The sequence below is a fragment of the Solibacillus sp. GQ1 genome (assembly GCF_059758555.1).
Map to the genome: position 1 here is coordinate 576,716 of NZ_JCAXEX010000001.1, position 57,671 is coordinate 634,386.

The window sequence follows — 57,671 nt, forward strand, 5'->3', positions numbered from 1 at the left end:
AATACAGCAAGGTCAACAGACGACCGTTAAAGTTGAAACGGATACACAAACAGCAGGTCATTTACAGCAGCAAGTGACACATACAAAAACAGTGACTGTTACATTACCCGCTGAAAAGCCGGCACAGTCGGATGCATTAATAAAAGAAATTCAAAACTTGATCAATCGCAGCCAGCTTTCAGGACAGCCAGGTAATATGAAATTATTCCTGAAACTGTTTCCGGAAAACCTCGGTCAAATACGAATTGAATTAGTTCAAAAAGATGGGGTAATGACTGCCCGATTATTGGCAACGACAGCAATGGGGAAAGAGTTACTGGAAAATAACATTAACCAGTTAAAAGCCGGTTTCGTCTCTCAAAATATTCAAATGGAACGAATCGATGTTGCACAGTCTTTACAGGATGCAGATCGAAATGCGCGTGATCAAAATTTCTTTAATAACTTCTTCCGTCAAAAAGATGGAGAAGAAAAACAGGACAATAACGAAGATACGCTAGAAGAAGAAAATCTATCGTTTAAAGATCTATTAAGTGAGGAGGTAGAGTAAGTGGCAAACACAATTTCAAATGATTATTTTTTACAGGCGAATAATGCGAATTTCAAAGTAACAGATAAACAAGATAACGGGGCGCTTGGAAAAGATGCGTTTTTAAAAATATTAATTACCCAATTGCAAAACCAGGATCCGACAAGCCCGATGGATGATAAGGAATTCATTTCACAAATGGCACAATTTTCTTCACTTGAGCAAATGCAAAATATGACAAAGGCGATGGAAAATTTACTTGAATCACAGAACCAATCACAGTTAATGAACTATTCAACATTTGTCGGCAAAGAAGTGAAATGGCATGAAATTACAGACAAAGTGGACGCGGACAACAAGCCGATCTACAACGAAGGAACAGGCGCTATTAAGGAATTAAAATTTGTTGATGGTGAGGCCGTGTTTGTACTGGCTGACGGCAAGGAAATTAAACCAGGCAATATTTCATCGATTCTTGGTAGTACGAGTGCAACAGAGCCGACAGTTCCAGCAGGAAATCCATTAGCAGAAGCGAGCCAGCTGATCGGACAGACGGTTCAATATACAAATGGTGACCAAGTCGTTGAGGCAATTATTGAAGCGATTAAAACAAATAATGTGAATATCGAATACATTTTAAATGATGGTTCTCGTTTAACGAAAGACCAATTTACAGTGAGTTCTCAAACAACCCAAAATGAAAATGTAACAGAATAAGAGGTGGGGCTGATGAACAGAGTCAATATTCAACATATCCCTTACCATCCACCGATAAAGCCGATGGTAAAGCAAAGTACTGAGCAAGTTTCAAAGCAGTCCTTTATGGACCATTTAAAACAGGCGACCGGTGATGAATTAAAAATAAGCAAGCATGCTTCAGAACGGTTGAATGAACGAAATATTTCTATAACAGATCGTGAATGGCAGCAAATCTCCAAAAAAGTATTTGAGGCAAAAAATAAAGGTGTGAAGCAGCCGTTAGTCCTGTTAGATCAGGCAGCCTTAATTGTAAGTGCAAAAAATGCGACGGTTATTACGGCGTTGGATCGTAATGAAGCAAAACAGCAACTATTTACCAATATTGATGGAACAATTCTTATATAGGCCGGACCTTCAGAAGTAAGGAAGCCTACAGTCGTTGAATGATCGATACGACTGAACTAAAAAACAGATTTGAAAAACGAAGGGAGAACGACATTTCATGTTACGTTCAATGTATTCAGGGATTTCAGGTTTAAAAAACTTTCAGACAAAATTAGACGTGATTGGGAATAATATTTCAAATGTTAATACGTACGGCTACAAGAAAGAACGTACTATTTTTAAAGATTTAATTTCACAAACACAGGCAGGAGCATCTGCACCTTCAGCAACTCGCGGTGGTGTAAATACGATTCAGGTTGGATTAGGATCGCAACTTGCTGCTATCGATACTATTCACAATGCAGGGTCTATGCAAACGACTGGTCGTACTTTGGATTTAGCAATTTCAGGTGATGGATTCTTTATGGTTGCTGATGGTACGGCACCAGATGCTGATGGTATTATTCAAGAAGTGGGCGAGGAAGCATTTTCTAATGTTCTATACACGCGTGCCGGCAATTTCTACATGGATCGCAATGGTTATTTGGTAAATGGAGATGGAAAATATTTAGTCGGTGTTCGAGCAGATAATTATTCTGTTGATGCGAATGGAGACGAGGGTGTCCTTTTTGATGACCGCTATAATGTATCTGGAGATGACGGAGCTAATTTAGATTTGGAAGGTGTAATTACGCCTGATAATGGTGAGTTAGGTACTATCCGTATTCCTACAACAGCTCAAAGTATGAGCATTGGTCAAGATGGTTCTGTAAGTTATGTCGACTATAAAGGAGACTTAATGTATGCAGGGCAATTACTAATGTCGAAATTTGCTAATGCGTCTGGTTTAGAAAAAACAGGTTCAAACTATTTCCGTGATACAGCCAACTCGGGGGATCGTTATGTTCAAGTAGGTACAGTAGCTGGTATCGGTTCAATCAACTCAGGCTTCATGGAAATGTCCAACGTAGATCTTTCGGAAGAATTCACGGAGATGATTGTTGCGCAGCGCGGGTTCCAGGCGAACTCTCGTATTATTACAACGTCAGATGAAATTTTACAAGAGCTTGTTAACTTAAAACGATAGTTTAAATTTATTATAGAAGAGGGGGGCCGGGCCGGCTCTCAAGTGCAGGTCCGGCCCTATTTTAATGATTGAGGTGACTCGCCTTAATGGTAAAGCATTTACTTTAAATGCTTTATACATAGAAACAGTTGAAGCATTTCCGGACACACAAATTACGCTGACAACTGGACGTAAATTCATTGTGTTAGAGACTGAAGAACAGGTACGGCAAAAAGTGAGGACATTTTATCAGAATGTCCAAGTTTTATCTAACCCGCACCTTAGAGGTGAAGAAGATGAAGAATAATAAACTATTAACAATTATGCTAATTATATTAGTGACGATTACATTATTCGGTGTTATTGTAGTTGTGTTATTGACACAGCTCGACAAAGAGAAGCCAGATGGTCCAACGATTGATGAAATCATTGAGTCATCGGTAGACATTCCTGAGATTACGACGAACTTGGCAGATGGAAGTTTTGTTCGAATTACATTAAAAATTCAGGCATCAGATAAAAAAGCTGGTGAAGAGTTGTTTAAACGAGACTTCCAAGTAAAAAATATCGTGATCCAAGAACTTTCTGAAATGGAAGAGAAAGCTTTAGAAGGCAAGCAAGGGAAAATTACATTCCAGGATGCAATTAAATCTCAAGTAAATGAGTTAATGCAAGAAGGGGAAGTTACGCAAGTGTATATTACTTCATACGTACTTCAGTAATCATCAGTACTACACAATTTTAATTTTTGAAATGGAGGTGGGCAAATGGCAGGAGATATAATGTCGCAATCCGAAATTGATGCGCTTTTATCGGCGATATCGACCGGAGAGATGTCTGCAGAAGACATAAAAAAAGAAGATGAAACACGAAAAGTTAAAGTATATGACTTTAAGCGGGCTCTGCGCTTCTCAAAAGACCAAATCCGAAGTTTGACCCGTATACATGAAAACTTTGCGCGACTGTTAACAACATTCTTTTCTGCACAGTTAAGAAGCTATGTTCAAATAACAGTTGCATCCGTGGACCAAATTCCGTTTGAAGAATTTGTTCGTTCTATCCCAAACATGACATTAATCAATGTATTTGAGGTCCCGCCTTTAGATGGCAATATTTTAATGGAAATCAACCCGAACATTGCCTATTCGATGCTCGATCGATTGATGGGCGGAGCAGGGGGAAGTCATAGCAATGTCGACAATTTAACTGAAATCGAAACGAAAATCATGACAAATTTATTTGAACGTTCTTTTGATAATTTACGTGAAGCATGGGAGAACGTTGCTGAAATCGATCCGATGCTTGTGGAATTGGAAGTAAACCCGCAGTTTTTACAAATGATTTCACCAAATGAAACGGTTGTTGTCATTTCGTTTAATACAATTATCGGGGAAACGACAGGGATGATCAATATTTGTATTCCGCATGTTGTACTAGAACCGATCGTTCCGAATTTATCTGTTCGCTATTGGATGCAGACAAATACGAAAGAAATTTCACCGGAGCAAACAAAAATGCTTGAAACACGTGTGAAACAGGCAAAATTACCGGTTATTGCAGAGTTAGGAACGGCAGACATCACAATTGAAGATTTCCTGACAATGGCTGTCGGTGATGTCATTCCGTTAAATCAAAAAATTGAAAATCCGTTAACACTGAAAGTCGGCAGTTTACCGAAATTTACCGTTCAGCCAGGGAAATTGAATAATAAAATGGCTGTTCAAATTATCGACCCTTTGAAAGGAGGAGACGAAGATGAGTGATGAAATGCTCTCCCAAGAAGAAATTGAGGCTCTATTAAGGGGCGAAACGCTGGAGGATTTTTCTGCAAATACAGCAAATCCGGAAAAAGAAATTAAAGTTGAGGATCACTTAACTCCGATAGAAATTGATGCATTAGGTGAGGTAGGTAATATCTCATTCGGCAGTTCTGCTACTGCATTATCTTCATTACTAGGTCAAAAAGTAGATATAACAACACCTAGTATTTCAATGATTAATCGTAACCGTTTAGAACAGGAATTCCCTCATCCGTATGTTGCTGTACAAGTAGAGTATACAACGGGTCTTTCAGGAATGAATCTTCTCGTAATTAAACAATCGGATGCTGCAATTATTGCAGATCTAATGCTGGGTGGCGATGGAGTTAATCCAAGACCAGAATTAAGTGAAATTCAGTTAAGTGCTGTTCAAGAAGCGATGAATCAAATGATGGGCTCAGCTGCCACATCCATGTCAACAGTATTTAACCAAAAGGTTGATATTTCACCGCCGACAATTGATTTACTGAATATTTCACAAGATGAGGGTACGGAAACGATCCCAACAGATGAATTATTAGTGAAAATTTCATTCAGATTGCGTATCGGTGAATTGATCGATTCGAATTTAATGCAATTACTACCTTTAAAGTTTAGTAAAAAGATAGTAAAGTCATTAATGGGAGAAACTGATGAGCCTCTTACTGCAACAACAACAGTGGAGCCTACACCAGTTCAGCCGACACAACAGCAACCAACGCAGCAGGCACAACAACCGACTGCACAGCAACCTGTGTTTGAACAACCGGTTCAGCAGCCAGTTTATGAGCAGCCAGTACAACAGCCGGTCTATCAGCAGCCAATGCATGAGCAACCGATGCAGCAGCAAGCGTATCAGCAACAGCAATCTGTATATGAACAGCCAGTTTATCAGCAGCCTGCTTATACAGCACCACCGGCAAATGTACAGCAAGCTCAATTTGCAAGCTTCGAATCGCCAAATATTACACAGGCAGAAGCGCGCAATTTAAATATGCTGCTTGATATTCCATTGCAAGTAACAGTTGAGCTGGGACGTACTAAACGTTCAGTAAAAGAAATACTTGAACTATCGAGCGGATCGATTATTGAATTAGATAAGCTTGCAGGTGAACCTGTAGATATTTTAGTAAACAGTCGGTTAATTGCAAAAGGTGAAGTTGTAGTAATTGATGAGAACTTCGGTGTTCGCATCACAGATATTTTAAGTCAGGCAGATCGCTTGAACAATATTAGATAGTTTTAATTGGAGGAATTAGATTATGTCTAAAAGGATTTTAATTGTTGACGATGCAGCATTCATGCGCATGATGATCAAGGATATTTTAACGAAGAATGGTTTTGAAGTAGTAGGAGAAGCAGCTGACGGAATTCAAGCGGTTGAAAAGTACAATGAATTACGTCCGGATTTAGTAACAATGGATATTACAATGCCTGAAATGGATGGCATTGCAGCATTAAAAGAAATTAAAGGCACGGATCCGAGCGCGGTAGTTATTATGTGTTCAGCAATGGGCCAACAAGCTATGGTTATCGATGCGATTCAAGCAGGTGCAAAAGACTTTATCGTAAAGCCTTTCCAAGCTGATCGCGTAATCGAAGCGATTCAAAAAGCTTTAGGTTGATCTGATGAAAGCAAAAAAATCATTTCGATTTTGGATCGCTGTTGGAATTGTATTGATGACGGCATTATTTACACCAATCTCAAATGGAACTTTTGCGATGGTAAGTAACGTATACGAAAACTGTAATGAAAACCCTGAAGTATGTTCAGAAGAAAAAATTTCAGATGAGAGTACTCCGGATGCCGACGCAGAACAAACTGACTCGGCATCCGTTAGTATTGGATTTTGGGATTATCTTAAAGTTTTAATAGCACTTGTCTTCGTCATAGGGCTATTATTGTTCATTTTAAAGTATTTAAATAAGCGTAACTTCAACTATCAACAAAATGCCGTTATTAAAAATATCGGTGGCTTGTCTGTAGGACAGCAAAAGTCTGTACAATTATTACTAATTGGTAAACGAGTTTATGTAGTTGGTGTCGGCGATAACATTCAGCTTCTGAAGGAAATTGAATCCGAAGAAGAAATCGACCATTTACTAAATCAAATTGAAACTAAGCAGAGCATGGTGAATACTTCACCATATATAGCTCAATTAATTAATAAATTTTCACAAAAAAAGCGCCCTCAGGATATTTCGGAAAGCCCTAAATTCAATGATTTGTTCAATGAAAAAATCGGTAAAATCAAGCAGCAACGAAGTGACGAGCTTGAGCGGTGGAAAGAACAGGAGCGTGATGATCGATGAACGAAATTCTTTCCGTGTTTTCTGAAAGTGATCCGGGGAATGTATCCACGTCCGTTACGCTGTTATTCCTGTTAACTGTACTATCGTTAGCGCCGAGTCTATTAATATTAATGACTTCATTTGCGCGTATCGTCATTGTTCTGTCGTTTACTAGGACAGCCCTTGCCACGAACCAAATGCCTCCCAACCAGGTAATTATCGGGTTGGCATTGTTTTTAACGTTCTTTATTATGGCTCCGACATTCCAGCAAGTAAACGAGCAGGCATTACAGCCGCTCTTTGATGAAGAAATTAATTTGGAAGAGGCATATGAACGGGCGACGATTCCGTTCAAACAATTTATGTCTCAGCACACAAGGCAAAAAGATTTAGAACTTTTTATCGAATATAATCAGGCAGAGTATCCGGATTCCATCGAGGAAATTCCGATGACGCTGCTCGTACCCGCATTTGCGTTAAGTGAAATTAAGACAGCTTTTCAAATGGGCTTTATGATCTTCATTCCGTTTTTAGTTATTGATATGGTAGTCGCAAGTACACTGATGTCAATGGGGATGATGATGCTGCCTCCAGTAATGATTTCACTGCCATTTAAAATCTTATTATTTGTACTCGTCGATGGTTGGTATTTAGTGATGAAATCTTTACTTCAAAGTTTTTAGGGGATGATATAAAGTGACACAGGAAATGGTCATTGCAATTGCAGAGAATGCAGTATTCACGATATTGATAGTTTCGGGACCTTTACTATTAATCGCACTTGTCAGCGGTTTAATAGTCAGTATATTTCAGGCGACAACTTCCATTCAAGAACAAACATTGGCGTTCGTACCTAAAATCGTAGCGGTATTAGTGGCGATTATTTTTTTTGGTCCGTTTATGATCAGCAAGATGACGGACTACTTTCACGACATTTTAAATAACCTAGTTCGGTATATTGGGTGAGAAAATGACGGAATTACTACCGAATTTGTCAATATTGCTATTAATTTTAGTACGTGTTTCTGCATTTTTCGTCTCCATCCCTTTATTTTCATATCGTACAATCCCCCCGCAAGTGCGCATTGTATTGGCTGTCGCTTTGGCGTGGATGATGTATTATACGTTTAATATTGAACCGTTTGAAATTAATGCTTTCTATTTGCTGCTCGTTTTAAAAGAGGCAATTATCGGGCTGATGCTAGGATTGGCTGCGATGATTATCGTTTCCGCTGTTCAAATAGCGGGCGGATTTATCGATTTCCAGATGGGGTTTGCGATGGCGAATATTATCGATCCGCAAACAGGTGCCCAGTCTCCGCTAATGGGGCAGTTTTTAAACTTTTTAATGCTTTTAGTATTGCTTTCAATAAATGGTCATCATCTAATTTTAGATGGGATTTTTTATAGTTATCAGTTTATGCCGATGGATCAGTTTTTCCCGAATTTCGGTGAAGAAGGGACCCCACTGTTTATTATAAAAATATTTGTTTCTGTTTTTGCCATAGCATTTCAAATGTCAGCTCCAATAGTTGCAACATTATTTTTAGTAACGTTAGCGTTAGGTATTACAGGGAAAACGGTACCGCAAATGAATATATTTGTAATCGGATTCCCGATTAAAATTGCAGTAGGGTTTCTAGTATTGATGGTGACAATGGGTGTATTAGTAGGAGTTATGAAGGAGCTAATTGAATTTATGATTATTTCTTTACGTGACTTAATGGTTATTTTAGGTGGTGGCTAACATGGATAAAAAGCTATTGATCAACGTTGACCTTCAGTTTTTTGCAGGTGAAAAAACGGAAAAAGCAACACCGAAAAAGCGGCAGGATTCACGTAAAAAAGGACAAGTATTAAAAAGTCAGGATGTCACAGCCGCCGTATTACTGCTATTGTCATTTTTCTTTTTACTTTTCTTTGCACCATTCATGTACGAAGGAATGAGAGATTTTTTACTACAAGCACTTAACCGCAATATGTTAATAGAAACGCTGAACGCTGAAACCGTAATGGATATGTATGTTGAATCCATTAAAGAAATGGCAATTATCGTTCTGCCGATTATGGTCATTGCCATTATTGCAGGTATTGGAGCTAACTTTTTTCAGTTTGGCTTACTTTTTACAACAGAGACACTAAAAATAGATTTGAAAAAAATGGATCCGATTAAAGGGATCAAAAAGATTATTTCTGTACGAGCGATTGTCAATTTAATTAAATCATTATTGAAAGTAACGTTAATCGGGACCGTAACTACCGTTGTCATTATTATATATTTGGAAGATGTATTATCGCTTGCTTTACATAGTCCGGCACAAATTTTGGCCACAGTAGCATACTTGTCGGCAATCATGGGAATTGCCGCTTCGATTATGCTCGTATTCATTGCATTGTTTGACTACATTTATGAACGGCATGAGTATGAAAAGCAATTGAAGATGTCGAAACAGGATGTTAAAGATGAGCATAAAAATGCAGAAGGCGACCCGCTGATCAAGTCGAAAATTAAACAGCGTCAACGGGAAATGGCAATGCGCAGAATGATGCAGGATGTACCTGCTGCAGATGTTGTCATTACAAACCCGACCCATTTTGCCATTGCATTAAAATACGATGAAGATATGATGGATGCGCCAAAAGTTGTAGCAAAAGGGACCGATTTTGTCGCACAGAAAATTAAACTTATTGCAAAAGAACATGATGTCATTATGGTAGAAAATCGTCCGCTTGCCCGTGCGATGTATGACCAGGTTGAAATCGGCCAGGCTGTACCGGAAGAGTTTTTCAAAGCTGTTGCCGAAGTTCTTGCATATGTATACCGGATCAAACGCAAAATTTGACATAGATTTCAGGAGGGACAACAATGCAAATACGCGACTTAGGGGTTTTAGCTGCAGTGATTATGGTTGTAGCGATGCTCATTATCCCTCTTCCACATTGGCTACTCAGTTTTTTAATTATTATCAATATTACATTGGCACTACTCGTATTATTAACTTCAATGAATATGAAGGAAGCGCTCGATTTCTCGATTTTCCCGACTGTCATTCTATTATTAACGCTGTTCCGTCTGGCATTGTCTGTATCTACGACACGTGCTATTTTAGCGGAAGGTGACGCAGGTAAAGTAGTAGAGACATTTGGTAATTTCGTAACAGGCGGTAATATTTTAGTAGGTTTAGTTATTTTCTTATTATTAGTTATTATCCAGTTTATCGTTATTACTAAAGGTTCGGAACGTGTTGCGGAAGTTGCTGCGCGTTTTACTTTGGATGCGATGCCTGGTAAACAAATGAGTATTGATGCAGATTTAAACGCCGGAATGATTTCGGAAAAGGAAGCACGCGAACGCCGTGAAAAAGTATCCGGAGAAGCAGACTTCTACGGAGCGATGGATGGTGCGACGAAATTCGTTAAAGGGGATGCGATCGCCTCAATCATTATGGTTGGTATTAACTTACTCTTCGGTATGATTATCGGTATGCTTCAGATGGAGCTGAGCTTTAGTGAAGCCGCATCGAAATATTCGATGCTGACAGTCGGTGACGGACTTGTATCGCAAATCCCGGCATTATTAATTTCGACTGCAACAGGTATTGTTGTAACACGTGCCGCTTCAAAAGGAAATCTTGGTTCAGATATTACAGCCCAGTTATTTGCACAATCCAAGCTTCTATATGTAGCTGCCGGTACAATTCTCCTGCTCGGGTTATTCACACCGATTCCAGACTGGATTACAATTCCGATTGCAGTAGCATTAGCGGTTGGCGCATTCTTAATGGATCGTAAAAAGGAAGAAACGCCGGAAGAAATTATGGAATTCGAAGAGGAAGTTGCTTCGGATACGATGAAAAGTCCGGAAAATGTTATTAATTTATTAAATGTCGATCCAATTGAGTTTGAATTTGGCTACGGATTAATTCCGTTAGTGGATGCAGCTCAAGGTGGGGATTTACTGGACCGAGTAGTTATGATCCGCCGTCAGCTTGCATTGGAGCTTGGGATTGTCATACCGATTGTCCGTATTCGTGACAATATCCAACTGCAGCCAAATGAGTACCGGATTAAAATAAAGGGAAATGAAATGGCACGAGGAGAATTATTGCTGGATCATTATTTGGCAATGAGCCCAGGGGATGATAATTCAATCGATGGTATTGATACAATCGAGCCATCATTTGGATTGCCTGCAAAATGGATCACAGAAGCAGTAAAAGAGGATGCCGAAATGTTCGGCTATACAGTTGTCGATCCGCCAAGTGTTGTTTCTACACATTTAACCGAAATTATCCGTGCAAATGCCCACGATCTGCTTGGCCGTCAAGAGACGAAGCAACTGATCGATCATTTACGCGAAACCCATGCGATTTTAGTGGACGATCTAATTCCGACACCATTATCAATAGGGGAAGTACAAAAAGTATTGGCAAAACTATTGCGTGAAAATGTTTCAATACGTAATTTGCCGATTATATTCGAAACATTAGCAGATTATGCAAAGCTTACTAGTGATCCCGATATTTTAACAGAATATGTGAGACAGGCATTGGCTAGACAAATTACATCTCAATTTATTAACGGCCAACAAGCATTGAAAGTTATCACAGTATCTGCAAAAGTGGAAAAACTCGTAGCTGACAGCATTCAGCAAACAGACCATGGAAATTATTTAGCAATGGATCCGCAGCAGTCGCAATTCGTATTGGAAGCTATTGCAAAAGAAGTGGAGCGTGTTTCCTATACGGAACAGTCGCCAATTATTTTATGTTCGCCAGCTGTGCGTCTGTATATAAGACAATTAACAGAACGTTATTTCCCGCAAGTACCGATTCTTTCATATAACGAATTGGATGCAGCCGTTGAAATTCAAAGTGTAGGGGTGGTGAATGTTGAATGAAGATGAAAAAATACAATGCACCTTCCATTGCTGAGGCAATGAAACAAATTCGCGCCGATTTAGGGGAAGATGCAGTTATTCTGAATTCGAAAGTCGTCGTGACGAAAAAGTTTTTTGGATTAGTAAAAAATAAAAGCTATGAAGTCGTGGCAGGATATGACCAGGTGGAAAAGAAACCTTCATTGCCGTCTTTAGAAGACATTCCGACATTTGCGCCGCAATTGAAAGAGCAAGGGATCCGCGAAGCAGCTTCGTCTGTGGAACAACATAAAAAAGTTCCGCAAGGCGATTCTGCCGGCTTGCCTGATAACCTGATCAAAGAAATTGCAGATTTAAAATCGATGATGCAATCGATGCAACGTATGTCGGTACAATCTCAATATCCTGATGAACTCTTACCATTTATCGACTTTCTACGTGAGCAGGAACTTGGAGAGGAGCTTATCACAAAAATCAGTGATGAGCTTTTTATGTATTATAACGAGCATGGCAAGCAAATCATATGGAACGATATGCAGGAAGTTGCCAAAGACTATTTAAGAAAAGAATTGTATGACTTGCCGATCAGCGGAATTTCATATGAGAAAAAATACATTAATGTGTTAGGTCCAACAGGTGTTGGAAAAACGACAACGATTGCGAAAATGGCAGCACGCGCTGTCCTTGAAAAGAAAAAGAAAATCGGCTTTATTACAACAGACACGTATCGTATCGCCGCAATCGAACAATTGAAAACGTATGCTGCATTGCTGCAGGCACCTGTTGAAGTTGTTTATAATGCAACAGATTATGCTGAGGCGATCAAAAAGTTTGATCATTTGGATTTAATTTTTATTGATACGGCCGGAAGAAACTATAAAGAAGCGAAATATGTAGATGATTTAAAATCATTAATACAATTTAGCGAACAAGTAGAATCCTACTTAGTTTTATCTTTAACGTCTAAGCAAAAAGACTTAGAAGCAATTATTGAACAATTTACGAACTTGCACATTGAAAAATTTATCTTTACGAAGCTTGATGAAACAAATTCTATTGGCACTATGTTTAATTTAATGATTAAATATAATAAAGGACTAGCTTATTATACAAATGGTCAAGAAGTACCAGAAGATATTGAACAACCAAATAGTGATAATTTACTAGAACTTTTCTTCGAGGAGAATACGGATGAAAGACCAAGCTGAAAAACTACGCCAGAAAATGCTGGAAAGTGAACATAAGCCAGGGCGATCAATTGCAGTTGTCAGTGGAAAAGGCGGAGTAGGAAAAAGTAATTTTACGACAAACTTCGCTACCCTTTTATCAAAAAAAGGGAAAAAGGTAGTCGTTTTAGATATGGATATTGGCATGGGCAATGTACACATTCTCATAGGAAGCTCCGTGAAATATAGTTTAAAAGATTACCTCGATGGTCAAGTACCGCTTGAAGATGTTTTATGCGAAACAAACGAGGGGGTAAGCTATATTTCCGGCGGTTCAGGTATGTCGTCGTTAATGGAGTGGTCTTCAGATGTTTTTGCCCGTCTAATCACGGCTTTTGAAACATTGCAGAAAAATTATGATTTTGTCTTATTTGATATGGGAGCAGGTGTTGTTGATTGGTCGCTCGATCTATTAACATCCATTGAAGAAATTATCGTTATTTCTACAGCTGAACCGACGTCCATTATGGATGCTTATTCTATGATGAAATTTATCCATCTAAAAGATCCAATGAAGAAGTTTTATCTGTTAGGCAATCGTGCATATACAGTTGAGGAAGGGCAAGATACGACACAGCGTCTAAAAACAGTGATGCAGCGTTTTTTAGAGAAGGAAGTATCAATTTTAGGGTCGCTGCCGGAAGATCCTGTTGTGCGTCAAGCGGTACGTCAGCAAGCCTTATTTACAGTGCTGTATCCTGATGCCCCAATTACAAAAACGATGAAAAAAGTTGTTGAGCAATTTTTAACAACGCAGGCAGTAATGAAAGAAGTGCATGCAACAAACGAGTCTATGAAATTTATATCAAAATTAAAAAGCATCTTTTCGAGAGGGCGTGAGTAAATGAGCAACTTACAGAAAACCAAACTGCTGGTTGTTGATGATTCCGCCTTTATGCGGAAGCTAATAAGCGATTTTTTTTCAGACCATCTGCATATTGAAGTCATCGGGGCTGCACGCAATGGGAAAGACGCCATTAAAAAAATCGAGCAGCTTAAACCCGATGTCGTGACAATGGACGTGGAAATGCCGGAAATGAATGGGATGGAAGCGTTAAAAGAAATTATGCAGAAGTATCCATTACCTGTCATCATGCTTTCAAGTACGACAAAGCGCGGAGCAGAAAATACATTAATGGCAATGGAGTACGGAGCAGTCGATTTTGTTGCTAAACCAAGCGGTTCCATTTCATTGGATTTACATAAAATTAAGGATGAACTTGTACGAAAAGTGGAAGAGGCATCTAAAGTAACAGTTTCAAAATTGAAAAAACCATTCCGTAAATCGACAGTCGCAAGTCAAGCGATCCGTCATCCTTTCGACAAGGAAGAATCAAAATTAAGAAGTTTGACAAAGCCGACTGTCAACATCGATGTGCCGATTAAACAGACGGAGTGGAGCAAAACTTCGAAGAAAATCATTTTAATCGGGACTTCAACTGGTGGTCCTAGAGCTTTACAGGAAGTCATTACGAAAATTCCCGCTAATGTGGGTGCACCAATTTTAATCGTGCAGCATATGCCTGCAGGCTTTACAAAATCGTTGGCAGCAAGACTCGATCAGTTGAGCGAAATTCATGTAAAAGAAGCAGAACAAGGCGACCTGCTGCAAAAGGGAACAGCCTATATTGCGCCGGGTGGCTATCATCTTAAATTAAGAAAAATCGGATCATCATTTGCAGTTGTACTTGATGATCAGGAACCGCCAAGAGCAGGCCATCGCCCGTCTGTAGACGTCATGTTTGAAGACGTCAGCCAGTACTCGGAGTTCGATAAAATTGCCGTTATTATGACGGGAATGGGCTATGACGGATCAAAAGGACTAGTCTCACTAAAGAAAACAGGGAATGTCACGGCTATTGCCGAGTCAGCAGAAACATGTATCGTATATGGAATGCCAAAAGCTGCCGTGGAAACGCAGCTTGTAGATGAAGTGGCGGATGTTGATGATATTGCCCAAACAATTATGAAATATATGCCTTAAAAAGGGGTGCCCTCTAAATGGAATTAAATCAATATTTGGAAATGTTCATTGAAGAAAGTAAAGAGCATTTACAAGCGTGCAGCGAACACTTATTGGAATTGGAAAAAAATCCGGAAGATTTAACGATTGTCGGAGAGATTTTCCGTTCGGCACATACTTTAAAAGGTATGGCAGCAACAATGGGCTTTGAAGATTTAGCCGACTTAACACATAAAATGGAAAATATTCTGGATGCGATCCGCAACAGTAAAATTAAAGTGAACGCAGAGATTTTGGATGTTGTATTTGAATCTGTGGATCATTTAGAAGAAATGGTATACGACATTGCAGATGGTGGTGACGGAAAACGCAATGTGCAAGCGACAGTGGAAAAGCTTAAGCGTATTGAAGCAGGTGAACCGGCAACTGCCGTTTCAGAAGAACCAATTTCAGGCCAGGAAGTTGCTGCAGCAATGGTAGCCAACGAAATCGAACAGCCAGCTGAAGCATTGGAATTGAAATTAACCTATGATGATTTTGAAAAAACGGTCATTCTGCAATCATCTGAACAAGAATTCAATGCATATGAAATTACAGTGGCTTTACGTGAAGATTGTTTATTAAAAGCAGCTCGTGTATTCATGGTATTCGAAATACTGGAGAAAAACGGAGATGTCATCAAATCTTCGCCGACAGTAGATAAATTGGAAGAAGAACAGTTTGATAGTGTATTCCACGTTGCCTTTATTTCGAAAGAGTCAGCTGAAGATTTGCAAAAGATGCTGATGAAAGTATCAGAAGTTGATCGTGTAGTGGTCAATAAAATAGACCGAGATATGTTTGTTACAAAAACTACGGCAACTGAAGTACCTGCAGAAGAAGCACTGCCACAGCCTGCAGTACAGGAAACTGAAACTGCTGTATCTGAGGAACAGCCAAAAACAGCGGCAGCTAAAAACAATACTAGTAAATCCGGGCATGCATCGAGTAAGACGATTCGTGTGAATATTGAGCGCCTTGATATATTGATGAACTTATTTGAAGAGCTTGCAATTGATCGCGGCCGTCTTTTATCGATCGCCGGTGATGTAAATCATGGAGAACTAAATGAGACAGTTGAACGTATGAGCCGTACAATGGGTGATCTGCAAAATATCGTTTTAACGATGCGCATGGTTCCTGTAGATACAGTATTTAACCGTTTCCCGAAAATGGTACGCCAATTGTCGCGTGATTTAAACAAAAAAATCGAACTTAATATTGTCGGTGCAGAAACAGAGCTAGACCGTACAGTAATTGATGAAATCGGAGATCCGTTAGTTCACCTGATCCGCAACTCTGTTGATCATGGGATCGAAAGTCCGGAAGTACGCCGTGCAAAAGGTAAACCGGAAGAAGGAACAGTAGAACTTCGTGCTTATCATAGTGGAAACTATGTATTCATCGAGATTGAAGATGATGGAGCAGGGATCAACCGCGATAAAGTATTAGCAAAAGCGCTGTCTAAAGGAATTGTTACAAAAGAACAATCGTTAACGATGACAGACAAACAGGTTAACGAGTTAATTATGGCATCCGGTTTCTCAACAGCCGACGTCATTTCGGATGTATCGGGCCGTGGTGTCGGTTTAGATGTTGTTAAAACAACAATCGAATCATTAGGCGGCAATATTTCGATTGAATCGACTCAAAATGTCGGCTCTGTTTTCTCAATTCAATTACCGCTGACACTGTCGATTATTTCAGTCATGCTCGTAGAAATTGAAAATGAAATTTATGCAATTCCGTTATCGTCTATTATTGAAACATCGATTATCCGTCAATCAGACATATTAAACGCACATAATCAAAAAGTAATCGATTTCCGTGGTAAAGTTGTACCGCTTGTATTCCTGGAAGAAATTTTTGAAGTACCGCGCGCTGTACAAAATGATGATGGCCTCCATTCAGTTGTAATTGTCCGTAAAGGTGATAAATTAGCTGGTTTAGTAGTCGATTCCTTTATCGGTCAGCAGGAAATTGTATTGAAATCATTAGGTAACTACTTAACAAATATTTTTGCAATCTCGGGTGCAACGATATTAGGAAACGGAAAAGTGGCGTTAATTGTAGACTGTAACGCACTGATGAAGTAAAAGGATAAGAGGTGTGAAGAATGACGAATGCAACAGAGCAAAAAAACTTGAAAGTAATTGTGTTTCAATTAGCAGATAAAGAATATGCTATTCCTGTTTCGCACGTAAAGGGAATTGAAAAGTTAATGCATATTACTCGTGTACCGAAAACAGAACGTTATGTAAAAGGTGTCATTAATCTTCGGGGTGTTGTAACACCTGTCATCGATTTACGTGAACGTTTCGACTTGCCGGTTTCAGGTAACGAAGAAACAACCCGAATTATTATTATTGCACTGGAAACGATGGAAGTCGGTTTTATTGTAGATTCAGCGAATGATGTTTTGGACATTGATGCATCTTCCATTGAACAGCAGCCTGAAGTGGTTGGCTCATTAGAAGAAGATTTTATCGCAGGTGTCGCAAAATTGGAAAACCGCTTATTAATTTTACTTCACTTAGATAAAGTATTAAATCCGATAGATTAATTTCAATGAATAATTTTCCGGGTGAGCCTCGCTTGCCTGGAATCTATTAAAGTAGGGATTGAAAATGAGCTTTAATGAAAAAATTACGTTGCTCCATTTAGATGTTTTAAAGGAAATCGGAAATATTGGTGCTGCACATGCGGCTACGGCATTATCGAATTTATTGGGAAAAAAGATCGATATGCGTGTACCCGACGTGAAAATGGCCTCGTTTAATGAAATGATGGAGCTCGCTGGCGGATCGGAAAATGCTGTCGTCGGCATTTATCTTCGTATTGAAGGGGATGCACAAGGAAGCATGTTTTTCATTTTGCCGATTGAACAGGCAAACCGATTTATTCGAAGTCTCATTCATGACGAATCTTTTGATTTTCACACACCGCCATATTCGGAAATTGGCTTATCGGCAATGCAGGAAATGGGCAATATTTTATCCGGCTCTTATTTATCCGCATTATCGGATTTTACAGGTCTTAAAATCTTTCCGACAGTACCTGGATTAAGTGTCGATATGTTTGGCGCAATTATTAGTATCGGACTTATTGAACTATCACAAGTAAGTGATACGGTCATCGTCATTAACACATCCATATATGAAGAAGTCATGTCAGATGATGAAGCGGTAAAAGGACAGTTCTTCCTGTTACCAGAACCTGATTCATTTGAAGCCATTTTTAAAGCATTAGGAGTGCCCACGACATGATAGTTACCCATTCAAACGAAGTGATTAAAGTAGGCATTGCGCAAATGGATATCGTGAAAGTTCCTAAAACGATTCGTACGTCGGGATTAGGTTCTTGTGTAGGTGCGGTCATTTACGATGATTCCAAAAAAGTTGCAGGTATGGTCCATGTCATGCTGCCGGACTCCAGTTTAAATCGAACGGCAACAATGAATGTCGCAAAATTTGCCGATACGGGAATTGCCGCTTTAGTCGATCTTTTAAAACAAGAAGGGGCGCAACGCTTTAAGTTGAAGGCGAAAATTGCGGGTGGTGCGCAAATGTTCCAATTTACTGCAGATAAAGATTCAATGAGAATTGGGCCAAGAAATGTGGAAGCTGTAAAAGCACAGTTAAAAGAACTGGGCATACCGCTTATCGCTGAAGATACGGGCGGCAACAGCGGTCGTACTATCGAGTTTAACCCTGATACATGCATGCTTCAGGTACGTACCGTCAATAAAGGAGTGAGTGAAATTTAATGTTTGGTTCAATATTTTATAATTTTTGGGCAGCACTACTTTCATTCGCTGTATATTTTATCGCTGGAATTCAAAATCCGTATGCGATGCCACTGCCGACGATTGGCGCCGCTTTGGTCATTTCTGTCATTGCATTTAGTTTAATGTTTCTTATCCGTTACTTCCTTGGGTATGTATTTTATACACCGGAAGCACCTGTTTTGTCACAAACAGAAGAGGAACTGCCTGTAGTTGCGAAAGAGACGGATAAAACACAAACTGTTCCGCAAAGCGATCATACAACAATGGAAGTTGAAGATGAGAATACGGAAGAAATTGCACAAGTCGTTCGTTCGATGCTTCAAAGCGATGAATCCCTTACACGGTAAAAGAGTCGTATATCCGGCTCTTTTTTATTTAGCGGAATATAAGGAAATCCTGTGTCGAATGACTGGATTAAATGTATATTAAAAGGCTTTTTGGTATAATTAACTCAAAGAATGTTACTTTTCAAATAAAGGGGTGGGTATGTTTGACAGAACAAAGGCATAGAGACGAACAATCATTATGGGTTCGTTGGACAAAGAACCGTGATCCCGAAGCAGGCGATTTATTAATAAAGAAGTTTAAACCACTCGTATCGTATCATGTACAGCGTATCGCTGTCGGGCTTCCGAAAAACATTTCCAGAGACGACTTAATGAGTCTTGGGATGATGGGGCTGTTTGATGCGTTAAATAAATTTGATATAAACCGAGATTTAAAATTTGATACGTATGCCTCATTCCGTGTACGTGGTGCTATTCTTGATGGTTTACGTAAAGAGGACTGGCTCCCGAGATCGGCACGTGAAAAAGCAAAAAAGCTTGAATCGCAAATCGAATCCCTTGAGCAAAAGCTGATGCGACATGCGACACCGGAAGAAGTTGCAGCACATATGAATTTGCCGGTCGAAGAAGTATACCAAACTTTCCAGGAACACTTTTTCTCGAATGTGCTGTCCATCAATGAGCAGCTGGACCAGGAAGAATCGGAAGGCAAGTCCTTTGTTATCCGTGATGACAATACGAAAACACCCGAGCAGCAAACCGTTCATGTAGAGCTACTGGGCGATTTGGCTGAAAATATTAAAAAGCTGAATGAAAAAGAGCAACTTGTCATCAGTTTATTTTACTCGGAAGAATTAACATTAACCGAAATCGGTGAAATACTGGAACTGTCGACATCAAGAATTTCGCAAATCCACTCAAAAGCATTGTTTAAATTACGTAAATTATTGTCTTCGGAAATGATCAATACGTAAGGAGGCGGCGTTATGAGCTTAAAGGGCCTGGAATTGCAGATTGCAATTCCTAAAACATTTGAGGCAGGGAAATTGGCGGATCAGCGTCAACAAAATACAATCCTGCAGCAAATGCATGCAAATGAAGCATTGAACAGGGAACTGGAACGCAAACAATTATCCGTCAATGAAACAGAGCATCTGAACGCAGTCAATGATGAGGAACAGGAAAAGGCTTCCCAAAGCGGGCAAGAGCCAATGCAGGAAAACAAGAAAAATAAGGAACAGCTAGATCAAAAAGTGCAGCACCCGTTTAAAGGGAATCTTTTTGACTTTAGTGGCTAGGAGCAGTCATCTATGATCGCAGTTATAATTACCTTATTTCTTATCCAAATGATTACGATTTTTGTTATTGTTCTTTTATATAGTAAGCTTTCTAAGTTTCAGAATTTAGAAAAGCGCCAAAATGAACTGATTAATGAAATGGACAATGCGATTAGTGTATATTTAATGGAGATGAAAGAAGAGAATGACCGGTTAATCAGTGAATTGAAAAAACCGAATGTTGCTCAAAAGACGGCACAATCCCGTAAAGAAGAGACTTCATTGACTTTAAAAGAGCAGCCGGTAAAAGAACAGGAACTGGAACCGCGCAAATTCGTACCGGTCAAGCAAGCAGCAAGTGCCTATCAAAAGCAAAAGACACAGCAGCATGTTGAAGAAAAGAACGATGCAGCATTAGTAAAAGCTGAACCACTTTCTGATGACAATGCCGTCCAAGAGCAAAACCTGACATTTGAACAGCAAGTAATTAATCATTATCGCAACGGGAAAACAATCGAAGAAATTGCGAGAATGATGGGACGCGGAAAAACGGAAATTGAACTCCTCGTAAAGTTTCATGCGTAAAGTAGTTGCACTTGAAAGGCCATTATGATATAGTTACAAGCGGTGTTAACAATACACACGTATTTTGATGTAGTAAGTGGTGCTCGTAAGTCTACGGGTAGCTTGTTGCAGATGAAAAATACGGAGGAAAAAAACCAAACATATTAGGAGGAAACACTCATGTCAGTAATTTCAATGAAACAATTACTAGAAGCTGGTGTACATTTCGGTCACCAAACTCGCCGTTGGAACCCAAAAATGAAGAAATATATCTTCGTAGAGCGTAACGGTATTTACATTATCGATTTACAAAAAACGGTTAAAAAATTAGAAGAAGCATACGATTTCATGCGTCAAGTTGGTCAAGACGGTGGTAAAGTTTTATTCGTAGGTACGAAAAAACAAGCACAAGAAGCGATCAAAGAAGAAGCTGAACGTTCTGGTAACTACTACATCAACCAACGTTGGTTAGGTGGTACTTTAACAAACTTCGGTACTATTCAAAAACGTGTTAAACGTATGAAAGATATCGAGAAAATGGAAGAAGACGGTACTTTCGCTGTACTTCCTAAAAAAGAAGTAATCCAACTTAAAAAAGAGCACGAGCGCTTAGTTAAATTCTTAGGCGGTATCCGTGATATGAAAGCTATTCCGGACGTAATGTTCGTTGTAGACCCTCGTAAAGAGCGTATCGCAGTTGCAGAAGCAATCAAATTAAACATCCCTCTAGTTGGTATCGTAGACACTAACTGTGATCCAGATGAAATTGATTACGTAATCCCTGCAAACGACGATGCTATCCGCGCGGTTAAATTATTAACTGCTAAAATGGCTGACGCTTTATTAGAAGCTAAACAAGGTGAAGAAGAAGCTCCTGCAGTAGAAGAAGCTACAGCTGAGTAATTCACTGTTAAAAAAGGTGATAAGTGGATGAACCCCTTATCACCTTTTTTTGAGAAATGAATTTGAAGATGTATGAATCGTTGAAAAATAGCGATTTATCGCTTAAAGTATGAAATAGTGTAAATAAATTTTTCATTATATTTAGGAGGAAACTCAACATGGCAAACATTACTGCACAATTAGTAAAAGAATTACGCGAAAAAACAGGCGCAGGTATGATGGACTGTAAAAAAGCATTAGTATCAACAGAAGGTGACATCGATGCTGCAATCGATTTCCTACGTGAAAAAGGTTTAGCTGCTGCTGGCAAAAAAGCTGACCGTATCGCTGCTGAAGGTACAACTTACATTTTAGAAAACGGTAATGAAGCGATTCTTTTAGAAGTAAACGCTGAAACTGACTTCGTTGCGAAAAACGACAAGTTCCAAATTTTAGTTTCTTCTTTAGCAGAGCAATTATTATCTGCTAAACCAGAATCAGTAGAAGCTGCTTTAGAATTAGAAAAAGACGGCGTGAAAATCGCTGACCAAATTTCTACAGCTACTGCTACAATCGGTGAAAAAATCTCATTACGTCGTTTCGAAATCAAAACAAAAACTGATGCAGATGCATTCGGTTCTTACTTACACATGGGCGGACGTATTGGTGTATTAGTAGTTCTTGAAGGTTCTACTGACGCTGCTGCTGCAAAAGATATCGCTATGCATATCGCTGCAATCAACCCAACTTACATTTCTCGTGACGAAGTTTCTGCTGACGAAGTAGAACGTGAGCGCAAAGTATTAACTGAGCAAGCGTTAAACGAAGGTAAACCAGAAAACATCGTAGCGAAAATGGTAGAAGGCCGTCTTGGTAAATACTTCGAAGACGTATGCTTATTAGACCAAGCTTTCGTTAAGAACTCAGATCAAAAAGTACGCGACTTCGTAAACTCATTAAATGCTACTGTAACAAGCTTCACTCGTTATGCTGTTGGTGAAGGTATCGAAAAGCGTGAAGATAACTTCGCTGAAGAAGTAATGAACCAAGTTAAAGGTAACTAATTAAATTACAACTTAAATTAACATTAATTTAAGCAAACAGTAGGGAGCACCATTTGCGTGTTCCCTATTTTTAAAGAAATCTATTTTTGAATGAAGCGAAGTACGATACATAGAAAACACAATCGTATTTCCTTTTAAATAAATGAGTAACGGAGGTCTACTATGGGTGTGTCAGAGTACAAACGAGTAGTTATTAAACTTAGCGGGGAAGCATTAGCTGGAGAATTAGGCTTCGGTTTCTCACCGGATGTTATTAAATCGATCGCTGCAGAAATTAAAGATGTTATCGACTTAGGTGTAGAGGTCGCATTAGTTGTCGGCGGAGGCAACATTTGGCGCGGGAAAATCGGCGCTGAAATGGGAATGGAACGTGCCAATGCAGATTATATGGGCATGTTAGGAACAGTGATGAATGCACTTGCATTACAAGATTCACTGGAAAATCTGGGTGTTCCTACACGTGTTCAATCATCGATCGTTATGACACAAGTGGCAGAGCCATATATTCGACGTAAAGCAGTTCGTCATTTGGAAAAAGCACGTGTCGTAATTTTTGCTGCAGGAACAGGTAACCCATACTTCTCGACAGATACGACAGCAGCTTTACGTGCCGCAGAAATTAATGCAGATGCAATTTTAATGGCGAAAAATAATGTGGATGGCGTTTATTCTGCAGATCCAAAATTAGATTCTGAAGCAGTTAAGTATGACACACTTACGTATTTAGACGTTATTCAACAAGGTTTACAAGTAATGGATTCTACAGCTTCGACATTATGTATGGATAATGATATTAAGCTTGTCGTTTTCAACTTATCAGAACCAGGTAATATTAAACGTGCCGCATTAGGCGAAAAAATTGGAACAGTTGTTAGGAGAGATGCGTAATGACACAACAAGTATTGAATCAAGCAAAAGAAAAAATGACAAAATCAATTAATGCTTTCTCACGTGAATTAGCTTCAATTCGTGCAGGTGTAGCAAATGCTTCACTATTGGATCGTATTACGGTGGACTACTATGGTACTCCGACACCGATCAACCAAATGGCAGGTATTTCTGTACCGGAAGCACGCCTATTAGTTATCCAGCCATATGATAAATCAATCTTAGGCGAAATCGAAAAAGCAATCATGCGTTCAGATATCGGCATCACACCGACAAATGACGGAAATGTTATTCGTTTAGCAGTACCGGCATTAACTGAAGAGCGCCGTAAAGAATTAGTAAAACAGGTGAAAAAAGAATCAGAAGACGCAAAAGTTGCTGTACGTAACGTGCGCCGTGATGCAAACGATGACCTGAAAAAATTAGAAAAGAACGGTGAAATCACAGAAGACGAACTACGCGGCTTCAACGATGACATCCAAAAACTAACAGACAACTCAATCGTTAAAATCGAGGAGTTAGTGAAAGAAAAAGAAAAAGAAATTTTAACAGTTTAATTTTAATTTGCTTCGCGCTGGTGGATTACATTAGCGCGAAATCTTTTTCTGACGATGTATGAACTTTACATGGATTAAAACGTCCTGCTAATAAGGACGTTTTTTTTACAATAATAGATTAAATTTTAAATTTGTTAGGGAAATATAGCTGTAGCAAAAAAACATGCACATGAACCCGTTCCCCCTAATTGAAAGTATAAATTGTGGAAAAAATACATATGAAAGATTAAAAGAAGCACAATTATTCTTTAAGATAGTAAAGAAGTTCATTATATAAAAAGGACAGGCTATCCCTTTTTTGATATGATAAAAAGGGAAGCAGTCCGATCTGTGCAGTTGGGGGTATTAACTATGTTTAAAAAACTTTTTGGGAAAAATACAAATAAAGAACAATCATTCGGTAGTGAAAATGTGGACTTAGTTAAGGGAGAGGATATCCCTACCCATATTGCAATTATTATGGACGGAAATGGACGTTGGGCGAAAAAACGTTCAATGCCACGAGTTGCAGGGCATCATGAAGGAATGAAAAACGTTCGAAAAATAACACGTTGCGCTTGTGATTTAGGAGTAAAAGTATTGACGCTCTATGCGTTTTCAACGGAAAACTGGAAGCGTCCTAAATCAGAAGTAGAATTTTTAATGCGTTTACCAGAGCAATTTTTAAATTCCTTTTTACCGGAGCTGATGGAGCTAAATATTAAAGTAGAAATGATTGGTGTGATGGATTCATTGCCAGACTATACACAATCCGCTTTAAGAAAGGCGATGGAAGCGACTGCAGGGAATACAGGATTAGTATTAAACTTTGCGATGAATTACGGTGGGCGTGCTGAAATTGTAATGGCGATGCAACAGCTTCTGAAAGAAGTAGAAGCAGGAAATCTTACAATTGATGAATTAAATGAACAACATATTTCCCAGTATGTAATGACGGCTCATTTACCTGAACCTGATTTATTAATTCGCACGAGTGGTGAAGTGCGCATAAGTAACTTTATGCTATGGCAGCTTGCCTATACGGAATTTTGGTTCACTGATACGCATTGGCCTGATTTTGATGAAGCCTGTTTAAAAGAGGCAATCTCTGTGTATCAAAACCGTAACCGCCGTTATGGAGGGCTGAAAGGAGAAGGAACAAATTGAAACAACGCATCATTACCGGAGTAATTGCTGCAGCATTATTTATTCCATTCGTAATTTATGGAGGAACGCCATTTGCGGTTTTAATGAGTATCATCGCAGTCATTGGTTTCTATGAATTGCTGAAAATGAAAGAAATTTCAATTGCATCTGTTCCAGGTATTATTGGTACACTTGCATTATTAGTTTTGGTTGTACCAAATGATTGGTCACGGAATATCGTTGATTTTTTTCAATATGATTCAATTTTGATGATCGTGTACGGAATTGCGACATTGTTGTTGATTTATATTGTACTTGTAAAAAATAAAATGACGTTTGATGAAATTGGTTTTATATTGCTAGGGGCATTTTATGTCGGACTGGGATTCCACTATTTTATCGAAACACGTTTTATCGGATTGGAATATGTCGTCTTTGTATTGTTAGTCGTTTGGACAACAGATTCCGGTGCCTATTTTGTAGGACGTAAGTTAGGGAAAAATAAATTATGGCCGGAAATTTCACCTAAGAAAACAGTGGAAGGTTTTATTGGCGGGATTGTTATTGCAGTTATTTTCGCAATTGCCATGCAGCTCATCTATCCTTTTGCTTCAAGCTGGCTGCAATTAATCGTTGTGACAATAATTGCATCGATCATTGGACAAATGGGTGATTTAGTCGAATCAGCTATTAAACGTCATTTTGGTGTAAAGGATTCAGGCAATATTCTCCCAGGACACGGTGGCATATTGGATCGTTTTGACAGTTTATTATTTGTCGTACCATTATTGCATTTTTTACATTTCTTTTCCTAGGACATAGAAGGGACGTATCATTGTGAAAAAAATTAGTTTATTAGGTGCAACAGGTTCCATCGGATGGCAAACCTTTGATATTTTACTTGCGAATCCGAATGAATTTAAGCTTGTTGCATTTTCAGCCGGACAAAATATTGAAAAGTCCCGCGAAATTATAAAAAAACTTCAACCAGAATTAGTTTCAATGCAAACTGAGGAAGCGGCAGGCACTTTACAAAAAGAGTTCCCACATGTTTCCTTTACATATGGCGATAAAGGATTGGTCGAAGTAGCGACACATCCGGATTCGACAGTGCTTATCAATGCAGTATTAGGCAGCGTTGGACTGGAATCGACACTTGCTGCGATCCGTATGGGGAAAACGATTGCCATTGCTAACAAAGAAACACTTGTAACAGCAGGCCATCTAGTAATGGCTGAAGCGAAAAAATACAATGCCCCAATCTTACCGGTAGACAGTGAGCATTCAGCTATTTTCCAATCGATGAACGGTGAAAACAAAAAGCGTATCGAGCGTATTATTTTAACGGCATCAGGTGGTTCATTCCGTGATAGAACAAGGGATGAGCTAGTAGGTGTAACAGTAAAAGATGCTCTGAATCATCCGAACTGGTCAATGGGAGCCAAAATTACGATTGACTCGGCAACAATGATGAATAAAGGGCTTGAAGTAATTGAGGCACATGTACTGTTTGATATGCCTTATGACAACATCGACGTATTGCTGCACCGTGAAAGCATCATTCACTCGATGGTGGAATATGAGGATACAAGTGTCATCGCACAGCTCGGAACACCGGATATGCGTGTACCGATTCAATATGCGCTTAGCTACCCGGACCGTTTACCACTTGCAAATGGCCAACGTTTAAATTTGGCCCAAATTGGACAGCTTCATTTTAAGGAAGTTGATTTTGACCGTTTCCGCGCATTAAAGCTTGCTTATGATGCAGGAAGAATGGGCGGGACAATCTTAACGGCAATGAATGCGGCAAACGAAGCAGCCGTTGCATTGTTTTTACAAGAAAAAATTACTTTTTTAGAAATTGAAGAATGTATTGAGCGTATTATGAATAGTCATAACAATATCGCTTTGCCAGATTTAGCAACTATTTTACATGTAGACAGTGAAACGAGAAAAACCGTCGCAAGCATGGTAAAATAGTGAAGTGTGAAAAACGGACGTGAAGAACGAAAAGGCGGACATCCTCCTTTTTGTACAAGCGGTGCCTTTTTTCAGAGCTTGATTGCTAGAAAAGATTGAGCGAAATAATATTCGGCTCAGTTCCAATGAAGGTGGGAGATTATGCAAACAGTTATAGCCTTTATTTTAATTTTTGGCTCACTCGTTTTTTTCCATGAGCTAGGTCACTTCTTATTTGCAAAGAAAGCAGGCATTATGGTGCGAGAATTTGCGATTGGTATGGGACCGAAGATTTTTGGGATGACGAAAGGTGAAACAGTCTATACGCTACGATTATTACCAATTGGCGGTTATGTAAGAATGGCCGGCGAAGATACCGATACGGTAGAACTGCAGCCTGGTTACCGCGTAGCTTTAATAACGAATGAAGAAAATATTGTAGAAAAAATCATTCTCAACCAAAAAACACATTACCAAAACGTCATCTTTTTAGAAGTAGAGCGTGCGGACTTAGAACGTGAACTTTGGATTGAAGGTTATGATGAAGATGATCAGTTCATTCGCTACAACGTATCACGTACAGCAAGCGTCGTTGAAAATGGTACGGAGCAGATGATTGCGCCGCTTGATCGCCAATTTAATTCAAAATCCGTTGGTGCTCGTGCAATGGCGATTTTCGCTGGTCCATTATTCAATTTTATTTTAGCGTTTTTCATCTTCCTGATTATCGGGCTTATTCAAGGGATTCCTTCTGAGGAACCGATTATTGCCGAAGTTATGGACAATTCTGTTGCGAGCAGTGCCGGATTGGTCGATGGCGATAAAGTAGTCAAGGTGAACGGACAGCCGATTTCAACTTGGGAAGAATTATCAGAACAAATTTTCAAGAACCCGAACAAAGCCGTAACATTCGAAGTCGAACGTGAAACGGGTAATGAAGTAATTGAACTTACACCAAAAGCTGTAGAGCAGGAAGGTGGTCCGGATTACGGACAAATCGGTGTGATGCGTTCCATTGAAAAAAATCCATTACAAGCCGTAGTGTATGGTGTGGAAGAAACGTATAACATGATTATTACGATCGGAACACTTGTCGGAAAACTGATTACCGGCCAATTCTCAATTGATGCATTATCAGGCCCGGTAGGAATTTATAAAACAACTGAAACGGTTGTAACGTTCGGTTTATATAATATTCTATACTTTGCGGCAATGCTGAGCGTCAACTTAGGGATTATGAACTTGTTACCATTACCAGCACTTGATGGTGGCCGTTTACTTTTCTTCGCTGTGGAAGCAGTAAGAGGAAAACCAATCGACCGTCAAAAAGAAGGTATGGTTCACTTCGTCGGAATACTCCTGCTGATGATCTTAATGGTCGTCGTAACATGGAATGATATCCAGCGATTCTTCTTCTAAATATTAATTAAGATGATTTTACTAAATGGTAAGCACGTTGATTGGAATGAAGGGGAGGCGACTTATTTATGCCTTCTCATTCATCAAGTCGTTGCTTCTGCGGTGGCCGCAATAAATTGCCGCCATCCTCGGCGCAAAGAATTAGAGACAAACAAGTTTGACTCTAATTCTTGCCCGCGGAAAGCGTCCGACCCGTAATGGAAATCAACCCCATGTCAGATGTAGAATCTCTTTTAAACAAAATACGTTTTAAAATGGCAGCTTTGAGCGTTTTGTATGAATAATACTAGCGTTCAAAGCTAAATTTGATTAGTATTATAGAAGTAGCAATTTAAATAAAAAAGGTGGCACTATTTATGAAACAGACCAAAACGTTTATCCCTACTTTAAGGGAAAATCCATCCGATGCCGACGTGAAATCGCATCGTATGCTTATGCGTGCCGGATTTATCCGACAAAATGCAGCCGGAGTATATTCGTACTTACCATTAGCGCGCAGAGTATTATCAAAAATCGAACAGATCATCCGTGAGGAAATGGAAGCAATCAATTCAATCGAGTTATTAATGCCTGCATTGCAACCAGCAGAGCTATGGCAGGAATCAGGTCGCTGGGAAGCATACGGTCCAGAGCTTATGCGTTTAAAAGACCGTCATGACCGTGACTTCGCTCTAGGTGCTACTCATGAAGAAGTGATTACAACTTTGGTGCGTGATGAAATTAAATCATATAAAAAATTACCGTTAACACTTTACCAAATTCAAAGCAAATTCCGTGATGAAAAACGTCCACGCTTTGGCTTACTGCGCGGTCGCGAATTCATTATGAAAGATGCTTATTCTTTCCACTCATCACGTGAATCACTTGATGCAACATACGATGATATGTACCGTGCATATTCAAACATCTTCACGCGTCTTGGACTGAACTTCCGTGCTGTAATTGCGGATGCAGGTACAATTGGCGGTAAAGGTACGCACGAATTTATGGTGCTTTCTGAAATCGGGGAAGATACAATCGCTTATTCGGATACATCGGATTATGCGGCAAACATCGAAATGGCAGAGGTTGTTGTAGAATATACAGCACCGACAACACCATTGAAAGACATCGAAAAGATTGAAACACCAGACCAAAAAACAATTGAAGAAGTATCGGCGTTTTTAAATGTGGAACCTTCAAATGTGATCAAATCGCTAGTTTTTGATATTGATGGTGAATTGGTTGTTGTTTTAGCGCGCGGTGACCACGAAATTAACGATATTAAATTAAAAAATGCATTAGGTGCTACATCTGTTGAATTGGCAGAAGATGCAGCTATTAAAGAATTACTAGGCTGTACACCAGGTTCAATCGGTCCTGTGAAATTGCCGGTAAATGTAAAAGTTATTGCGGATAACGCAATCAAATCAATCCGTAACGGTGTTGCAGGTGCAAACGAAGATGGATTCCACTTATTAAATGTTAATCCGGAGCGCGACTTCGCGATCAGCTCTTATGAAGACATCCGTTTCATCCAGCAAGGTGACCCATCTCCGGACGGTCAAGGTATCATTAAGTTTGCTGAAGGAATTGAAGTTGGACATATTTTCAAATTAGGTACAACATATTCAGAAAAACTAAATGCAACATTCCTTGATGAGCAAGGTAAAGCACAACCATATATTATGGGATGCTATGGTATCGGGGTTTCCCGTATACTTGCTGCAGTAGCTGAACATTTCCAGGATGAAAACGGATTTGTATGGCCTGCACAATTAGCGCCATATGACTTGCAGCTAGTACCAATCAATGCAAAAGACGAAGCACAAGTTCAATTAGCGGACGAGCTTTATGGTGTACTGAAATCATACCGCTATGAAGTGTTATATGATGACCGTGCAGAACGTGCCGGCGTAAAATTTGCAGATGCAGATTTAATCGGATTACCTGTTCGTATTACAGTAGGTAAAAAAGCTTCAGAAGGTCTTGTGGAAGTGAAATTCCGTTCAACAGGCGAATCTGCAGAATGGGCGAAAGAAGAAGTAGTCGATCGCTTAAACGAATATTTCCGCCAAAACTAGTAACGATTAAGATAGAGAGAACGGGAAAGTACAATTTTTTATGTACTTTCTTTTCTTTTTCATTGGAAGTGAAGGGGCCATTTTTTATGTATTGGGTTGGCTTGGATGAATAACGGTATTAATTCCGCTTATTTTAAATAAAGTGGAGTATTTGTTCATGTCCGATGAAATCCCTCACCTTACAATGGAAACAGCATGATGAAAGGGTGAAACAATTGTCAAAACAGGAAGGAAGACAAAAATTCCTACTATTGTTACAGCAGCTTGAATTGACTGATGATGTCTATATGTCCTTTTTTGAAAATGGAACACTCGAACGTGTAACGGTTCATAAAAAGAAACGTATTTGGGACTTTAAAATAAAAATTGAAAATATATTGCCTTACCAAGTGTATCAATTGCTGAGAATGCGGATGGTCGAGAAGTTTTCTCCTATAGCCAATGTGTTACTGACGATTGAATCGCATAATCCGGTAGTTAATGAGCAGCATATTTTAGATTATTGGCAAGTAGTAGTGGAGCAATTGGATGAAATGTCGCCACTATTGCGTGCAAATTTATCGAAGCAAACACCGAAATGGACAGGTCATAAGCTTGTCGTAACATCGATGCTTGAAGTCGAGTACTTATCATTAAAAGCGAAATATACAGATAAAATTGCTGAATCGTACAAAACATTCGGCTTCCCGCATATCCCGCTTGAGTTCCAGCTTGTAGAGGAAAATGATGAATTTATCGCACAGCAAGAAGCGTTTTACCAGCAGCGCAGGGAAGAGGAAGAGCGACTGTCTAAACAGGCGATGGCCGATTTTGCAACACGCGAAAAGGAGAAAGCGGCCAATCCTGGTGCTGTTTCCAATGGAGATACACCATTCCAGATTGGTGCACTCATTAAAAATCCGGATCCGGTCGAAATCCGCACAGTACTGGAAGAAGAACGCTCGATTGTACTGGAAGGGTTTATTTTTGCATGTGATATTAAAGAACTTCGAAGCGGTCGTTCATTGCTTGAATTTAAAATTTCCGACTACACCGACTCACTAATGGTCAAAATGTTCTCAAACGGTGACGAGGACGTCGTGAAGATGAAGCAGATGAGCAAAGGGATGTGGGTGCGTGTACGCGGATCGATTCAGCTTGATACATTTGCCCGCGATTTAGTCATGATGGTAAAAGACATCAACGAAATCAAGCGTGAACCTAAAAAAGACCATGCTCCGGAAGGCGAAAAGCGAGTTGAGCTTCACCTGCATACACCGATGAGTCAAATGGATGCGATGACATCTGTCGATAAACTAGTAGCACAAGCAGCCAAATGGGGACATCCTGCGATTGCGGTAACCGACCATGCTGTTGTTCAGGCATTCCCTGAAGCGTATGCTGCCGGTAAGAAAAATGGCATTAAAGTCATTTACGGCGTGGAAGCAAACTTAGTTGATGACGGAAAACCAATTGTTTACGATCCGATTGATGTTGACCTTGAAGATGCAACGTATATCGTATTTGACGTAGAGACGACCGGCTTCTCGAACGTGTATGACACGATTATCGAGCTGGCGGCCGTCAAAATTAAGAATGGTCAAGTTATTGATACATTTGAACGATTCTCAAACCCGCACCGTAAATTAACAGCAAAAATTATCGAGCTGACTCATATTACTGATGATATGCTTGTCAATGCACCAGAGCTGAGTGATGTCATTCGTGAATTCCATGACTTTATCGGCGATGGGGTTGTTGTCGCGCATAATGCAGCGTTTGACTTAGGTTTCTTATATGTTGCATACAAAAATGCCGGAATAGAAGTTCGCCACCCGGGGATTGATACGGTCGAGCTTTCCCGTCTTGTAAACCCAGGGCAAAAATCGCATAACTTGAAAACATTAACGAAAAAATACAATATCGAACTAACCCAGCATCACCGGGCAATTTATGATACCGAAGCAACAGGAGAGCTATTCCTGCATTTATTGAAACAGGCTGCCGATTTAGGTATTAAAAACCTGATTGAAATGAATGACCATGTCGGCGGTGCAGAAGGATATAAACAGTCACGCCCAAGTCACTGTACAATTTTGGCGGTCGATGATGCCGGACTGAAAAATCTGTTTAAGTTGATTTCAATTTCGCATACGGAAACATTTTACCGTGTGCCACGTATTCGTCGATCTGATTTGCAAAAACTACGACAAGGTTTAATCGTAGGCTCAGGCTGCTCGAATGGTGAGTTATTTGAAACAATGATGAATAAAACGCAGGAAGAAGCCGAGCGTATCGCAAAATTCTATGATTATTTGGAAGTAATGCCGAAACCGGTTTATTCTCCATTAGTGGATGGCGGTACAGTCCATGATGAATGGGCATTGGAAGACATTATCCGCCGTATCGTAAAGCTTGGCAAAAAGCTGAACTTACCGGTCGTAGCAACGGGAAATGTCCACTACTTGCATGAAACCGATGCAAAATTCCGTCAAATCCTTGTTGGATCAATGGGTGGGGCAAACCCGTTAAATCGTAATCCTTTACCGAAAGTCCATTTCCGTACAACGGATGAAATGCTGAAGGAATTCGACTTTTTAGGCCCGGATTTAGCAAAGGAAATCGTTGTGACAAATACGCAGCTTGTCGCCGATATGATTGGCGATGTAAAACCGATCAAGGACGACTTATATACACCGAAGATTGAAGGCTCGGATGATGAAGTAACGAATCTGACTTATGAAATGGCACATAGTATTTACGGCGAAAATTTACCGGAAATTGTCCAGGCACGTATTGATAAGGAACTGAAATCGATTTTGGGGCACGGGTTCGGAGTAATTTACCTGATTTCCGCAAAGCTCGTTAAAAAATCGCTTGCTGACGGTTACTTAGTAGGTTCGCGTGGTTCTGTAGGGTCATCCCTCGTCGCGACATTTATGGAAATTACCGAAGTAAACCCGCTGCCGCCGCATTATGTTTGTCCAAAGTGCAAGCATTCCGAGTTTATCGCGGATGGTTCGGTTGCATCAGGCTATGACCTACCAAACAAACAATGCTCGGAATGCGGTGCTCCGTACAAAAAAGACGGCCAGGATATCCCGTTCGAAACGTTCCTGGGATTCAAGGGAGACAAGGTGCCCGATATTGATTTGAACTTCTCAGGTGAATATCAGCCACAGGCGCATAACTATACGAAAGTGCTGTTCGGTGAAGATTATGTATTCCGTGCCGGAACAATTGGTACCGTCGCTGAAAAGACGGCATATGGTTATGTAAAAGGGTACGGAAGCGACAATGGCATCACTTACCGAAATGCGGAAGTGGACCGCCTTGTGCAAGGATGTACAGGGGTAAAACGTACAACCGGACAACACCCAGGGGGCATTATCGTAGTTCCGGATTATATGGATATTTACGACTTCTCGCCAGTACAGTTCCCGGCGGATGCCCAGGATTCGGAATGGAAAACAACCCATTTCGACTTCCACTCGATTCACGATAATATTTTAAAGCTCGATATACTTGGACACGATGATCCGACCGTAATTCGTATGCTTCAGGATTTATCCGGAATTGATCCGAAAACAATCCCGACAGACGATCCGATTGTTATGAAGATTTTCAGTTCAACGGAATCACTAGGTGTAACGGAAAAGCAAATTGGCACGAAAACGGGAACGCTCGGAATTCCTGAGTTCGGGACAAAATTCGTACGCCAAATGCTAGAAGAAACAAAACCGTCAACATTCAGTGAACTTGTTCAGATTTCAGGACTATCACACGGTACAGACGTATGGCTTGGAAATGCACAGGAACTGATCAAAGACGGCACTTGTGTATTAAAAGAAGTAATCGGCTGTCGTGACGATATTATGGTTTATTTAATTTATCAGGATTTGGAACCGTCGTTTGCCTTTAAAATTATGGAGTCTGTTCGTAAAGGTAAAGGCTTAACAGATGAAATGGAAGCGGAAATGCGTGCGAAGAAAGTGCCGGAATGGTATATCGATTCTTGTAAAAAGATTAAGTACATGTTCCCGAAAGCCCATGCCGCAGCGTATGTATTAATGGCCGTGCGTATCGCATGGTTCAAGGTACATCATCCGATTCTTTACTATGCAGCTTACTTCACTGTACGTGCATCGGACTTTGATTTAATTGCGATGACGCAAGGTTCTGTCATGATTCGCAAAAAAATCGATGAGATCAACATGAAGGGGCTCGATGCAGCGCCAAAAGAGAAAAGTTTACTGACGGTTATGGAACTGGCACTTGAAATGTGTGAACGCGGCATGAGCTTCAAAAAGGTAGATTTATACCGTTCACAGGCGAGTGAGTTCATTATTGAAGGAAACTCATTGATTCCGCCATTTGATGCCATTCCTGGCCTTGGTACAAACGTAGCGAAACAAATTGTTGAAGCACGTAAAAACGGAGAGTTTTTATCGAAGGAAGATCTACAGCAGCGCGGCCGTGTATCGAAGACATTAATCGAGTATATGGATGAGCTTGGATGTCTGGAAGGAATGCCGGATGCCAACCAGCTGTCATTATTCTAATGTATGGATTGGCTAAAAGAGAGGATTTTGTATTTACAGATGCATATTCTCTTAATTGTTGTTAATTCTATGTGTTAATAGGCAAAATTTGCATTAGGATAGCCTTTGTGCTATGCTAAATGTAATAATTTGTTGATAGTTCACCAGCAAAAGAGTGGGGTTTCCCGCTCTTTTCTGTTGTTTACACAACTATTTAATTTCGATGAGCAAGTGTTCAGATCATTTGTTCAATGGAGTTGAACCTTTGGCGAATATCACAAATTTAAAATGAAAAAATGAAGTCCGTCTAAAACGTCGTATCTTACGGCGATGACTGGCTGACCCACGTCCTGTGGGCCTCAAAAAAATCTGGACGCAATTGCATTTAGATGTAAATGTCTCCATTTTTTTCAATGAAAACTCGTCTTTTGTTTAACCAATACTAAGAAGATTTAAAACAAACAAAGACGTTAGGGAGGATACGATGAGCAAAGTTACGTCGATCATTGAAGAGCTAGTGACACCGATCGTGGAAGAGCTTGATTTGGAATTAGTTGATATCGAGTTCGTGAAAGAAGGACGCGACTGGTTCCTTCGTATTTATGTTGACACACCAGAAGGCGGCATTGATATTTTACAATGTGCACAAGTGAGTGAACGTTTAAGCGAGAAGTTGGATGAAAATGATCCAATCGAGCAAAACTATTACTTAGAGGTTTCTTCACCAGGAGCGGAACGTCCGTTAAAGAAACAACAGGACTTTGAAAAAGCAATCGGCAAATATATTTATGTGAAAACTTATGAACCAGTTAAGGATTTAAAAGAATTCTATGGTTATTTACGCGCATATACAGATGAGTTTTTAGAAATCGAATTCCGTATTAAAACACGTAAAGTTACAGTACAAATTGAAAAAGAAAAAATTGCGCAAGCGCGTCTTGCTATCGATTTTTCAGATAAGCAAATTTAGGAGTGAAAACAAAAATGAGTAGTGAATTACTAGATGCCCTAACTGCCCTTGAAGAGCAGAAAGGTATTTCAAGAGATGTATTAATTGAGGCGATTGAGGCGGCTTTAGTAACTGCGTACAAACGTAACTTCAACCAAGCGCAAAACGTTCGCGTGGATCTTAACCTAAATACAGGTTCAATGGTTGTTTATTCTCGTAAAGACGTAGTAGAAGAAGTAGAAGACGATCGTCTGGAAATCGCATTGGAAGACGCGAAATTCATTAATGCAGCTTATGAAATTGGTGACGTCGTAGAAGAAGAAGTAACACCACGTAACTTCGGACGTATCGCGGCACAGACTGCTAAGCAAGTTGTAACGCAACGTGTTCGTGAGGCAGAGCGCGGTTTAATTTATGAAGAGTATGTAGACCGTGAAGATGACATCGTAACAGGTGTAATCGAGCGTCAAGATGCACGTAATATTTATGTGTCAATCGGTAAAGTGGAAGCGGCATTACCTGTTAACGAACAAATTCAAGGTGAAGTTTATAAGCCAACTACACGCATCCGTGTTTACATTACAAAAGTTGAACGCACAACACGTGGTCCACAAGTAATCGTATCTCGTACACATCCTGGATTATTGCGCCGTCTGTTTGAAATGGAAGTTCCAGAAATTTATGATGGCACTGTAGAAATCAAATCAATCGCGCGTGAAGCGGGAGACCGTTCAAAAATCTCTGTATATGCACATAATGAAGAAGTAGATCCTGTAGGTTCATGTGTTGGAGCTAAAGGTGCACGTGTGCAAACTATTGTAAACGAATTAAACGGTGAAAAGATCGATATCGTAGAATGGTCAGAAGATCCGGTTGTATTCGTTGCAAACGCACTAAGCCCTTCAAAAGTTCTGGACGTTCAAGTAAATGAAGAAGAAAAGTCAACAACAGTTGTCGTACCGGATTACCAATTATCACTAGCGATTGGTAAGCGCGGACAAAATGCTCGTTTAGCAGCAAAATTAACGGGCTGGAAAATCGACATCAAGAGTGAAACAGATGCACGCGAATTAGGAATTTATCCTTCTGAAACGAGCACATTCGTTCCACGTGAAGATGCAGAAGAAGTACAATTTGATTTATATGGTGATGACGAAGAGTAAGCCATCATTTGGAATGATTTTGCAAGGAGGGTAAGCAATATGGTCGTTAATAAAAAAATTCCTTTACGCAAATGTGTTGCAACAGGCGAGATGCTTCCGAAAAAATCAATGATTCGCGTCGTTCGTTCAAAAGAGGGCGAAGTGACTGTTGATATTACAGGAAAAAAATCCGGTCGTGGAGCATATGTTTCTAAAACGGAAGATGCTGTTGAAATGGCGCGTAAAAAGAATATTTTAGATCGCCAGCTTGATGCAAAAGTGCCGGATGAGGTGTATGAGGAGCTGCTAACGCTAATCCGCCGGGAGTCGATTTTATGACAAACCCGGCATTGCTACAGCTATTAGGTTTAGCAGCACGTGCACGAAAAACAATATCCGGAGAAGAGCTTGTCGTAAAAGAAATTCGCAACGGCAATGCAAAACTTGTCTTTTTAGCTTCGGATGCTTCGGCAAATACGAGCAAAAAGATTCAGGATAAATGTACGTTTTATAAAGTTGAGTATTATGTTTTCGGAGATCGATATGATCTTGGACATGCTACCGGGAAGGAAGCCCGTGTAGCGATTGCTATTACAGATAGCGGATTTGCTAAAAAAATGTCTAGTCTACTCAACGAAAATTAATCGGGGGTGAGCAGATGAGCAAAGTAAGAGTTCATGAATATGCGAAAAAGGTAAATAAAACAAGTAAGGAAGTTATTGAGGTGCTTGCAAAACATAATCTGCCGGTGAAAAATCATATGGCGGTTATCGATGAGCAGGCGGTCTCAAAACTAAATTCTGTCTTTAAGCAAGCAGTGGAACCAACGAAAGATTCTCCTGCAAAGACACCTGCCAAAGCTGTAAATGTTACACCAAAACGCGGTGAACAAGGGCAGAAGAAAGTGCAGCAAGGTCAAAAGCAGGATCGTCCACAATCTGCTTCAAATAACCAACAACCGAACAAAGCTTCAAACGCCCAAGGGCAACCAAAATCGCAACAAGGCGAAAAAATAAGAAATGAAAAAGGTAACCAAAATCGAAATATGACACAAAATAACAATAATAACCGCAAAAGCGGCACAACACCAAACACTAGTAATAATAAAGGCGGCAACACGCCAAATAGAGGCGGAAATACGCCAAACAAGGGTGGCAACACTCAAAACAAAGGCGGCTATCAACAACGTAGAAAACCAGGTATCAATGGTGGTAAACGTCGTACGCATCGCCCGGCACCACAACCAATGGTGCAAAAGGAATTACCGGAAAAAATTACTTTCTATGAAAGTTTATCAGTTGCAGAACTTGCAAAAAAATTACACCGTGAGCCATCGGAAATTATTAAAAAATTATTCATGCTTGGCGTAATGGCAACAATTAACCAAGAACTTGATAAGGATGCAATTGAGTTAATCTGTGCAGACTACGGGGTAGAAGTAGAAGAAGAAATCCGTATCGATAAAACAGATTTAGATACGTACTTCGATGATACTATCGTGGAAGTTGACGAGAACGCATTAGAAGAGCGTCCACCAGTTGTAACAATTATGGGACACGTTGACCACGGTAAAACATCATTGCTTGACTCAATTCGTAAAACGAAAGTTACAGCGGGTGAAGCAGGCGGTATTACTCAGCATATCGGTGCATACCAAGTAGAAGTTAACGGGAAGAAAATTTCATTCCTTGATACTCCTGGTCACGCGGCATTCACAACAATGCGTGCGCGTGGTGCATCAATTACAGATATCGCAATTATCGTAGTTGCAGCAGATGACGGTGTAATGCCTCAAACAGTTGAAGCAATCAACCACGCAAAAGCTGCAGAAGTACCAATTATCGTAGCAATCAACAAAATGGATAAACCATCTGCCAATCCTGACCGTGTACAACAAGAGTTAACTGAGCACGGATTAGTTCCTGAAGCATGGGGTGGAGATACAATCTTCGTACCAATTTCAGCACTGAAAGGTGAAGGTATTGACCAACTTCTGGAAATGATTTTATTAGTTTCTGAAGTAGGCGAATTAAAAGCGAATCCGACTCGTTCAGCAATCGGTACAGTAATTGAAGCACAGCTTGATAAAGGCCGTGGTGCAGTTGCAACACTTTTAGTTCAAGATGGTACATTACGTATTGGTGACCCAATCGTAGTCGGTCATGCATATGGTCGTGTACGTGCAATGGTCAACGATCTTGGCCGTCGTATTAAAACAGCTGGCCCTTCTATGCCAGTTGAAATTACAGGTTTAAGCGAAGTACCACAAGCGGGCGACCGTTTCGTAGTATTCGAAGACGAAAAAACAGCTCGTCAAGTTGGTGAATCTCGTTCAATGACTGCAATCCAAGCGTCACGTTCAGAAAAACAACGTGTAACACTTGATAACTTATTCGAACAAATGAGCCAAGGCGAAATGAAAGAGCTAAACTTAATCGTTAAAGCAGACGTACAAGGTACAGTGGAAGCAATGGCTTCTTCATTAATGAAAATTGATGTTGAAGGCGTTAACGTTAAAATCATCCACACTGGTGCAGGTGCAATTACAGAATCGGATATCTCTCTTGCTGCTGCATCAAATGCAATCGTTATCGGATTCAACGTACGTCCTGATACAAATGCAAAACGTGCTGCTGATGAAGAAGGCGTAGATATTCGTCTACACCGTATCATCTATAAAGTAATCGAAGAAATTGAACACGCGATGAAAGGGATGCTTGATCCAGAGTTCGAAGAGAAAATCGTTGGTCAAGCGGAAGTTCGTCAAACAATTAAAGTATCTAAAGTGGGTACAATTGCAGGTTCATACGTTATCGAAGGTAAAATCGTTCGCGATGCCGGCGTACGTGTAATCCGCGAAAACGTTGTTGTGTTCGAAGGTGAACTGGATTCACTAAAACGCTTCAAAGATGATGCAAAAGAAGTTGCAAAAGGATATGAGTGTGGTATTACGATTAAAAACTACAACGACATTAAAGAAGGCGACATTATCGAAGCCTTCGTAATGGAAGAAATCGTTCGTAAATAATGATTGTATACGCAGAAATTGAATTCATGATTCAGACTGCCCACTCATTAAAAGAAAAGCGCGCCGTCCTACAACGGATGGTGACGCGTACGAAACAAAAATTCAACGTTTCCGTTGCTGAAATTGACCATCAGGATGTATGGCAGCGTACAAAGCTTGCGCTTGTCGCAGTTGCTTCTTCCAAAGAAGCAGCTGAACGCGAGCTTATGCGGGCCGTCCATTATCTGCAGTCAAATCCGCAATGGGAACAGCTGGATTTTTATCGTGAATATTTATAAAGTCCACTTATCGTGGTAAACTGTACTATTAATTACGCAATTTAAATGAGGTGACATTTATGTCTCTACGTTCTAATCGAGTTGCTGAGCAAATGAAAAAAGAAATTACTGAAATCATTGCGCGCAAAATCAAAGATCCGCGTGTAGGCTTCGTTACGGTTACTGATGTAGCAGTAACAGGAGACTTACAGCAAGCAACTGTTTATATTACATCGTTAGGCAATGACCGCGAACGTGCGGAAACATTGCAAGCGTTAGAAAAAGCATCCGGTTTCATCCGTTCTGAAGTGGGTTCACGTATTCGCTTACGCCGTACGCCTGAACTGGCATTCGAATTCGATACAGCAATCGAATACGGAAACAAAATCGATGCTTTACTACGTGGCCTAAACGAAGATAAATAAAACTAAGAAGTCTGCACTGCATAACTATGCAGGCAGACTTTTTTGCTTTTGAAAATTCTTTAACGGAATTGTTGAATACTGAAGTTTTGTTAAGGAAATAAACTTTATGCTAAGGTAGAGTGACGCGAAGCGAAGGGGGGCGACTCCTAGGGGATCAGCGTGCGCGGAAAATCCACTTTATCGCTGCCGCCGTAAGAGGTAGCTATAAAGTTAGTTGGAGCCACGCCCCCAGGAATATTTGAACGAATGCTAAAACCGTTACGTCGTGTAACAACGCATTCGTGACCAACGTCCTGTTGGCCTCCCGTAGCGAAGCAGAACGGATCGTATGAAAAGTACCAACTATAGCTGAAGCTTATATCAAAGAATCTATTAAATATCGAAATCCCTATTTCAAACAAAGGAGCAAAACAATGAACGGTATTTTGCCATTATGGAAAGAGCGCGGCATGACAAGTCATGACTGTGTATTTAAATTACGAAAAATATTAAAGACGAAAAAAGTAGGCCATACCGGGACACTTGATCCAGGTGTAGAAGGCGTCCTGCCAATCTGTATCGGCCAGGCAACACGCATCGCCGAATATTTAACAGATGCCGGCAAAACGTATGAAGCAGTCGTATCGATCGGACGCACGACAACAACAGAAGATGCGGAAGGCGAAACAGTCGAGCAAAATACAGATTTCAAATCGTTTACTCGTGAAGAAATTTTACAAGCACTCCAAACGCTGACAGGCGAAATTGAACAAACGCCTCCGATGTTTTCTGCGGTAAAAGTGAACGGGAGAAAGCTTTATGAGTATGCAAGAGCCGGCCAAACAGTCGAGCGCCCAACACGTAAAATTACAATTTACGAGCTGGAATTATTGGATGATGCACAAACGTTCGAGGGGGAAGAAGTGAAGTTCTCGATTCGCATCAAATGTTCAAAAGGGACGTATATTCGCACATTAGCTGTTCAGATCGGTGAAGCATTAGGCTGTCCTGCACATATGCATGAACTTGTACGAACAGCATCAGGCACATTTACTAAAGACAATTGCTTTACATTAGCCGAAATCGCGGAAATGATGGAAGCAGGGGAGCAGGAGAAGTTTCTGTTGCCTGTTGAATATGCATTATCCGATTATCCATACATTGAAATTACGGAAGACATTGAAAAGCAAATTTTCAATGGGCAAGTTCTCCCGATGCATACTTTATTAACGGAACATGATAAAATTGTTTATGGTGTAGAGGGACGAGCATTTGCGGTTTACATCGCCCATCCGACAAAGACCGGGCAAATGAAGCCGGATAAGATGTTTCCCGAAATTAATTAGGAGGCCCAAGATGAACGTTATTCATTTGAAATACCCCCATCAATTAGCACAGGAAATAGAAAAAGAGGCGTACTCATTAGCAATCGGATTTTTTGATGGGGTACATAAAGGACATCAGGCGGTCATTGAAGCGGCAAAGCAAAAAGCCGAGCAGCTTAATATTAAAAGTGCCGTGATGACTTTTGATCCACATCCATCGATTGTACTAGGCAGACGTAATGAAAAAGTGTTTTACATTACGCCACTACCACAAAAATTAGATACATTAAAAAAATTAAATATCGATACAGTATTTGTTGTAAACTTTACATCAGACTTTGCAAAGCTTACACCGGAAGAGTTCATTAAGTATTTTATCGTAGATTTAAATGTCCAGCATGTAACGGCAGGCTTTGATTTCTCATTTGGCGCATACGGCAAAGGCAATATGGAGCTGATGGAGCAACTGTCGAACGGGCGTTATGGTGTGACGGCAATCGAAAAACAGCAGGATGCAGTCGAAAAAATCAGCTCAACACGTATTCGCCAAGCATTACAGGACGGGGAAATGGAGCAGGCTCGTAATCTATTAGGCCGCGCATTTGAAGTGCCGGGAATCGTCGTGCACGGAGATAAGCGCGGACGGACAATGGGCTTTCCGACAGCAAACGTTCAGGCGATGGAAGGCTGCTATATACCGGCAACCGGTGTGTATGCAGTGAAAATTTTAGTGCAAAATAAATGGTATGACGGGGTTTGTAATGTAGGCTATAAACCGACATTCAACAACCCGGAAGAAAAGCTGCTGTCGATTGAAGTGCATATTTTAAATTTCAATAAAAATATTTACGGTGAAGAGGTCGTTGTCGGCTGGTATAAACGCATTCGCAGCGAACGGAAATTTAATGGTATCGAAGCGTTAATTGAGCAAATTGAATTAGATAAACAGCAAGCAATCGCCTATTTTGAACAACTACGCTAAATAGTTGCGCATCTATAAACAATTATGGTACTATTCACTAGTACGAAATTCTCGTATGAACCTTAGCTCGGCTTTTCGCAACTCCAGCGACTGCTCTGCTAGTGGGGATATCTTATTTATCAGGAGGTCATTTAAAATGGCAATTACACAAGAACGTAAAAACGAAATTATCGCTGAGTACCGCGTACACGAAACAGACACTGGTTCTCCAGAAGTACAAGTAGCTGTATTAACTGCAGAAATTAACGCATTAAACGCTCACTTAGCTACTCACAAGAAAGACTTCCACTCTCAACGTGGTCTTCTTAAAATGGTAGGTAAACGTCGTCATTTATTAAAATATTTACGTGAAAACGACGTAGCTCGTTACCGTGAATTAATTACTAAACTTGGATTACGTCGCTAATACGTCGTTAATCTGACAATAAAAAGCGGGATTTTTCCCGCTTTTTATTATGTTTGAAAATGAGTCAGCTTTCCGAATCAATGGTGCGATGTTTAACTTCTTTGAGCAGGTGTCAACACGCCTGTTGAAAGAAGTTAAACCATTGCTGGAAAGCCAAAAATATTTTATTAAATTTATCGATATTTAGATCAAAAAATTTAGCATAGAAAACGCTTTTTTGATACACTAACTATGGTACATAATATGATACGTAGAGTGTTTCAATAAGAAAGGGGTTCATTTAATGAACGAAAAAAAGGTCTTTTCGTATGAATGGGCAGGCCGTCCACTAGTAGTAGAAGTAGGACAGCTAGCAAAACAAGCAAATGGTGCTGCAATGATCCGCTACGGCGAAACAGCAGTTCTAGCTACGGCAACAATGTCAAAACAACCAAAAGCATTAGATTTCTTCCCGTTAACAGTTAACTTTGAAGAACGTCTATATGCAGCAGGTAAAATCCCTGGTGGTTTCATTAAACGTGAAGGACGTCCATCAGAAGCGGCAGTATTAACTTCCCGTCTAATTGACCGTCCAATCCGTCCAATGTTCCCGGATGGTTTCCGTAACGAAGTACAATCAATTTTAATGGTTATGTCGAATGATTCAAACTGCCCTGCTGATGTAGCGGCAATGTTTGGTTCTTCATTATCATTAGCAATATCTGATATTCCATTCGACGGACCGATTGCAGGTGTACATGTAGGATATATCGACGGAGAATTCGTTGTGAACCCGACTGTAGAACAATCAGCAAAATCGACTGTTCACCTAACAGTAGCAGGTAACAAAGACGCGGTTAACATGGTAGAAGCAGGTGCTTTAGAAGTAACTGAAGATATTATGCTTGAAGCGATTATGTTCGGTCATGAAGAAATTAAAAAGTTAATTGCCTTCCAAGAGCAAATTGTTGCTGAAGTGGGTAAAGAAAAACTTGAAGTAACATTATATGAATTAGATGCAGACTTAACAGCAGCGATCAAAGCTGAATGTGAAGCTGATATGAATACAGCAATCCAAACGGTGGACAAGCAATTACGCCAAGAAAATATTACAGCAGTAAAAACACGTGTGATCGAAGCTTATGAAGCCCAAGAAGCTGACGAAGCTACGATGAAACAAGTGAATGCTATTTTAGATAAAATGGTAAAAGATGAAGTGCGTCGTTTAATTACAGAAGATAAAGTTCGTCCGGATGGTCGTAAGCAAGATGAAATCCGTCCGCTTTCTTCTGAAGTTGATTTATTGCCACGTGCACACGGTTCCGCATTATTCACACGTGGACAAACGCAAGCATTATCAATTTGTACTTTAGGTGCTTTAGGCGACGTTCAAATTATTGACGGCTTAGGTATTGAAGAGTCAAAACGCTGGATGCACCACTACAACTTCCCACAATTCTCAGTTGGGGAAACAGGTCGTTACGGTAGCCCGGGCCGCCGTGAAATCGGTCACGGTGCATTAGGTGAGCGTGCAATTTTAGCGGTAATGCCAACAGAAGAGGAATTCCCGTATGCAATCCGTTGCGTATCGGAAGTATTGGAATCAAATGGTTCTACTTCTCAAGCATCAATTTGTGCATCAACAATGGCACTTATGGCTGCAGGTGTGCCAATTAAAGCACCAGTTGCAGGTATTGCAATGGGTCTTGTTAAAAAAGGCGAGCACTATACAGTATTATCAGATATCCAAGGTATGGAAGACCACCTTGGCGACATGGACTTTAAAGTGGCAGGTACAGCTAAAGGTGTAACAGCACTTCAAATGGACATTAAAATTGATGGTCTGTCTCGTGATATTTTAGAAGAAGCATTAACTCAGGCGAAAATCGGCCGTATGCACATTTTAGAGCATATGATGTCAACGATTTCAGCGTCTCGCACTTCATTATCACAATACGCACCAAAAATTGTTTCAATCAAAATTAATCCTGACAAAATCCGCGATGTAATCGGACCGGGTGGTAAAGTCATCAATAAAATTATTGATGAAACAGGCGTTAAAATTGATACAGAACAAGACGGTACAATCTACATCGCTTCAGCTGATGAAGCAATGATTAACCGTGCTAAAGAAATGATCGAATCAATCGTACGCGAAGCTAAAGTAGGCGAGTACTACTTATCAACAGTAAAACGCATTGAAAAATTCGGTGCATTCTGTGAAATCTTCCCAGGTAAAGACGGCTTACTGCACATTTCGGAAATTCAGGAAGAACGTACGAAAGAAGTAGAAGACGTATTAAAACTAGGCGATGAATTACTTGTGAAATGTATCGAAATCGATAAACAAGGTCGCGTAAACTTATCACGTAAAGTAGTTATCAAAGAAGAAAAAGAGCGCGCGGAACAAGGGAAATAATTGAAACAAGCGTTGCAAACAAGATAAAAAGGGAGGTTGTACACTATTGTACAGCCTCTTTTTTAAATAATATATGGAGGAACGAACGCCTAAAGCGTTACATCATTTGACAACGCATTCGTGACCAGCATCCTGTTGGCCCAAATTGGAATACTACGGTTTTTTAAATCATATTTATATTTTATTAGCCCAAATAAAGGAGAAAGCAAACTGTTATCAAAAATATTATCACAAGTAATCATATGTTATAAAATGTGTTCATGGAAAAGATTTATAAACCAAAGGAATTTGCCTATATGTTGGGCGTATCTGTTGTTACGCTTTAACGCTAGGACAGAGTTGGAAAATTAATTGTTTATCGAAATCCTAAAAGAAGAAGATAATATAAACATACTAATATGAAGAATATATGGGGAATCGTAAAAATAAAGTAGGTAAGACGATTATTTAAACCAGAGTTCCAAATAGAGGTACTTAATTTCAATTTAAGAAAATAGAAGAAGAAAATCAAGGATGATGAGCTATGAAAAAAGCTTTTAAAACCGAAATTATTCTTTCTAAAATACAACAACAAAAAATTAATCAAACGATTGGCACATGTCGTTATGTCTACAACTTGTATCTTGCGACAGCACAAAACCACTTTAAGGAAACAGGCAAGCATTTGTCGGGCTATGATTTTTCAAAATGGCTTAACAATGTGTACGTGAAACAGCAGGATTATTATTGGATTAAAGATGTGTCGAGCAAAGCAGTTAAACAAGCCATTATGAATGGTGATCGCGCATTTAAAAATTTCTTTAAAGGCATTGCGAAATTTCCACGCTTTAAGAAAAAGAAAGACCAGCATGTAAAAGCGTACTTCCCGAAAAACAACAAAACGGATTTGTTAGTAGAGCGTCATCGTATCAAAGTACCGACAATTGGGTGGGTGCGCTTGAAGGAATATGGCTACATTCCGACCGGCATGGTTGTCAAAAGCTGTACGATTTCACAGCAAGGCAATCGTTATTATATTTCAGTGTTATGTGAAATTGTTTCACCACAAATCGTTCATATTTCAAAACATGATGGAATCGGTGTGGATATGGGGCTGAAGGAATTTGCGGTGTGTAGTCATCATGATGTGTTTCCGAACATCAATAAAAAACCGAAGATAAAAAAGCTTGAAAAACAGTTAAAGCGACAACAGCGCAAGCTTAGTCGTAGCTATGAACAAAATAAAAATAGAAGGGTAGGTGAATTCTGCGCTAAAAACAGGCAAAAGCAATTAATCCGATTGCGAGAACTGCATGCTAGATTGACGAATATTCGGAGAGAATACATTCGTTTTGTCGTGAATCAACTGGTGAAAGCCAAGCCAGCGTATATCACAATTGAAGATTTAAACGTCAAAGGTATGATGAAAAATCGCCATTTATCGAAAGCAGTAGCACAACAAAATTTCTATGCGTTCAAGGAGTGGTTGATTGCAAAATGCAAGGAGCATGGCATCGAGCTAAGACAAGTAAGCCGCTCTTATCCATCGTCTAAGTTATGCTCGTGCTGCGGTGTGAAGAAGGTAAAGTTAAGTTTATCAGAAAGAACATTTACCTGCGATGCCTGCCATATCGAGATGGACCGAGACTTTAATGCTAGTTTAAATCTGAAATACGCAACACAATATGAAGTATTAACTTAACTAATTTTCATATATGTACGGTGGGCTACATCGGAATTGACGCTTGTGGAGTGTTATACAAACCGTAGTAGCGAGCTAGTTGCGAGGCGGAACACATAGAAACAAGAAAACATCTAGCATTGTCAAGCAAATATTTTTGATAGTGTTTTTAGTAGCAGAAATTTATGGTACAAGTAATTACAGCAAAAAATGGCGTACGCATTGTCACAGAGCAAATGCCGCATGTCCGGTCATTATCGGTCGGTATTTGGGTCAACGCAGGCTCACGCTACGAAACAAAAGAAGAAAATGGGATTACCCATTTCATCGAGCATATGCTTTTCAAAGGAACGAAAAACCGTACAGCCCGCCAAATCGCGGAAGAGTTCGACCGTATCGGCGGCGAGATTAATGCCTTCACTTCGAAGGAACATACATGCTATTTTGCGAAAGTGCTGGACCATCATGGGGAGCTCGCAATCGATATTCTGGCCGATATGTTTTTTAACTCATTATTTGCAAAAGAAGAAATTGAACGTGAACGCCAAGTTGTTCTTGAAGAAATCTACATGAGTGAAGACGATCCCGCAGATGATGTCCATGAAAAATTATGGGGTGTCATGTTCCCGGATGATGCGCTAGGCCGTCCGATTTTAGGTACACCGGTAACGCTATCGACATTTGATGAAGAGATGATTCGGGGGTATATGGCGAAACATTACGGCCCTCAAAATGTTGTCATTTCGATTGCAGGGAATATTGAAGAAAGTTTACTGGAAAAAGTGGAAGCACTATTCGGAAACTATGAAGCAAGTGCTGAGTCAATTGTTTCCAAACCGTCTTATCCGGTATTTACACCAGGTGAAGTTGAAAAAATGCGCGATACCGAACAGGCGCATATTGCAATTTCATTCCCGGCCATTGCGGTAAAAGATCCGAAAATGTACAGCTTCATTGCGTTAAATAATATTATCGGCGGCAATATGAGTTCACGCCTGTTCCAGGAAGTGCGAGAGGAACGCGGCTTGGCGTATTCTGTATTCAGCTACCAGTCAAGCTATGAAGATGTTGGGACGTTTACGATTTATGCGTCGGCATCGAAACAAAACTTGGATGCATTAAAGCAGCAGATTGACCAGACGTTATTTGACCTTGTGGCAGGAGGGGTAACAGAAACTGAGCTTGAAAATGCGAAGGAGCAGTTAAAAGGCGGCTTTGTTCTAGGGCTTGAAGGAACGGAAGACTTTATGAACCGTAACGGGGTCAATGAACTGATCCACCAAAATCACCGCTCAGTAGATGAAGTACTGGCAAAGATTGATGCGATTTCGATGGAAACGATCGATGAGTTAATTACACAAATTTTATTATCCGAACCGGCAATTGCGATTATCGGACCGGAAAACGAATAACGAAAAAAGGACAGCGCGTGCTAGTAGTTAGCATGCGCTGTCCTTTTAAAATTCGGCTGCCTGAAATTTTATTGCAGCCGATTTATAATATTGATAATAGATTATAAAACCAATAATCGAAACAATCGGTGCCCCCATTAGTTCAATATTCATAATACTGAATATAAATAAGATTAGTAAATGAACTAACGTAAAGATAAAAAAGTAGCCCAGCATTGTTCCTATTGATATGCTTTTCGTACCTTTTGTCGGATTGCTTAAATAATTTTTCACCATCGAGCCGACCGAAGCAATTCCTGCAGCAAAAGCGATTGAAAGTAATGATAATTCAATTGCCCCGATTTGATTATCCAAATATAAATATGTTTGATAAATCCCGATAGGAATCGTAATGATAAGCAAGAGCAGCAAACTGAAAACAAATAAGCTTTTTACAAAGTCCCTTGGATCAATCGGCATTACCCGGAATCGTTTTATAAAGTGATTTTCGATCAAGTAGCTCATACCTAATGACGGCGAGAGCAACATAAAATAGAAAACCATAAAACCAAAATTAATTTCTTTCAAAATAATCCACAGAATCGCGATCATCCCTACAATAAATAAAAAAACAGTGATAAATAGTTTTCGCGATAGATAAAAATGCATTTTAAGCAGTGCAATCATGAGACATCCCTCCTGTTTTCACGAAAGTAAGTGATGCTTGCTGCGATGATGAGAACAACTAATAACACAAAGAATAATACGGTGCTCATTAAAGTTGTTAGGTTTTCAAAGAATGACAAAAATTGTGTGAACGCCAATGGAAGAAAGATGATGGAAAGGTTTAAAAAGTATCCGAATCTGATACGCCGAAACAGCAGGAAAAAAGCGATAATAAAAAAGCTGATGCCAAAGCTTACTAATAGCTGTTTGACAGAAGGCAAAACAAGTTGCTGTTCGAGTAATGTTTGAATAGCAGTCGATGCTACAATTGTATAAAGGATATAATACAGTGTGTAACGTCCTAAAAATGAGAGGTCCACAATGAAAAATGTCTTTTTGGAAATCGGAAACAAACTTGTCATGACGAGCTGGCTCTCACGTTGATCCAAATAAACGGCACAGAGCGCTGTTATACTGATGGACAGAATAAAGTACGCAGCCGATTCGGCACCTTCAAATAATAAAGGAAGAGCGATAATTGATGCCACAAGTGGTGTAAACAAAATCCATGCAGACAATTGCTGTCCGTAAAAACGAAAAAGCATCTGTTTCATTTTTTCCGCCCCTTTACGAAAAAAAGCATCAGATCATCAATCGTCGGTTTTTGCAGTTCAATAACCGGATTCACGAATTCACGCATGACCAAGTACTCAATTCCAAATACATAATCCCGTTTGCCGATAATCGAATGGTTCGGTATAACTTTCGCTTCTTCATGAGATCCTTTCCAAATTCCGTAACCGTACAACAGGTCATCTTTATTCTCACTGAACAAAATTTCGCCATCATGGATAAATGTTATCGTATCTGCAATTTTCTCTAAATCTGTTGTAATATGCGATGAAAATAAAATGGCATGATCTTCTTGTTCCATAAAATTTTGTAGCATTCCGAGCACTTCATCGCGCACGATCGGATCAAGACCGCTCGTCGGTTCATCAAGCAGCAAAAGTTTCGGCCGGTGTCCTAGTGCAAGTGAAAGGGCGAGCTTCATTTTTGCTCCTTTAGACATTGTTTTGATTTTGTCATACTTCGGCACATCCAGCTGATCCAGCAATTGATAAAAATAAGGACGGTCCCAAGTAGGATACACATTTCCGTACAGGACATCGAGCTCCTTCGGTGTATAGCTTTCGGGTACATGCAGTTCATCAAATACAACCCCGATTTGCGCCTTTAACTCCACTTCATGTTCAACATGATCTTTTCCGAATAAAAAAATATCGCCGTCAATTTTTTTCAGCAAATTTAAAATGAGTTTGATTGTCGTCGATTTTCCGGCCCCGTTTTGCCCGATAAAGCCTGCAATCGTTCCGCTCTCAACCGTGAACGAAATATTTCTTAAACGAAATTTTTTGAATTGCTTCGAAACATTTTTTACTTCAATTGCGTTCATCATCATTCCTCCAATAGTAAATCGAGTAAGTCATGCAGTTCCTCTTTCGGCACATTGGCAGTTTTCGCGATGGATACCACTTTCGTGAAATGCACTTCAATTTGGCGGATCAGCTCCTCACGCAGGAAATCCTGATTGCGTTCCGACACATAGCTACCTTTACCGGCAATCGTGACGATAAAGCCATCCCGTTCCAAATCTGCATATGCCCTCTTCGTTGTCATAACACTGATTTTCAATTCTTTCGCCAATGCCCTAATAGAAGGTAGGGAATCACCTGTTAACAGTGTGCCTGTCAAAATGGCCTGTTTTAACTGATCTGTAATTTGTTCATAAATAGGCTTTTCACTATTATTGCTCAATTTGATAATCAATCATTTCACCTCACATGTTTAGACTGTGTATATACAGTATATACAGATATGGCAGATTATGTCTACTGAAAATTATAGAAACTAAATTTTAATGTGATGAATTTTTAAATAAGGTTAATTACTGCCATTATTTTTCCGAACGAGTGCTGTATGATTCGTTACCCGCGAATAGCTTCAAACTTAAATGTTGAACCATTTCACTTCTGCCCATGTTGATGCATATAGTAATGTAGGCTCTTACAAGAGGAGGGATACAATGCTTTTATCAGAGCTCGCTGAAAAAGAACTCATTGAAATGGCAAACGGCGTTCGATATGGATTTTTAGCTGAGACCGAATGTATTTTTGATGCCAAAACAGGAAAAATCACAGGCTTTGAAATGCCGGCACAAATGGTAAAGATGCCGTTCCAAAAGAAAAAGGCAGGGATGGTAAAATATATTCCCTGGAGTGAAATTATTTTAATTGGTGAAGACCGAATATTATTTCAAAAAACAACTTCGACATTAAAGCATGCCGATGATGACTGAACGCTGGCTTGTGATCGGTACAGACGAGCGGATGAAGTTTTTGGCGAAGCAGTTATCTACAAATGATCGCACGGTGTATTACAAAAATACGACTGTTTGGGATGAAGCACTGAACAAAGTGGCGTTGGAGCTGCACCCGACAGAAATTGTGTTGCCGATCCACCCTTTATCGATTCAAGTGGAGGAGCTTTTAGGTATACGTCAGGCACGATTTTTTTCGGGGAAATTGACAGATCAATGGAAACAAATTCTTGAAAACAAGTGCTTGCATTATTATTTGGAAGATGAAACATTCATCTGGAAAAATGCCGCACTTACTGCAGAAGGCTTTCTAGCGCATTTGTATAAAGAAAAGGTAAATGTGCAGTATAAAACAATTATGATTACAGGGTTTGGACGTGTAGCAAAAATGCTTGCCCTGTTTTTAACACGTCTCAATGCAAAGGTCATCATCGCCGTTCGTTCGGAAACGCAAAAAGCCGAGGCCCTTGCATATGGCTATACTGGTATTGAATTAACTGAGAAAAATAGTATGGAAGCGGATTTTATGATTAATACGATCCCGACAAAATGGCTGACAAAGGATTTTGAATCATGGATGATCCGTCCGATTTATGATGTCGCATCAAGCCCGGGGTGTTTGAACGATATCAAATTATCTCAATATGAGCTGCTACCTGCATTACCTGGGAAATACTTTCCGCAAGCTGCAGCAAACTTATTATACGAAACGATACTAGAATTACGAAAGGAGGAAGCAAATGCTTGAGGGAAAACGCATTGGTTTAGGAATTACCGCATCACATTGTACGTATGAAGATGTCATACCGAAAATTACTCAATTTCGTGAAGCCGGTGCAACCGTTGTACCGATTATAACGCCTTCTGTATTACATGCAGCTACACGATTTGGAACGGGTGAAGAATGGATTGCGAAAATCGAAGAATTCTCTGGGGAAAAGGTTGTCAGTTCCATTGCGGAAGCGGAGCCGTTTGGACCGAGTAATCCATTAGACTGCATGGTAATCGCACCGATGACAGGGAACTCGATCAGTAAATTTGCGAATGCCGCAACAGACAATGCCGTACTGATGGCAGCAAAGGCGACACTTCGAAATGGTTCACCTGTAGTACTTGGTATTTCAACGAATGATGCGCTTGGGTTAAACGGAATGAATTTAATGAAATTAATGAATGCGAAAAACATTTTCTTCATTCCATTCGGTCAGGACGATCCTATTAAAAAACCGACGTCACTCATAGCGGATTTCACAAAAATGCTCGATACTGTAGCATATACGCTCGCTCATAAAAAACAGATCCAGCCGATATTTATACAATATTTTAAATAATCAAATTATCTCACACAATTCTAATAATATATGATACAATATCCAACATTATATACATACCGATATTTTTAGGAGAGATGAGACATGACAAAGAAATTGAATGTTGCCGTAGTTGGGGCAACAGGAGCTGTAGGTTCAAAAATGATGGAGAAGCTGATTGAGCGCAAATTTCCAATTGCATCTATCAAGTTTTTAGCTTCTGCTCGTTCAGCGGGAAAACAAATTGAATTCAATGGTGAAAACTATACGATAGAAGAAGCGAAACCGGAAAGCTTTGAAGGGGTCGATCTAGCATTATTTTCAGCAGGCGGAGCTGTATCTGAAGTACTGGCACCTGAAGCAGCAAAGCGTGGAGCGATTGTTATTGATAACACAAGCCATTTCCGTATGGATCCAGAGGTACCGCTTGTTGTACCGGAAGTAAATCGCCATGCATTAAAAACGATTCCAAAAGGGATTATCGCAAATCCTAACTGTTCGACAATTCAAATGGTTGCAGCATTACAGCCAATCCGTGAAAAATTCGGCTTAACAAAAGTTATTGTATCGACATATCAAGCGGTATCCGGTTCTGGTGTGGCAGCAATTGAAGAGCTGCGTGAGCAAAGTGCACAGTGGGATGCAGGGAAAAATGTTGAAGCGAAAGTTTTACCGGTTAAATCAGATAAAAAACATTATCCTATCGCACGTAACGTCATTCCGCAAATTGATAAGTTTACGGACAATGGCTTTACATATGAAGAAATGAAAATGATCAATGAAACGAAAAAGATTATGGAAGCACCTGAGCTAAAAGTCGCTGCAACATGTGTACGTGTTCCGGTTGTTTCAGGCCACTCAGAATCGGTTTATATCGAACTGGAGCAAGAAGCAACAGTACAGCAAATATTTGACGCATTAACTGGGGCGCAGGGCATTGTTCTGCAAGATGACATTCGCGAACAGCTTTACCCGATGCCGATTTTTGCGGAAAATGAAGAACCGACATATGTTGGACGTATTCGCCAAGATTTAGACAACAAAAAAGGATTCCACTTATGGATTGTGTCAGATAATTTATTAAAAGGGGCTGCACTCAACTCTATTCAAATTGCAGAAGCTATGCTAGAGGATCACTTACTATAAGGGGAGGATTATTAGTTATGGATTTCGGACGTATTGGTACAGCGATGATTACGCCGTTTAAAAAGGACGGTACGATTAATTATCCTGAGTTAGAACGAATTATTGATCATTTAATTGAAAATGGTACGGATTCAATTATTGCTTGTGGAACAACTTCGGAAAACCCGACAATGTCAACTGAGGAAAAAATCGAGGTCGTGCGCTTTACAGTCGAAAAAGTGGCAGGACGCATCCCTGTTATTGCAGGTACAGGTGATAACGAAACAGCCTACTCGATTATGATGACTCATAAAGCAGAGGAAAATGGGGCAAACGGAATCATGCTCGTAACTCCATATTATAATAAGCCAAACCAGCGCGGCATGTATGCGCACTTTAAAACAATCGCAAAAGAAACAAAACTCCCTGTCATGCTATATAATGTCCCTGGTCGTACAGGTGCCAATATTTTAGCTGAAACAACGATTGCGATCAGCAAAGACGTACCGAATATTACATGCATTAAAGAAGCAAGCGGTAACCTGGATCAGATGGGCGACATCATTGAAAATGTCGATCCGGATTTCTATGTATATTCAGGGGATGACGGGTTAACATTACCACTGCTTGCAATCGGCGGACGCGGCATTATTTCTGTCGCTTCACATGTAGTAGGAAAAGATATGCAGCAAATGGTTCGCGCATTTGAAGAAGGCCGCCATCAGGAAGCTGCACAAATTCACCGTGCATTATTGCCGCTCGTTCGTGCGTTATTTGCACAACCGAATCCATCTCCAATTAAATACGCGATGACAAAATTAGGCTTTGATACACTTGATGTACGGATGCCGATGATGGAAATGCTACCGGAAGAAAAGGCAGCATTTGATGAAATTTGGGATACGTATCAGGAAAAAGCAAAAAGTTTCCGCGCATTACAAGTGAACTAACACATAAACAGTCACACCTTCCGATGAGAAGCGGGTGACTGTTTTTTTATTTTTAGTCAGTATGAGGAAGATAGCGGATGAAGTGAGGAAGAATGGTCAGCAACTGAGGATTATGAGGCGGGGCTTGAGGATGATCGGCTACCAACTGAGGATTATCCAAATAAAACGGAGGATTAAAATTTCGGCATTCTGTAAAACGGTTGCGATTTTAATTTGCCCGCAGTTCCGTAAAAAAAGAAAATCACTTTTTTATTTGTACTAACGTCATTCTCACCGTATAATGAACTTTAAGTGGTTGCTGTTCGGAACAATTTAGGAGGAAATAAAGTGACAAAATCAAAAAATGAACTTATCCGTGTCATTCCATTAGGTGGAGTTGGCGAAATCGGAAAATCAATGTATGTAATAGAAATCGATGAAGAGCTTTTCGTAGTAGACAGTGGGCTCATGTTCCCAGAAGACGAAATGCTTGGAATTGATATCGTCATTCCAGATATCACGTATTTAGAGGAAAATAAAGAGCGCGTAAAAGGTATTTTCCTTACACATGGACATGAAGATGCAATTGGATCGATTGCGTATGTATTAAAGAAAATTAAAGCACCGGTATATGGTTCAAAGTTAACGATCGCATTGGCGAAGGAGCATTTAAAAGAATTGCCAGCACCTTACCAAGTGAAATTCTTTGAAGTATCGAGCAATAGTCGCATGAACTTCAATTCTACTTATGTGACATTCTTCCATACAACACATAGTATTCCAGATTCATTAGGTATTGTGTTCCATACATCTGAAGGCGCTATCGTTCACACGGGCGAATTCAAATTTGACCAGTCGGCAACAGGCAAGTTCAAGCCGGATTTGGCAAAAATGGCGATGCTCGGTGAAGAAGGCGTATTCATGCTTTTATCAGAATCAATGGAAGCAGAACGCCCAGGCTATACAACAAGTGAAGCCGTGATTGCGGAAGAATTGCAAAAAACGTTCCATTCGGCACCAGGTCGAATTATCGTAGCATTATATGCATCAAACTTTATTCGTATTCAGCAAGTATTTAGACAAGCTGCCGCATCGCACCGTAAAGTCGCGGTAGTCGGAAAATCGTTAGAAAAAATGGTCGATATCGGTGTGAACCTAGGCTATTTGGAAATCGATGAGTCAACACTTGTACCAGTAAACGAAATTCATAAATATCATGATGACGAAATTATTATTATGGCAACGGGCAACAAAGGTGAACCACTTGATGCACTAGATAAAATTGTGCGAAAACACCACCGTGACATTAAAATCAGAAATACAGATACAGTCTTGATTACATTTACACCATCACCAAGCATGGAAGTGCAAATGTATAACACGATGAACCAATTGGCTAAAGCTGGCGCACATGTCATGACTTCAAACAAAAAAGTCCATGTTTCCGGCCACGGCAGCGCGGAAGATTTAAAACTGATGCTGAACTTTATGAAGCCGAAATACTTTATTCCGGTTCAAGGGGAGTACCGCATGTTAATTGCGCACTCGAAACTTGCACAACAAGTGGGCTTGCAAAAATCACAAATCTTCATCGCAGATAAAGGCGATATTGTCGAGTATAAAAACGGCAAAGTGCGCATGACAGGGCGTGTACAAGCAGGGAATGTACTGATCGACGGAATCGGTGTAGGCGATGTAGGTAATATCGTTTTACGCGACCGTAAACTGCTTTCCCAAGACGGTATTTTCATTGTCGTTGTGACATTGAACCGTGCACAGAAGAAAATTGCTTCAGGTCCCGAAATTTTATCGCGCGGTTTCGTATACGTTCGCGAGTCAGAACAGTTAATGGAAGAAGCTTCTGAAATCGCACGCGAAGTGATCGAGAAGTATGTCGGCAAAGAAACGTTCGAATGGACAAACATTAAGCAAGAAATTCGCGACACATTAAATCAGTATTTATTCCAAAAAACAAAACGTCGTCCAATGATCATTCCGATCATTATGGAGTATTAATTTGAAGGGGAGACAACGATCATTGCTCCCAT

Annotated in this window: 59 protein-coding genes (1 of these 59 cut by a window edge); 55 read left to right on the forward strand and 4 right to left on the reverse strand. The window is 40.0% G+C overall.

Annotation, left to right across the window (positions count from 1 at the left end; translation table 11 throughout):
- From AC6CH1_RS02660 to AC6CH1_RS02900, 49 genes are all read left to right on the forward strand, one after another.
- Positions 1–550 carry the final stretch of a flagellar hook-length control protein FliK gene (locus AC6CH1_RS02660; protein WP_498316240.1) on the forward strand. 683 nt of this gene lie to the left of the window's left edge, so 550 of the gene's 1,233 nt are visible here — the last part of the coding sequence; its start codon lies off the left edge, out of view; it ends in the stop codon at positions 548–550.
- On the forward strand, positions 551–1,246 hold the full coding sequence (flgD, locus tag AC6CH1_RS02665; RefSeq protein WP_251689329.1) for a flagellar hook assembly protein FlgD: 696 nt from the start codon (positions 551–553) through the stop codon (positions 1,244–1,246).
- 12 nt (positions 1,247–1,258) lie between these two features.
- Positions 1,259–1,633, forward strand: coding sequence for a TIGR02530 family flagellar biosynthesis protein (locus AC6CH1_RS02670; protein WP_498316241.1), 375 nt, complete (start codon positions 1,259–1,261; stop codon positions 1,631–1,633).
- Positions 1,634–1,730: 97 nt separating this feature from the next.
- Positions 1,731–2,699 (forward strand): flagellar basal body rod protein FlgG, encoded by a 969-nt coding sequence (gene flgG, locus AC6CH1_RS02675; protein WP_498316242.1) that lies wholly within the window; start codon positions 1,731–1,733, stop codon positions 2,697–2,699.
- A 64-nt stretch (positions 2,700–2,763) separates the two neighbouring features.
- Complete coding sequence (locus tag AC6CH1_RS02680) at positions 2,764–2,985, forward strand: flagellar FlbD family protein (protein WP_251689323.1); 222 nt, start codon at positions 2,764–2,766, stop codon at positions 2,983–2,985.
- Complete coding sequence (gene fliL, locus AC6CH1_RS02685) at positions 2,975–3,400, forward strand: flagellar basal body-associated protein FliL (RefSeq protein WP_251689321.1); 426 nt, start codon at positions 2,975–2,977, stop codon at positions 3,398–3,400. Before AC6CH1_RS02680 ends, fliL begins: the two co-directional genes overlap by 11 nt.
- A 45-nt stretch (positions 3,401–3,445) precedes the next feature.
- Positions 3,446–4,441 (forward strand): flagellar motor switch protein FliM, encoded by a 996-nt coding sequence (gene fliM, locus AC6CH1_RS02690; protein ID WP_413077777.1) that lies wholly within the window; start codon positions 3,446–3,448, stop codon positions 4,439–4,441.
- On the forward strand, positions 4,434–5,717 hold the full coding sequence (gene fliY, locus AC6CH1_RS02695; RefSeq protein ID WP_498316243.1) for a flagellar motor switch phosphatase FliY: 1,284 nt from the start codon (positions 4,434–4,436) through the stop codon (positions 5,715–5,717). The genes fliM and fliY overlap by 8 nt, the downstream gene beginning before the upstream one ends.
- A 22-nt stretch (positions 5,718–5,739) precedes the next feature.
- Entirely contained in the window at positions 5,740–6,102 is a 363-nt protein-coding gene (locus AC6CH1_RS02700) for a response regulator (RefSeq protein ID WP_008403273.1), read from the forward strand.
- A 4-nt stretch (positions 6,103–6,106) separates the two neighbouring features.
- Positions 6,107–6,790, forward strand: a complete 684-nt coding sequence (locus tag AC6CH1_RS02705; protein ID WP_427710938.1) for a flagellar biosynthetic protein FliO — start codon at positions 6,107–6,109, stop codon at positions 6,788–6,790.
- Positions 6,787–7,452 carry a flagellar type III secretion system pore protein FliP gene (gene fliP / locus AC6CH1_RS02710; RefSeq protein WP_251689312.1) on the forward strand — a complete coding sequence of 222 codons (666 nt, stop codon included), beginning with the start codon at positions 6,787–6,789 and terminating at the stop codon, positions 7,450–7,452. The genes AC6CH1_RS02705 and fliP overlap by 4 nt, the downstream gene beginning before the upstream one ends.
- 13 nt (positions 7,453–7,465) lie before the next feature.
- A complete protein-coding gene (gene fliQ / locus AC6CH1_RS02715; RefSeq protein WP_079525230.1) occupies positions 7,466–7,735 on the forward strand; it encodes a flagellar biosynthesis protein FliQ in 270 nt (89 codons plus the stop codon).
- Positions 7,736–7,739: 4 nt separating this feature from the next.
- On the forward strand, positions 7,740–8,516 hold the full coding sequence (gene fliR, locus AC6CH1_RS02720; protein WP_251689310.1) for a flagellar biosynthetic protein FliR: 777 nt from the start codon (positions 7,740–7,742) through the stop codon (positions 8,514–8,516).
- A 1-nt stretch (position 8,517) separates the two neighbouring features.
- Positions 8,518–9,612 (forward strand): flagellar biosynthesis protein FlhB, encoded by a 1,095-nt coding sequence (gene flhB / locus AC6CH1_RS02725; protein WP_251689308.1) that lies wholly within the window; start codon positions 8,518–8,520, stop codon positions 9,610–9,612.
- Positions 9,613–9,635: 23 nt separating this feature from the next.
- A complete protein-coding gene (gene flhA, locus AC6CH1_RS02730; RefSeq protein ID WP_251689306.1) occupies positions 9,636–11,669 on the forward strand; it encodes a flagellar biosynthesis protein FlhA in 2,034 nt (677 codons plus the stop codon).
- Positions 11,666–12,856 carry a flagellar biosynthesis GTPase FlhF gene (gene flhF, locus AC6CH1_RS02735; RefSeq protein ID WP_251689304.1) on the forward strand — a complete coding sequence of 397 codons (1,191 nt, stop codon included), beginning with the start codon at positions 11,666–11,668 and terminating at the stop codon, positions 12,854–12,856. The genes flhA and flhF overlap by 4 nt, the downstream gene beginning before the upstream one ends.
- Positions 12,840–13,718, forward strand: a complete 879-nt coding sequence (locus AC6CH1_RS02740; RefSeq protein WP_498316244.1) for a MinD/ParA family protein — start codon at positions 12,840–12,842, stop codon at positions 13,716–13,718. The genes flhF and AC6CH1_RS02740 overlap by 17 nt, the downstream gene beginning before the upstream one ends.
- A complete protein-coding gene (locus tag AC6CH1_RS02745) occupies positions 13,719–14,858 on the forward strand; it encodes a protein-glutamate methylesterase/protein-glutamine glutaminase (protein WP_498316245.1) in 1,140 nt (379 codons plus the stop codon).
- A gap of 17 nt (positions 14,859–14,875) precedes the next feature.
- On the forward strand, positions 14,876–16,972 hold the full coding sequence (locus AC6CH1_RS02750; RefSeq protein ID WP_498316246.1) for a chemotaxis protein CheW: 2,097 nt from the start codon (positions 14,876–14,878) through the stop codon (positions 16,970–16,972).
- 20 nt (positions 16,973–16,992) lie between these two features.
- Entirely contained in the window at positions 16,993–17,439 is a 447-nt protein-coding gene (locus AC6CH1_RS02755; RefSeq protein WP_427710925.1) for a chemotaxis protein CheW, read from the forward strand.
- 64 nt (positions 17,440–17,503) lie between these two features.
- A complete protein-coding gene (locus AC6CH1_RS02760) occupies positions 17,504–18,142 on the forward strand; it encodes a chemotaxis protein CheC (protein ID WP_251689295.1) in 639 nt (212 codons plus the stop codon).
- Positions 18,139–18,642 carry a chemotaxis protein CheD gene (locus AC6CH1_RS02765; RefSeq protein ID WP_498316247.1) on the forward strand — a complete coding sequence of 168 codons (504 nt, stop codon included), beginning with the start codon at positions 18,139–18,141 and terminating at the stop codon, positions 18,640–18,642. The genes AC6CH1_RS02760 and AC6CH1_RS02765 overlap by 4 nt, the downstream gene beginning before the upstream one ends.
- Positions 18,642–19,010: a multidrug transporter gene (locus AC6CH1_RS02770; protein WP_498316248.1), complete on the forward strand. Its 369-nt coding sequence runs from the start codon at positions 18,642–18,644 to the stop codon at positions 19,008–19,010. The genes AC6CH1_RS02765 and AC6CH1_RS02770 overlap by 1 nt, the downstream gene beginning before the upstream one ends.
- Before the next feature lie 143 nt (positions 19,011–19,153).
- Positions 19,154–19,924, forward strand: a complete 771-nt coding sequence (locus AC6CH1_RS02775) for a FliA/WhiG family RNA polymerase sigma factor (protein WP_079525256.1) — start codon at positions 19,154–19,156, stop codon at positions 19,922–19,924.
- Positions 19,925–19,936: 12 nt separating this feature from the next.
- A complete protein-coding gene (locus AC6CH1_RS02780) occupies positions 19,937–20,248 on the forward strand; it encodes an RNA polymerase subunit sigma (protein WP_251689289.1) in 312 nt (103 codons plus the stop codon).
- Between the two features lie 12 nt (positions 20,249–20,260).
- On the forward strand, positions 20,261–20,812 hold the full coding sequence (locus AC6CH1_RS02785) for a hypothetical protein (RefSeq protein WP_427710915.1): 552 nt from the start codon (positions 20,261–20,263) through the stop codon (positions 20,810–20,812).
- A gap of 159 nt (positions 20,813–20,971) precedes the next feature.
- Positions 20,972–21,694 carry a 30S ribosomal protein S2 gene (gene rpsB, locus AC6CH1_RS02790; RefSeq protein WP_008403254.1) on the forward strand — a complete coding sequence of 241 codons (723 nt, stop codon included), beginning with the start codon at positions 20,972–20,974 and terminating at the stop codon, positions 21,692–21,694.
- A gap of 158 nt (positions 21,695–21,852) precedes the next feature.
- Positions 21,853–22,737 (forward strand): translation elongation factor Ts, encoded by an 885-nt coding sequence (gene tsf / locus AC6CH1_RS02795; protein WP_498316249.1) that lies wholly within the window; start codon positions 21,853–21,855, stop codon positions 22,735–22,737.
- Positions 22,738–22,899: 162 nt separating this feature from the next.
- Complete coding sequence (gene pyrH, locus AC6CH1_RS02800; protein ID WP_340717663.1) at positions 22,900–23,625, forward strand: UMP kinase; 726 nt, start codon at positions 22,900–22,902, stop codon at positions 23,623–23,625.
- The gene (gene frr / locus AC6CH1_RS02805) at positions 23,625–24,182 is read left to right on the forward strand and encodes a ribosome recycling factor (protein ID WP_251689285.1); all 558 of its coding nucleotides are present in this window, start codon (positions 23,625–23,627) and stop codon (positions 24,180–24,182) included. Before pyrH ends, frr begins: the two co-directional genes overlap by 1 nt.
- 351 nt (positions 24,183–24,533) lie before the next feature.
- Positions 24,534–25,328: an undecaprenyl pyrophosphate synthase gene (gene uppS, locus AC6CH1_RS02810; protein ID WP_251689283.1), complete on the forward strand. Its 795-nt coding sequence runs from the start codon at positions 24,534–24,536 to the stop codon at positions 25,326–25,328.
- Entirely contained in the window at positions 25,325–26,122 is a 798-nt protein-coding gene (locus AC6CH1_RS02815; protein WP_251689282.1) for a phosphatidate cytidylyltransferase, read from the forward strand. Before uppS ends, AC6CH1_RS02815 begins: the two co-directional genes overlap by 4 nt.
- Before the next feature lie 22 nt (positions 26,123–26,144).
- Positions 26,145–27,290, forward strand: coding sequence for a 1-deoxy-D-xylulose-5-phosphate reductoisomerase (gene dxr, locus AC6CH1_RS02820; protein ID WP_251689281.1), 1,146 nt, complete (start codon positions 26,145–26,147; stop codon positions 27,288–27,290).
- Positions 27,291–27,431: 141 nt separating this feature from the next.
- A complete protein-coding gene (gene rseP / locus AC6CH1_RS02825; protein ID WP_498316250.1) occupies positions 27,432–28,688 on the forward strand; it encodes an RIP metalloprotease RseP in 1,257 nt (418 codons plus the stop codon).
- Positions 28,689–29,044: 356 nt separating this feature from the next.
- Positions 29,045–30,751: a proline--tRNA ligase gene (locus AC6CH1_RS02830; protein WP_498316251.1), complete on the forward strand. Its 1,707-nt coding sequence runs from the start codon at positions 29,045–29,047 to the stop codon at positions 30,749–30,751.
- Between the two features lie 164 nt (positions 30,752–30,915).
- Positions 30,916–35,292, forward strand: coding sequence for a PolC-type DNA polymerase III (locus AC6CH1_RS02835; protein WP_498316252.1), 4,377 nt, complete (start codon positions 30,916–30,918; stop codon positions 35,290–35,292).
- A gap of 463 nt (positions 35,293–35,755) precedes the next feature.
- Positions 35,756–36,241: a ribosome maturation factor RimP gene (gene rimP, locus AC6CH1_RS02840; protein WP_079525284.1), complete on the forward strand. Its 486-nt coding sequence runs from the start codon at positions 35,756–35,758 to the stop codon at positions 36,239–36,241.
- A gap of 14 nt (positions 36,242–36,255) precedes the next feature.
- Positions 36,256–37,383 (forward strand): transcription termination factor NusA, encoded by a 1,128-nt coding sequence (gene nusA / locus AC6CH1_RS02845; RefSeq protein WP_251689277.1) that lies wholly within the window; start codon positions 36,256–36,258, stop codon positions 37,381–37,383.
- A gap of 39 nt (positions 37,384–37,422) precedes the next feature.
- Positions 37,423–37,701: an RNase P modulator RnpM gene (rnpM, locus tag AC6CH1_RS02850; protein ID WP_008403237.1), complete on the forward strand. Its 279-nt coding sequence runs from the start codon at positions 37,423–37,425 to the stop codon at positions 37,699–37,701.
- Positions 37,698–38,006: a YlxQ family RNA-binding protein gene (locus AC6CH1_RS02855; protein WP_251689276.1), complete on the forward strand. Its 309-nt coding sequence runs from the start codon at positions 37,698–37,700 to the stop codon at positions 38,004–38,006. The genes rnpM and AC6CH1_RS02855 overlap by 4 nt, the downstream gene beginning before the upstream one ends.
- A 14-nt stretch (positions 38,007–38,020) precedes the next feature.
- On the forward strand, positions 38,021–40,390 hold the full coding sequence (gene infB, locus AC6CH1_RS02860; protein WP_251689275.1) for a translation initiation factor IF-2: 2,370 nt from the start codon (positions 38,021–38,023) through the stop codon (positions 40,388–40,390).
- The gene (locus AC6CH1_RS02865; protein WP_251689273.1) at positions 40,390–40,668 is read left to right on the forward strand and encodes a DUF503 domain-containing protein; all 279 of its coding nucleotides are present in this window, start codon (positions 40,390–40,392) and stop codon (positions 40,666–40,668) included. The genes infB and AC6CH1_RS02865 overlap by 1 nt, the downstream gene beginning before the upstream one ends.
- 59 nt (positions 40,669–40,727) lie before the next feature.
- The gene (rbfA, locus tag AC6CH1_RS02870; protein ID WP_251689271.1) at positions 40,728–41,072 is read left to right on the forward strand and encodes a 30S ribosome-binding factor RbfA; all 345 of its coding nucleotides are present in this window, start codon (positions 40,728–40,730) and stop codon (positions 41,070–41,072) included.
- A gap of 413 nt (positions 41,073–41,485) precedes the next feature.
- Entirely contained in the window at positions 41,486–42,397 is a 912-nt protein-coding gene (gene truB / locus AC6CH1_RS02875) for a tRNA pseudouridine(55) synthase TruB (protein WP_498316253.1), read from the forward strand.
- 10 nt (positions 42,398–42,407) lie between these two features.
- A complete protein-coding gene (ribF, locus tag AC6CH1_RS02880; protein ID WP_251689267.1) occupies positions 42,408–43,358 on the forward strand; it encodes a riboflavin biosynthesis protein RibF in 951 nt (316 codons plus the stop codon).
- Between the two features lie 136 nt (positions 43,359–43,494).
- Positions 43,495–43,764 (forward strand): 30S ribosomal protein S15, encoded by a 270-nt coding sequence (rpsO, locus tag AC6CH1_RS02885; RefSeq protein ID WP_008403229.1) that lies wholly within the window; start codon positions 43,495–43,497, stop codon positions 43,762–43,764.
- Between the two features lie 283 nt (positions 43,765–44,047).
- A complete protein-coding gene (gene pnp / locus AC6CH1_RS02890; RefSeq protein ID WP_251689265.1) occupies positions 44,048–46,162 on the forward strand; it encodes a polyribonucleotide nucleotidyltransferase in 2,115 nt (704 codons plus the stop codon).
- A gap of 523 nt (positions 46,163–46,685) precedes the next feature.
- On the forward strand, positions 46,686–47,843 hold the full coding sequence (locus tag AC6CH1_RS02895; RefSeq protein WP_498316254.1) for an RNA-guided endonuclease InsQ/TnpB family protein: 1,158 nt from the start codon (positions 46,686–46,688) through the stop codon (positions 47,841–47,843).
- A gap of 164 nt (positions 47,844–48,007) precedes the next feature.
- Entirely contained in the window at positions 48,008–49,234 is a 1,227-nt protein-coding gene (locus AC6CH1_RS02900) for a M16 family metallopeptidase (RefSeq protein WP_498316255.1), read from the forward strand.
- Between the two features lie 45 nt (positions 49,235–49,279).
- On the opposite strand, the gene AC6CH1_RS02905 is transcribed toward AC6CH1_RS02900, so the two are convergent.
- From AC6CH1_RS02905 to AC6CH1_RS02920, 4 genes are read right to left on the reverse strand one after another with little or no spacing between them, the layout of a single operon-like run.
- Positions 49,280–49,900 carry a hypothetical protein gene (locus AC6CH1_RS02905; RefSeq protein ID WP_427710898.1) on the reverse strand — a complete coding sequence of 207 codons (621 nt, stop codon included), beginning with the start codon at positions 49,898–49,900 and terminating at the stop codon, positions 49,280–49,282.
- Positions 49,897–50,493 carry an ATPase gene (locus tag AC6CH1_RS02910; protein WP_251689259.1) on the reverse strand — a complete coding sequence of 199 codons (597 nt, stop codon included), beginning with the start codon at positions 50,491–50,493 and terminating at the stop codon, positions 49,897–49,899. Before AC6CH1_RS02910 ends, AC6CH1_RS02905 begins: the two co-directional genes overlap by 4 nt.
- Positions 50,490–51,335: an ABC transporter ATP-binding protein gene (locus tag AC6CH1_RS02915; RefSeq protein WP_251689257.1), complete on the reverse strand. Its 846-nt coding sequence runs from the start codon at positions 51,333–51,335 to the stop codon at positions 50,490–50,492. The genes AC6CH1_RS02910 and AC6CH1_RS02915 overlap by 4 nt, the downstream gene beginning before the upstream one ends.
- Before the next feature lie 2 nt (positions 51,336–51,337).
- A complete protein-coding gene (locus tag AC6CH1_RS02920) occupies positions 51,338–51,709 on the reverse strand; it encodes a GntR family transcriptional regulator (RefSeq protein WP_251689255.1) in 372 nt (123 codons plus the stop codon).
- 256 nt (positions 51,710–51,965) lie between these two features.
- Between AC6CH1_RS02920 and AC6CH1_RS02925 the strand changes: the two genes are divergently transcribed.
- The 6 genes from AC6CH1_RS02925 (at position 51,966) to AC6CH1_RS02950 (ending at position 57,639) form a co-directional block, all read left to right on the forward strand.
- The gene (locus tag AC6CH1_RS02925; protein WP_251689253.1) at positions 51,966–52,238 is read left to right on the forward strand and encodes a YlmC/YmxH family sporulation protein; all 273 of its coding nucleotides are present in this window, start codon (positions 51,966–51,968) and stop codon (positions 52,236–52,238) included.
- Positions 52,231–53,007 (forward strand): NAD(P)-dependent oxidoreductase, encoded by a 777-nt coding sequence (locus AC6CH1_RS02930; protein WP_498316256.1) that lies wholly within the window; start codon positions 52,231–52,233, stop codon positions 53,005–53,007. Before AC6CH1_RS02925 ends, AC6CH1_RS02930 begins: the two co-directional genes overlap by 8 nt.
- Positions 53,000–53,590, forward strand: coding sequence for a dipicolinate synthase subunit B (locus AC6CH1_RS02935; RefSeq protein WP_498316257.1), 591 nt, complete (start codon positions 53,000–53,002; stop codon positions 53,588–53,590). Before AC6CH1_RS02930 ends, AC6CH1_RS02935 begins: the two co-directional genes overlap by 8 nt.
- 84 nt (positions 53,591–53,674) lie before the next feature.
- A complete protein-coding gene (locus AC6CH1_RS02940; protein ID WP_498316258.1) occupies positions 53,675–54,715 on the forward strand; it encodes an aspartate-semialdehyde dehydrogenase in 1,041 nt (346 codons plus the stop codon).
- Between the two features lie 17 nt (positions 54,716–54,732).
- Complete coding sequence (gene dapA, locus AC6CH1_RS02945) at positions 54,733–55,644, forward strand: 4-hydroxy-tetrahydrodipicolinate synthase (RefSeq protein WP_251689245.1); 912 nt, start codon at positions 54,733–54,735, stop codon at positions 55,642–55,644.
- Between the two features lie 327 nt (positions 55,645–55,971).
- Positions 55,972–57,639, forward strand: a complete 1,668-nt coding sequence (locus AC6CH1_RS02950) for a ribonuclease J (RefSeq protein ID WP_251689243.1) — start codon at positions 55,972–55,974, stop codon at positions 57,637–57,639.
- Positions 57,640–57,671: the final 32 nt, after the last annotated feature.

Bases quoted from the DNA above. Each gene is read 5' to 3' on its own strand.
- AC6CH1_RS02700 (WP_008403273.1), top strand. From the start codon at position 5,740: ATGTCTAAAAGGATTTTAATTGTTGACGATGCAGCATTCATGCGCATG.
- tsf (WP_498316249.1), top strand. From the start codon at position 21,853: ATGGCAAACATTACTGCACAATTAGTAAAAGAATTACGCGAAAAAACA.
- dapA (WP_251689245.1), top strand. From the start codon at position 54,733: ATGGATTTCGGACGTATTGGTACAGCGATGATTACGCCGTTTAAAAAG.
- fliY (WP_498316243.1), top strand. From the start codon at position 4,434: ATGAGTGATGAAATGCTCTCCCAAGAAGAAATTGAGGCTCTATTAAGG.
- AC6CH1_RS02745 (WP_498316245.1), top strand. From the start codon at position 13,719: ATGAGCAACTTACAGAAAACCAAACTGCTGGTTGTTGATGATTCCGCC.
- AC6CH1_RS02895 (WP_498316254.1), top strand. From the start codon at position 46,686: ATGAAAAAAGCTTTTAAAACCGAAATTATTCTTTCTAAAATACAACAA.
- pyrH (WP_340717663.1), top strand. From the start codon at position 22,900: ATGGGTGTGTCAGAGTACAAACGAGTAGTTATTAAACTTAGCGGGGAA.
- AC6CH1_RS02915 (WP_251689257.1), bottom strand. From the start codon at position 51,335: ATGAACGCAATTGAAGTAAAAAATGTTTCGAAGCAATTCAAAAAATTT.
- fliL (WP_251689321.1), top strand. From the start codon at position 2,975: ATGAAGAATAATAAACTATTAACAATTATGCTAATTATATTAGTGACG.
- AC6CH1_RS02765 (WP_498316247.1), top strand. From the start codon at position 18,139: ATGATAGTTACCCATTCAAACGAAGTGATTAAAGTAGGCATTGCGCAA.
- rpsB (WP_008403254.1), top strand. From the start codon at position 20,972: ATGTCAGTAATTTCAATGAAACAATTACTAGAAGCTGGTGTACATTTC.
- AC6CH1_RS02780 (WP_251689289.1), top strand. From the start codon at position 19,937: ATGAGCTTAAAGGGCCTGGAATTGCAGATTGCAATTCCTAAAACATTT.
- AC6CH1_RS02760 (WP_251689295.1), top strand. From the start codon at position 17,504: ATGAGCTTTAATGAAAAAATTACGTTGCTCCATTTAGATGTTTTAAAG.
- AC6CH1_RS02770 (WP_498316248.1), top strand. From the start codon at position 18,642: ATGTTTGGTTCAATATTTTATAATTTTTGGGCAGCACTACTTTCATTC.
- AC6CH1_RS02705 (WP_427710938.1), top strand. From the start codon at position 6,107: ATGAAAGCAAAAAAATCATTTCGATTTTGGATCGCTGTTGGAATTGTA.
- AC6CH1_RS02855 (WP_251689276.1), top strand. From the start codon at position 37,698: ATGACAAACCCGGCATTGCTACAGCTATTAGGTTTAGCAGCACGTGCA.
- rbfA (WP_251689271.1), top strand. From the start codon at position 40,728: ATGTCTCTACGTTCTAATCGAGTTGCTGAGCAAATGAAAAAAGAAATT.
- frr (WP_251689285.1), top strand. From the start codon at position 23,625: ATGACACAACAAGTATTGAATCAAGCAAAAGAAAAAATGACAAAATCA.
- fliP (WP_251689312.1), top strand. From the start codon at position 6,787: ATGAACGAAATTCTTTCCGTGTTTTCTGAAAGTGATCCGGGGAATGTA.
- nusA (WP_251689277.1), top strand. From the start codon at position 36,256: ATGAGTAGTGAATTACTAGATGCCCTAACTGCCCTTGAAGAGCAGAAA.
- uppS (WP_251689283.1), top strand. From the start codon at position 24,534: ATGTTTAAAAAACTTTTTGGGAAAAATACAAATAAAGAACAATCATTC.
- AC6CH1_RS02940 (WP_498316258.1), top strand. From the start codon at position 53,675: ATGACAAAGAAATTGAATGTTGCCGTAGTTGGGGCAACAGGAGCTGTA.
- AC6CH1_RS02935 (WP_498316257.1), top strand. From the start codon at position 53,000: ATGCTTGAGGGAAAACGCATTGGTTTAGGAATTACCGCATCACATTGT.
- AC6CH1_RS02740 (WP_498316244.1), top strand. From the start codon at position 12,840: ATGAAAGACCAAGCTGAAAAACTACGCCAGAAAATGCTGGAAAGTGAA.
- AC6CH1_RS02680 (WP_251689323.1), top strand. From the start codon at position 2,764: ATGATTGAGGTGACTCGCCTTAATGGTAAAGCATTTACTTTAAATGCT.
- AC6CH1_RS02670 (WP_498316241.1), top strand. From the start codon at position 1,259: ATGAACAGAGTCAATATTCAACATATCCCTTACCATCCACCGATAAAG.
- AC6CH1_RS02755 (WP_427710925.1), top strand. From the start codon at position 16,993: ATGACGAATGCAACAGAGCAAAAAAACTTGAAAGTAATTGTGTTTCAA.
- AC6CH1_RS02785 (WP_427710915.1), top strand. From the start codon at position 20,261: ATGATCGCAGTTATAATTACCTTATTTCTTATCCAAATGATTACGATT.
- AC6CH1_RS02900 (WP_498316255.1), top strand. From the start codon at position 48,008: ATGGTACAAGTAATTACAGCAAAAAATGGCGTACGCATTGTCACAGAG.
- ribF (WP_251689267.1), top strand. From the start codon at position 42,408: ATGAACGTTATTCATTTGAAATACCCCCATCAATTAGCACAGGAAATA.
- AC6CH1_RS02830 (WP_498316251.1), top strand. From the start codon at position 29,045: ATGAAACAGACCAAAACGTTTATCCCTACTTTAAGGGAAAATCCATCC.
- AC6CH1_RS02750 (WP_498316246.1), top strand. From the start codon at position 14,876: ATGGAATTAAATCAATATTTGGAAATGTTCATTGAAGAAAGTAAAGAG.
- flhA (WP_251689306.1), top strand. From the start codon at position 9,636: ATGCAAATACGCGACTTAGGGGTTTTAGCTGCAGTGATTATGGTTGTA.
- rseP (WP_498316250.1), top strand. From the start codon at position 27,432: ATGCAAACAGTTATAGCCTTTATTTTAATTTTTGGCTCACTCGTTTTT.
- flhB (WP_251689308.1), top strand. From the start codon at position 8,518: ATGGATAAAAAGCTATTGATCAACGTTGACCTTCAGTTTTTTGCAGGT.
- rnpM (WP_008403237.1), top strand. From the start codon at position 37,423: ATGGTCGTTAATAAAAAAATTCCTTTACGCAAATGTGTTGCAACAGGC.
- AC6CH1_RS02905 (WP_427710898.1), bottom strand. From the start codon at position 49,900: ATGATTGCACTGCTTAAAATGCATTTTTATCTATCGCGAAAACTATTT.
- infB (WP_251689275.1), top strand. From the start codon at position 38,021: ATGAGCAAAGTAAGAGTTCATGAATATGCGAAAAAGGTAAATAAAACA.
- flhF (WP_251689304.1), top strand. From the start codon at position 11,666: ATGAAGATGAAAAAATACAATGCACCTTCCATTGCTGAGGCAATGAAA.
- fliM (WP_413077777.1), top strand. From the start codon at position 3,446: ATGGCAGGAGATATAATGTCGCAATCCGAAATTGATGCGCTTTTATCG.
- AC6CH1_RS02865 (WP_251689273.1), top strand. From the start codon at position 40,390: ATGATTGTATACGCAGAAATTGAATTCATGATTCAGACTGCCCACTCA.
- rimP (WP_079525284.1), top strand. From the start codon at position 35,756: ATGAGCAAAGTTACGTCGATCATTGAAGAGCTAGTGACACCGATCGTG.
- truB (WP_498316253.1), top strand. From the start codon at position 41,486: ATGAACGGTATTTTGCCATTATGGAAAGAGCGCGGCATGACAAGTCAT.
- rpsO (WP_008403229.1), top strand. From the start codon at position 43,495: ATGGCAATTACACAAGAACGTAAAAACGAAATTATCGCTGAGTACCGC.
- flgG (WP_498316242.1), top strand. From the start codon at position 1,731: ATGTTACGTTCAATGTATTCAGGGATTTCAGGTTTAAAAAACTTTCAG.
- AC6CH1_RS02910 (WP_251689259.1), bottom strand. From the start codon at position 50,493: ATGAAACAGATGCTTTTTCGTTTTTACGGACAGCAATTGTCTGCATGG.
- fliR (WP_251689310.1), top strand. From the start codon at position 7,740: ATGACGGAATTACTACCGAATTTGTCAATATTGCTATTAATTTTAGTA.
- AC6CH1_RS02835 (WP_498316252.1), top strand. From the start codon at position 30,916: ATGAAATCCCTCACCTTACAATGGAAACAGCATGATGAAAGGGTGAAA.
- AC6CH1_RS02930 (WP_498316256.1), top strand. From the start codon at position 52,231: ATGACTGAACGCTGGCTTGTGATCGGTACAGACGAGCGGATGAAGTTT.
- pnp (WP_251689265.1), top strand. From the start codon at position 44,048: ATGAACGAAAAAAAGGTCTTTTCGTATGAATGGGCAGGCCGTCCACTA.
- AC6CH1_RS02925 (WP_251689253.1), top strand. From the start codon at position 51,966: ATGCTTTTATCAGAGCTCGCTGAAAAAGAACTCATTGAAATGGCAAAC.